Annotated in this window: 52 protein-coding genes (2 of these 52 cut by a window edge); 27 read left to right on the top strand and 25 right to left on the bottom strand. The window is 73.6% G+C overall.

Annotated elements, in window-relative coordinates; all coding sequences use genetic code 11:
- Window positions 1–175, top strand: partial view of a hypothetical protein gene (locus ACZ47G_RS14115; RefSeq protein ID WP_465742265.1) — the end only. It extends 308 nt beyond the left edge of the window; only the last 175 of its 483 coding nucleotides appear in the window; its start codon lies beyond the left edge, outside the window; it ends in the stop codon at window positions 173–175.
- Window positions 176–394: 219 nt separating this feature from the next.
- Window positions 395–1,690 carry a multidrug effflux MFS transporter gene (locus ACZ47G_RS14110; protein ID WP_465742263.1) on the top strand — a complete coding sequence of 432 codons (1,296 nt, stop codon included), beginning with the start codon at window positions 395–397 and terminating at the stop codon, window positions 1,688–1,690.
- Window positions 1,691–1,778: 88 nt separating this feature from the next.
- Here ACZ47G_RS14110 and ACZ47G_RS14105 read toward each other — a convergent pair whose 3' ends face one another.
- The 10 genes from ACZ47G_RS14105 to ACZ47G_RS14060 form a co-directional block, all read right to left on the bottom strand.
- Entirely contained in the window at window positions 1,779–3,521 is a 1,743-nt protein-coding gene (locus ACZ47G_RS14105) for a glycosyl hydrolase family 18 protein (protein ID WP_465742261.1), read from the bottom strand.
- 578 nt (window positions 3,522–4,099) lie between these two features.
- On the bottom strand, window positions 4,100–4,651 hold the full coding sequence (locus ACZ47G_RS14100; RefSeq protein ID WP_465742260.1) for a hypothetical protein: 552 nt from the start codon (window positions 4,649–4,651) through the stop codon (window positions 4,100–4,102).
- A gap of 250 nt (window positions 4,652–4,901) precedes the next feature.
- Window positions 4,902–5,864, bottom strand: coding sequence for an ABC transporter substrate-binding protein (locus ACZ47G_RS14095; protein WP_465742258.1), 963 nt, complete (start codon window positions 5,862–5,864; stop codon window positions 4,902–4,904).
- A 62-nt stretch (window positions 5,865–5,926) separates the two neighbouring features.
- Window positions 5,927–6,604, bottom strand: coding sequence for an ABC transporter permease (locus ACZ47G_RS14090; protein ID WP_380451076.1), 678 nt, complete (start codon window positions 6,602–6,604; stop codon window positions 5,927–5,929).
- Window positions 6,601–7,269 carry an ABC transporter permease gene (locus ACZ47G_RS14085; RefSeq protein ID WP_380451074.1) on the bottom strand — a complete coding sequence of 223 codons (669 nt, stop codon included), beginning with the start codon at window positions 7,267–7,269 and terminating at the stop codon, window positions 6,601–6,603. Before ACZ47G_RS14085 ends, ACZ47G_RS14090 begins: the two co-directional genes overlap by 4 nt.
- The gene (locus ACZ47G_RS14080) at window positions 7,259–8,458 is read right to left on the bottom strand and encodes an ABC transporter ATP-binding protein (protein WP_465742255.1); all 1,200 of its coding nucleotides are present in this window, start codon (window positions 8,456–8,458) and stop codon (window positions 7,259–7,261) included. The genes ACZ47G_RS14085 and ACZ47G_RS14080 overlap by 11 nt, the downstream gene beginning before the upstream one ends.
- A gap of 274 nt (window positions 8,459–8,732) precedes the next feature.
- Window positions 8,733–9,119: a rhodanese-like domain-containing protein gene (locus ACZ47G_RS14075; protein ID WP_465742253.1), complete on the bottom strand. Its 387-nt coding sequence runs from the start codon at window positions 9,117–9,119 to the stop codon at window positions 8,733–8,735.
- Window positions 9,113–9,658: a cysteine dioxygenase gene (locus ACZ47G_RS14070; RefSeq protein WP_465742251.1), complete on the bottom strand. Its 546-nt coding sequence runs from the start codon at window positions 9,656–9,658 to the stop codon at window positions 9,113–9,115. The genes ACZ47G_RS14075 and ACZ47G_RS14070 overlap by 7 nt, the downstream gene beginning before the upstream one ends.
- Before the next feature lie 230 nt (window positions 9,659–9,888).
- The gene (locus ACZ47G_RS14065) at window positions 9,889–9,966 is read right to left on the bottom strand and encodes a putative leader peptide (protein WP_101948289.1); all 78 of its coding nucleotides are present in this window, start codon (window positions 9,964–9,966) and stop codon (window positions 9,889–9,891) included.
- Window positions 9,967–10,189: 223 nt separating this feature from the next.
- Entirely contained in the window at window positions 10,190–13,159 is a 2,970-nt protein-coding gene (locus tag ACZ47G_RS14060; RefSeq protein ID WP_465742249.1) for a hypothetical protein, read from the bottom strand.
- Between the two features lie 519 nt (window positions 13,160–13,678).
- Between ACZ47G_RS14060 and ACZ47G_RS14055 the strand changes: the two genes are divergently transcribed.
- The 4 genes from ACZ47G_RS14055 to ACZ47G_RS14040 all read left to right on the top strand — a co-directional run bounded on the left by ACZ47G_RS14055 (window position 13,679) and on the right by ACZ47G_RS14040 (window position 18,703).
- A complete protein-coding gene (locus ACZ47G_RS14055) occupies window positions 13,679–14,521 on the top strand; it encodes a nitrilase-related carbon-nitrogen hydrolase (RefSeq protein ID WP_465742248.1) in 843 nt (280 codons plus the stop codon).
- A gap of 11 nt (window positions 14,522–14,532) precedes the next feature.
- Window positions 14,533–15,963 (top strand): dihydropyrimidinase, encoded by a 1,431-nt coding sequence (hydA, locus tag ACZ47G_RS14050; protein WP_465742246.1) that lies wholly within the window; start codon window positions 14,533–14,535, stop codon window positions 15,961–15,963.
- 73 nt (window positions 15,964–16,036) lie between these two features.
- Complete coding sequence (locus ACZ47G_RS14045; RefSeq protein WP_465742244.1) at window positions 16,037–17,050, top strand: TIGR03842 family LLM class F420-dependent oxidoreductase; 1,014 nt, start codon at window positions 16,037–16,039, stop codon at window positions 17,048–17,050.
- 108 nt (window positions 17,051–17,158) lie between these two features.
- Window positions 17,159–18,703, top strand: a complete 1,545-nt coding sequence (locus tag ACZ47G_RS14040; protein WP_465742242.1) for an NCS1 family nucleobase:cation symporter-1 — start codon at window positions 17,159–17,161, stop codon at window positions 18,701–18,703.
- Window positions 18,704–18,789: 86 nt separating this feature from the next.
- Here the strand turns inward: ACZ47G_RS14040 and ACZ47G_RS14035 are convergent, their stop codons facing one another.
- Entirely contained in the window at window positions 18,790–20,055 is a 1,266-nt protein-coding gene (locus tag ACZ47G_RS14035) for a glycosyltransferase (RefSeq protein WP_465742240.1), read from the bottom strand.
- 184 nt (window positions 20,056–20,239) lie between these two features.
- On the opposite strand from ACZ47G_RS14035, the gene ACZ47G_RS14030 reads away from it, so the two are divergent.
- Window positions 20,240–20,506 (top strand): GlsB/YeaQ/YmgE family stress response membrane protein, encoded by a 267-nt coding sequence (locus tag ACZ47G_RS14030; RefSeq protein ID WP_380451056.1) that lies wholly within the window; start codon window positions 20,240–20,242, stop codon window positions 20,504–20,506.
- A 277-nt stretch (window positions 20,507–20,783) separates the two neighbouring features.
- Here the strand turns inward: ACZ47G_RS14030 and ACZ47G_RS14025 are convergent, their stop codons facing one another.
- The 4 genes from ACZ47G_RS14025 to ACZ47G_RS14010 all read right to left on the bottom strand — a co-directional run bounded on the left by ACZ47G_RS14025 (window position 20,784) and on the right by ACZ47G_RS14010 (window position 24,445).
- On the bottom strand, window positions 20,784–21,713 hold the full coding sequence (locus ACZ47G_RS14025) for an ADP-ribosylglycohydrolase family protein (protein WP_465742238.1): 930 nt from the start codon (window positions 21,711–21,713) through the stop codon (window positions 20,784–20,786).
- Between the two features lie 113 nt (window positions 21,714–21,826).
- Window positions 21,827–22,417 (bottom strand): TetR/AcrR family transcriptional regulator, encoded by a 591-nt coding sequence (locus ACZ47G_RS14020; RefSeq protein ID WP_465742236.1) that lies wholly within the window; start codon window positions 22,415–22,417, stop codon window positions 21,827–21,829.
- A 69-nt stretch (window positions 22,418–22,486) separates the two neighbouring features.
- Window positions 22,487–23,500 (bottom strand): aldo/keto reductase, encoded by a 1,014-nt coding sequence (locus tag ACZ47G_RS14015; protein WP_465742234.1) that lies wholly within the window; start codon window positions 23,498–23,500, stop codon window positions 22,487–22,489.
- A gap of 183 nt (window positions 23,501–23,683) precedes the next feature.
- A complete protein-coding gene (locus tag ACZ47G_RS14010) occupies window positions 23,684–24,445 on the bottom strand; it encodes a class I SAM-dependent methyltransferase (RefSeq protein WP_465742232.1) in 762 nt (253 codons plus the stop codon).
- Between the two features lie 313 nt (window positions 24,446–24,758).
- Between ACZ47G_RS14010 and ACZ47G_RS14005 the strand changes: the two genes are divergently transcribed.
- From ACZ47G_RS14005 to paaE, 8 genes are all read left to right on the top strand, one after another.
- Window positions 24,759–26,141 carry a sensor histidine kinase gene (locus tag ACZ47G_RS14005; RefSeq protein WP_465742230.1) on the top strand — a complete coding sequence of 461 codons (1,383 nt, stop codon included), beginning with the start codon at window positions 24,759–24,761 and terminating at the stop codon, window positions 26,139–26,141.
- Window positions 26,138–26,797 carry a response regulator gene (locus ACZ47G_RS14000; RefSeq protein WP_465742228.1) on the top strand — a complete coding sequence of 220 codons (660 nt, stop codon included), beginning with the start codon at window positions 26,138–26,140 and terminating at the stop codon, window positions 26,795–26,797. The genes ACZ47G_RS14005 and ACZ47G_RS14000 overlap by 4 nt, the downstream gene beginning before the upstream one ends.
- A 717-nt stretch (window positions 26,798–27,514) precedes the next feature.
- Complete coding sequence (locus ACZ47G_RS13995; protein WP_465742227.1) at window positions 27,515–28,876, top strand: M20/M25/M40 family metallo-hydrolase; 1,362 nt, start codon at window positions 27,515–27,517, stop codon at window positions 28,874–28,876.
- Window positions 28,877–29,136: 260 nt separating this feature from the next.
- Complete coding sequence (paaA, locus tag ACZ47G_RS13990) at window positions 29,137–30,201, top strand: 1,2-phenylacetyl-CoA epoxidase subunit PaaA (RefSeq protein WP_465742225.1); 1,065 nt, start codon at window positions 29,137–29,139, stop codon at window positions 30,199–30,201.
- Window positions 30,198–30,491, top strand: a complete 294-nt coding sequence (paaB, locus tag ACZ47G_RS13985; RefSeq protein ID WP_030234269.1) for a 1,2-phenylacetyl-CoA epoxidase subunit PaaB — start codon at window positions 30,198–30,200, stop codon at window positions 30,489–30,491. The genes paaA and paaB overlap by 4 nt, the downstream gene beginning before the upstream one ends.
- Entirely contained in the window at window positions 30,475–31,410 is a 936-nt protein-coding gene (paaC, locus tag ACZ47G_RS13980; RefSeq protein ID WP_465742223.1) for a 1,2-phenylacetyl-CoA epoxidase subunit PaaC, read from the top strand. Before paaB ends, paaC begins: the two co-directional genes overlap by 17 nt.
- 44 nt (window positions 31,411–31,454) lie before the next feature.
- Window positions 31,455–31,982: a 1,2-phenylacetyl-CoA epoxidase subunit PaaD gene (gene paaD, locus ACZ47G_RS13975; RefSeq protein ID WP_465742221.1), complete on the top strand. Its 528-nt coding sequence runs from the start codon at window positions 31,455–31,457 to the stop codon at window positions 31,980–31,982.
- Window positions 31,983–33,110, top strand: a complete 1,128-nt coding sequence (gene paaE, locus ACZ47G_RS13970) for a 1,2-phenylacetyl-CoA epoxidase subunit PaaE (protein ID WP_465742219.1) — start codon at window positions 31,983–31,985, stop codon at window positions 33,108–33,110.
- 32 nt (window positions 33,111–33,142) lie between these two features.
- On the opposite strand, the gene ACZ47G_RS13965 is transcribed toward paaE, so the two are convergent.
- Window positions 33,143–34,378, bottom strand: coding sequence for an NAD(P)-binding domain-containing protein (locus tag ACZ47G_RS13965; RefSeq protein ID WP_465742217.1), 1,236 nt, complete (start codon window positions 34,376–34,378; stop codon window positions 33,143–33,145).
- A gap of 61 nt (window positions 34,379–34,439) precedes the next feature.
- The gene (locus tag ACZ47G_RS13960) at window positions 34,440–34,811 is read right to left on the bottom strand and encodes a YbjQ family protein (RefSeq protein WP_375890615.1); all 372 of its coding nucleotides are present in this window, start codon (window positions 34,809–34,811) and stop codon (window positions 34,440–34,442) included.
- Window positions 34,812–34,936: 125 nt separating this feature from the next.
- On the opposite strand from ACZ47G_RS13960, the gene ACZ47G_RS13955 reads away from it, so the two are divergent.
- From ACZ47G_RS13955 to ACZ47G_RS13935, 5 genes are all read left to right on the top strand, one after another.
- The gene (locus ACZ47G_RS13955; RefSeq protein ID WP_465742215.1) at window positions 34,937–35,869 is read left to right on the top strand and encodes a hypothetical protein; all 933 of its coding nucleotides are present in this window, start codon (window positions 34,937–34,939) and stop codon (window positions 35,867–35,869) included.
- A 71-nt stretch (window positions 35,870–35,940) separates the two neighbouring features.
- Window positions 35,941–36,537: a hypothetical protein gene (locus ACZ47G_RS13950; protein WP_465742213.1), complete on the top strand. Its 597-nt coding sequence runs from the start codon at window positions 35,941–35,943 to the stop codon at window positions 36,535–36,537.
- Between the two features lie 94 nt (window positions 36,538–36,631).
- Window positions 36,632–37,420: a peptidyl-tRNA hydrolase gene (locus ACZ47G_RS13945; RefSeq protein ID WP_465742211.1), complete on the top strand. Its 789-nt coding sequence runs from the start codon at window positions 36,632–36,634 to the stop codon at window positions 37,418–37,420.
- Between the two features lie 559 nt (window positions 37,421–37,979).
- Entirely contained in the window at window positions 37,980–38,252 is a 273-nt protein-coding gene (locus ACZ47G_RS13940; RefSeq protein ID WP_465742209.1) for a hypothetical protein, read from the top strand.
- A 269-nt stretch (window positions 38,253–38,521) separates the two neighbouring features.
- Window positions 38,522–39,862 (top strand): NADH-quinone oxidoreductase subunit D, encoded by a 1,341-nt coding sequence (locus tag ACZ47G_RS13935; protein ID WP_465742207.1) that lies wholly within the window; start codon window positions 38,522–38,524, stop codon window positions 39,860–39,862.
- 252 nt (window positions 39,863–40,114) lie between these two features.
- On the opposite strand, the gene ACZ47G_RS13930 is transcribed toward ACZ47G_RS13935, so the two are convergent.
- Entirely contained in the window at window positions 40,115–41,233 is a 1,119-nt protein-coding gene (locus ACZ47G_RS13930; protein ID WP_465742205.1) for a fatty acid desaturase family protein, read from the bottom strand.
- Window positions 41,234–41,239: 6 nt separating this feature from the next.
- The gene (locus tag ACZ47G_RS13925) at window positions 41,240–42,322 is read right to left on the bottom strand and encodes a ferredoxin reductase (RefSeq protein WP_465742203.1); all 1,083 of its coding nucleotides are present in this window, start codon (window positions 42,320–42,322) and stop codon (window positions 41,240–41,242) included.
- 86 nt (window positions 42,323–42,408) lie between these two features.
- Between ACZ47G_RS13925 and ACZ47G_RS13920 the strand changes: the two genes are divergently transcribed.
- Window positions 42,409–43,548, top strand: a complete 1,140-nt coding sequence (locus ACZ47G_RS13920) for a PucR family transcriptional regulator (protein WP_465742201.1) — start codon at window positions 42,409–42,411, stop codon at window positions 43,546–43,548.
- A 171-nt stretch (window positions 43,549–43,719) separates the two neighbouring features.
- Here the strand turns inward: ACZ47G_RS13920 and ACZ47G_RS13915 are convergent, their stop codons facing one another.
- From ACZ47G_RS13915 to ACZ47G_RS13905, 3 genes are read right to left on the bottom strand one after another with little or no spacing between them, the layout of a single operon-like run.
- Window positions 43,720–44,475, bottom strand: a complete 756-nt coding sequence (locus ACZ47G_RS13915) for a hypothetical protein (RefSeq protein ID WP_465742199.1) — start codon at window positions 44,473–44,475, stop codon at window positions 43,720–43,722.
- A gap of 45 nt (window positions 44,476–44,520) precedes the next feature.
- The gene (locus ACZ47G_RS13910) at window positions 44,521–45,258 is read right to left on the bottom strand and encodes a hypothetical protein (RefSeq protein WP_465742197.1); all 738 of its coding nucleotides are present in this window, start codon (window positions 45,256–45,258) and stop codon (window positions 44,521–44,523) included.
- Entirely contained in the window at window positions 45,255–46,172 is a 918-nt protein-coding gene (locus ACZ47G_RS13905; RefSeq protein WP_465742195.1) for an ATP-binding cassette domain-containing protein, read from the bottom strand. Before ACZ47G_RS13905 ends, ACZ47G_RS13910 begins: the two co-directional genes overlap by 4 nt.
- A gap of 203 nt (window positions 46,173–46,375) precedes the next feature.
- On the opposite strand from ACZ47G_RS13905, the gene ACZ47G_RS13900 reads away from it, so the two are divergent.
- Window positions 46,376–47,632 (top strand): sensor histidine kinase, encoded by a 1,257-nt coding sequence (locus ACZ47G_RS13900; RefSeq protein ID WP_465742193.1) that lies wholly within the window; start codon window positions 46,376–46,378, stop codon window positions 47,630–47,632.
- Between the two features lie 67 nt (window positions 47,633–47,699).
- Window positions 47,700–48,359, top strand: a complete 660-nt coding sequence (locus ACZ47G_RS13895) for a response regulator transcription factor (protein WP_465742191.1) — start codon at window positions 47,700–47,702, stop codon at window positions 48,357–48,359.
- Window positions 48,360–48,494: 135 nt separating this feature from the next.
- Here the strand turns inward: ACZ47G_RS13895 and ACZ47G_RS13890 are convergent, their stop codons facing one another.
- The 3 genes from ACZ47G_RS13890 to modA form a co-directional block, all read right to left on the bottom strand.
- Window positions 48,495–49,604: an ABC transporter ATP-binding protein gene (locus ACZ47G_RS13890; protein ID WP_465742189.1), complete on the bottom strand. Its 1,110-nt coding sequence runs from the start codon at window positions 49,602–49,604 to the stop codon at window positions 48,495–48,497.
- A 160-nt stretch (window positions 49,605–49,764) separates the two neighbouring features.
- Window positions 49,765–50,580 carry an ABC transporter permease gene (locus ACZ47G_RS13885; protein WP_465742641.1) on the bottom strand — a complete coding sequence of 272 codons (816 nt, stop codon included), beginning with the start codon at window positions 50,578–50,580 and terminating at the stop codon, window positions 49,765–49,767.
- A 119-nt stretch (window positions 50,581–50,699) separates the two neighbouring features.
- Window positions 50,700–51,578 (bottom strand): molybdate ABC transporter substrate-binding protein, encoded by an 879-nt coding sequence (gene modA / locus ACZ47G_RS13880; protein ID WP_465742188.1) that lies wholly within the window; start codon window positions 51,576–51,578, stop codon window positions 50,700–50,702.
- 435 nt (window positions 51,579–52,013) lie between these two features.
- On the opposite strand from modA, the gene ACZ47G_RS13875 reads away from it, so the two are divergent.
- The 4 genes from ACZ47G_RS13875 to ACZ47G_RS13860 form a co-directional block, all read left to right on the top strand.
- The gene (locus ACZ47G_RS13875; protein ID WP_465742187.1) at window positions 52,014–53,081 is read left to right on the top strand and encodes an RNA ligase (ATP); all 1,068 of its coding nucleotides are present in this window, start codon (window positions 52,014–52,016) and stop codon (window positions 53,079–53,081) included.
- 178 nt (window positions 53,082–53,259) lie between these two features.
- Window positions 53,260–54,624, top strand: coding sequence for a cytochrome P450 (locus tag ACZ47G_RS13870; RefSeq protein WP_465742186.1), 1,365 nt, complete (start codon window positions 53,260–53,262; stop codon window positions 54,622–54,624).
- 378 nt (window positions 54,625–55,002) lie between these two features.
- Complete coding sequence (locus ACZ47G_RS13865; RefSeq protein WP_465742185.1) at window positions 55,003–55,851, top strand: MHYT domain-containing protein; 849 nt, start codon at window positions 55,003–55,005, stop codon at window positions 55,849–55,851.
- 97 nt (window positions 55,852–55,948) lie between these two features.
- On the top strand, window positions 55,949–55,989 hold the 5' portion of the coding sequence (locus tag ACZ47G_RS13860) for a sensor histidine kinase (protein WP_465742183.1). 2,866 nt of this gene lie beyond the right edge of the window; only the first 41 of its 2,907 coding nucleotides appear in the window; the start codon lies at window positions 55,949–55,951; its stop codon lies off the right edge, out of view.

The raw sequence follows: 55,989 nt of genomic DNA, 5'->3' as shown, positions 1-55,989 counted from the left end.
GCACCCGGTGCCGGCCTCGCTCAAGGCGGGCTGGTTCCCGGAGGGCGTCGCGGCCAAGGCCACCGGCACCTGTGGGCACTACAATGTGACGCTCACCGGCAACCAGCTCTACGCGTGGCAGGACGGCGCGACGCTGCAGGCGGCCCTCCGCGCCGAGCACGTCGCCAAGCACTGAGGGTGCTGACCGGGCGCTGATCCCGGATCAGCCGTCCTGACCAGGGAACGAACGGCCCGCCGGGCACCGGAAGGTGCGGGCGGGCCGTCGTCGTGCGCGTGCTGTGGATCGGCCGGTGGGCGGATCCGTCCCGGTGCACCCCTGCCGTCGTCACGCCCGCCGGGCTGCGATAGGACGGATCGCGAACGAACCCGAGTCACCGCGTCCGTTAGGAGAGCCATGCCCGGCCCGACCGTCGGTCCGACCGACGACACGTCGACCGCTCCCGCCTCAGCAACCGGCACGTCACCGGCCGTCGGCCCGAAGACCGGTGCCGGCCGGGCCACCATCGCCGTCCTCGGCGGCCTCACCGCGCTCGGCCCGCTGACCACCGACCTCTACCTACCCGGCTTGCCCGCGATCGCCGACGACCTGGTGGCCGAACCGGCGGCCGTCCAGCTCACCCTGACCTTCTCGATGTTCGGGGTCGCGGCCGGGCAGTTGCTCTTCGGGCCGCTCAGCGACCGCTTCGGGCGCCGCCCGCCGCTGCTCGCCGGGCTGGTCGTCTACACCCTGTCCAGCGTGGTGTGCGTGTTCGCGCCGAACCTCCCGGTGCTGATCGCTGCCCGCTTCGTCCAGGGCGTCGCCGGATCGGCGGGACTGGTCATCGGACGCGCCGTCGCCCGGGACCGCTTCCAGGGCGTCGCGATGCTGCGCTTCCTCGCCTCGATCGCGCTGATATCCGGGCTGGCACCGATCCTCGCGCCGGTCATCGGGGCGCAGCTGATGCGCTTCACCTCCTGGCGCGGAACCTTCGGGGCGCTCACCGCGCTCGGGCTGCTGCTCACCCTGGCCGCCTTCGGCGCGCTGCGCGAGACCCTGCCGCCGCAGGCCCGGGTGGGCGGCGGGGTCGGCGCCGCGCTGCGCACCATCGGCCGGCTGCTGCGCCATCTGCCCTTCCTGGGACTGGCGTTGACCAGTTCGCTGGCGTTCGGCGCGCTGTTCGGCTACATCAGCGGCTCGTCCACGGTGCTGCAGCACGTGTACCAGGTCTCGCCGCAGACCTACAGCCTGCTGTTCGGTCTGAATTCGCTGTCCATCGTGGTGATGACCCAGCTGAACGGGCGGGTGCTGGCGCCGCGCTTCGCGGCGCGGTCGCTGATGCTGGCCGGGCTCGGGACGGCGGTCGCGGCCGGGGTGGCACTGGTCCTGCTGACGACGGTGTGGGACTTCGGGCTGGCCGGGTTCTGCCCGCCGCTGTTCGTGCTGATGGGCAGCCTCGGGGTGGTGCTGCCGAACACGGCGGCGCAGGCGCTGGGCCTGGTCGAACCGCAGACGGCGGGGACGGCCTCGGCACTGCTGGGGACGGGCAACTTCCTGTGCGGTGCGGTGGTCGCACCGTTGAGCAGCATCGGCGGACGGCCGTCGGCGACGCTGCTGGCGCTGGTGGTGCTGGGCTGCGGAGTGCTGGCGTTGGCGGCGTACGTGGCGCTGTGCCGGCCGGGGCGGCTGCGGGAGTCGGCGGCGGACAACTGACGACGAACGGATGACAGCTGACAGATGATGAAATCTGTCAGCTGTCATCCGTTGTCTGTTGTCTGTTACCTGTTCCGCGTCACCGCCGTCAGGCGATCGAGAAGTCGTCCCCGTACACGCTGCCCTGCCCGTACCAGCCGTGCAGGTACACCGTGACGCTGCCGGTGGCGTCGGTGGTGAAGGGCACGGACAGCTTGGTCCAGCCCGAGGAGTTGGCCCAGGTGCTGGCGGTGGCGCCGCCGCTGACGCCCAGGTAGGCGTAGTTGCCCTGCACCCAACCGCTCAGCGTGTAGCCGGTGTTGGGCTTCAGCTTGACGGTCTGGCCGCACTCGCCGGTCTGGCTCGCGGAGGCCGCGGCCTGCAGCGCGTACGAGCCGGAGTGGACCGGCGTGGAAACGACGCCTCCGCCGCTCTGGCAGGTCCACGGGGCCAGGCTGCCGGTCTCCAGGCCACCGTTGACCAGGCCGGTCGACGGGGCCGTCCCGGTGACGGTCAGCGAGTAGGTCGCGGTGTGGGTGCCGGAGGGGCCGGTGGCGGTCACGGTCAGCGGGTAGGTGCCCGCCGCGGCGGCCGAGGTGGTGGCGATGTTGAGGGTGGCGCCGTTGCCGGCGGTGACGCTGCCGGGGGTGACGGTGGCGGTGACGCCGGCCGGGGCGCCGCTGACCGAGAGGCTGACGCTCTGCGCCGAGCCCGCCGTGACGGCCGTGGCGATGGCCGCCGAGGCGGACGAACCGGCCTTCACGGTGGCCGAGTTCGGGTTCACCGCGACCGAGAAGTCATTGGTCACGGTGGAGCCGCTGGTGAACGGCGCGAACACATGGGTGAAGTCCCAGGTGTTCTGGGCGATGCCCGAGCAGGAGTCGTCCCCGGCCTTGCCCACGCAGCCGCCGTTGTCGCGCTGGAGCGCCCAGAAGGCGAGCGTGTTGATGCCCTTCGACACCGCCCAGTTGTACACGGTGGTGGCGTTGGCCACGGTGAAGGTCTCGGCCGCGCCGTAGTCGTCGATGCCGACCATCTCGGTGATCCCGATCGAACCCCACAGCTGCGCCGGGGACTTGGCCGGGTAGAGCTGGGCCAGCTGGTCGTACAGGCCCTGCGCCGAGGTCTGGGTGTCGGCCGCCATGTCGTGGGTGGAGCCGTCGTAGTAGTCGAAGGTCATCATGTTGACGACGTCGATCCGGGCCTTGTTGCTGACCGCGTTCCGCAGCACCGCGAGGCCGTTGTCGGCGAGCCCGCTGGTGGTGGTCGGCAGGGTGTAGGAGAACTGGACGCTGCGCCCGTTGGCGCCGGCCCAGTCCTGCACGACCTTGATCGCCTTGTTGCGGCGGTCGATGCCGGCCGAGTTGGTCAGCGAGTTGTCCTCGATGTCGAGGTCGATCCGGCTGATGTCGTAGGTGGTGATCAGGTTCTCGTAGGCGGCCGCGATCTGGTTGACGTCGGTGCAGCTGTCGGCCAGTTCGGTTCCGGTGTTGTCGGCGGTGTAGCCGCCGAAGGAGGGGATCACGTCCCCGCCGTTGGCGCGGATGGTGGCGATGTCGGCGCCGAAGGTCGAGGAGGAGACGGGCTTGGAGGTGTCGCCGTTCCAGTACGGGGTGCAGGAGCCCTTGGTGGCGGCCTGCAGGAAGGCCATCGTCAGGTACTTGGCGCCGGACTGCGCGGCCAGGGTGGCGGGGCTCTGGCCGGTCCAGGACTCGAAGTAGGGCGCGAAGACCCGGTTGGGGAGCGGGGTGGCGGCCTGGGCGGAGCCCGTCCCGGCGGCGACCAGGCCGGCCGAGGCGGCCAGGGTGACGCAGGCCGTCAGCGCGGCCTGGAGGGTTCTGCGAAGACGCATGGATTCTCCAACAGACGTGGTGGGGCAGGACGTTGGGGAGTTGCGGTACGGCCCGGGGGCGTCGGCAGCCGTGTGGGGTCGGCCGCGTGGGCGCCTGGTCCGGGGCATTCGGTGCGGGGCATTCGGTGCGGGGGTCGATGTGGGGGGTTCGTGCGGACGCGGGGGCATGCGGAACCCGCCGACTCGCGTGGAGGCGGGCGACGGTGCGAAGGTGCGCACGCCGTACGGAGCGGGGGTGGAGCGGAGCAGGGCAGGGCGGTGCCTCAGCCGCCGGTGGTCACACCCCCACAGTGCATCCCGGTCGGATCGACATGCTTATGTTTGGACTAGACCACTGGTCTGTCAAGAGAGCTAACAGTTCGTCAGCGGATGGTCCGGGCCGCCGAAGGGCGGTGATCGGCGGCCTGGCGGGGCGGCGCGATGGCCGCTCGCCTGCCGGGGGCCGCTGAAACGCCGGTGGCTGCCGAGATGCCGGTGGCTGCCGAGATGCCGGTGGCCGCGCACCCGGCGGGCGGGGCGCGGCCACGGCTGCCCGGAGCTCAGGACACCGGGCGGTTGGGGGGAGGGACGGAGCGGCGTCAGCGCGCCGGCGGGCAGAGGGTGGCGCGCAGCGCGTCGTCGATCTTCGCGGCGGTGTCCGGCCCGAAGCCCTGCGGGTGCTCGGGCGAGGTGAAGTTCTGTCCGGCCAGCTCGGCCAACTTCGCCTTGTCCTTGGGGTACTGGTACAGCGCCTGGCACTGCTTGCGGGCCTGCTCCACCACCTGGTCGGGCTTGCCCCCGACGATCGCCGGGTCGATCGCGGTCAGCGCCGCGACCACCTTGCCGGTCAGGTCGGCGTCCGGCTTGCCGGGCAGTCCGGCGTCGGCCGGCGGTGCGGGCTTGGCCGGGGCCGAGCCGTCGGCGCCGGGGGCCGACGCGGAGGCGGGGGCATCGGGCGCGGACGGCGCGGCCGTCGTGGGCGCCGAGGCGGACGAGCCGGCCGAGGGGGCGCCGGACGCGGCGGCGGCGGTGGGGGAGCCGGTCGCGGCGGTGCCCTTGCCCGAGGCCGAGCCCGAATCCGAGCTGGAGCAGGCAGCGAGGCTCACCGCGGCGAGTGCCGTGAGGGAGGCGGCGAGGAGACGAGTGCGCATGGCGCCACACTGTCATGTTCGCGGCGCGGAAGGGAAGGTCCCGTCCGGCCGGCGGAGGGCCCCCGGTACGGCGGACGGCGGCCCGGAGGGAGTGCCTCCACGCCGCCGTCCACCCACTCCGACCGCCGTCCGTCGTTCAGTCCGTCCGTCGTTCAGTCCGGTCGCCGGTCGCCGGTCGCCGGTCGCCGGTCGCCGGTCGCCGACCGCCGGTCGCCGACCGCCGTTCAGTTCGGCCGTCGGCCGTCGGTCGTCAGCCGAGCCCGTTGGCCTTCAGCCAGTCCTTGGCCACCGCCGACGGGTCCTCCTTGTCGACCGAGACCCGCTTCATCAGCCCCGTCAGCCCGGTCGTGTCGAGCTTGGCCGACACCGCGTTGAGCGCCGCCGTCGCCGTGGCGTCCACGCCCGCCTTGTTGATCAGCGGGGTGACGTTCTGCGCGCCGAAGACGTTCTTCGGGTCGCTCAGCGGCACTAGCTTGTACTGGACGATCTTCGGGTCGGTGGTGAACACGTTGCCGACCTGGATGCTGCCGTCCTTGAGCGCGTTCGCGGTGGTGTCGGCGGTGGGCTTCCACTCCTTGAAGGTCAGCCCGTAGGCGTCCTTGAACTGCTGCTCGCGGCGGGACTTGAACTCCGGCGGGCCGCCGATGGTGAACTCGCCGGCCTTGGCCGTCAGGTCGGCGATGCTCTTGAGGTTGTACTTGTCGGCCGTCTCCTGGGAGACGCTGAGCGAGTCCTTGTCCTCGGCGGGGGAGGAGTCCAGGATCCCGAGCGAGGCGGGCAGCGCCTTGGTCAGCGCCGCGTTCACGTCCTGGGTGGTGACGGCGGTGTTCTTGGCGTCCAGGTAGGCGAGCAGCGCGCCGTTGTACTCGGGCAGCACGGTCAGGTTGCCGCTCTGCAGCTGGCCGTAGAGCACCTCGCGGCTGCCGATGTTGAACTTCTCCTCGACCTTGACGCCCTTGGCCTTGAGCGCCTGCGAGTAGATCGAGCCGAGCAGCACGTTCTCCGGGAAGTTCGCCGAGCCGACGACCACCGTCCCGCCGCCGGAGCCGCCGCCGGAGCCGCCTCCCGTGGCGGCGGAGCCGGCCCCGGAGGCCGAGGCGCTCGGGCCGCCGCCGAGCGGGTTGCTGCTGCTGGCGGAGGAGCCGCAGGCGGTGGCGCCCAGGGCGAGCGCGACGAGCGTGCCGAGGACGACGGCGCGCCTGCTTCTCTGCATTGTCGACATGGTGACAGTTGTCCTTCCGGAGCGGATGGGAGAGGAAAGCGAAGGGGAGTGCCTCAGCGGGCCTTGCGCTGGGCGCGCACCCCGGGCGGGAGTGCGAACCGCGCGAGCAGGGCGAAGAACAGCTGGGCGCCGACCGCGAGCAGCACCACCAGCAGCGCGCCGCCCACGGTCACCGCGTACTGCCGGGTGGCCAGCCCGTCGATGACGTAGCGGCCGAGGCCGCCCAGTCCGACGTAGGCCGCCACCGTGGCGGTCGCGATCACCTGGACGGTCGCGGTGCGGAAGCCCGCCAGCAGGGTGGGCGCGGCGGAGGGCAGGCAGACCTGGAACAGCACCTGCGGGTGGGTCAGCCCGATCCCGCGCGCGGCGTCCCGGACGTCCGGGTCGGTGCCGCGCACCCCCTCGACGGCCGCCACCAGCAGCGGCGGCGCGGCCAGGGCGACCAGCGGGAACAGCACGGCGGTGTCGCCGACCCCGGCCAGCAGCACCGCGAGCGTCACCAGGCCGAGGGTGGGCAGCGCGCGGGCGGCTCCGGCGAGCGCGGTGACCACGGTGACGCCGCGCCCGGTGTAGCCGATCAGCAGCCCGAGCGGGACGGCGATCAGCGCCGCGTAGAGCAGCGCCTCGCCGGAGAGCAGCAGGTGCTCGGAGACCCGGTGCACGATCGAGTCCGGGCCGCTGCGGCGGTCCGGATCGGAGAAGAAGTCGCTCAGCCAGTTCAGCCAGTTCACGAGCCCGCCCCCTGCTCCCGGACGGCCCAGGGCGCGAGCAGCCGCCGGGCGGCCACCAGCAGCAGGTCGACGGCCAGCGCCAGTACGGCGATCAGCACGATGCCGGCCACGATCGGGGTCGGGAAGGTGCGCTGGAAGCCGTCGATGAACAGGTAGCCCAGCCCGCCGCGCCCGATCAGCGCGCCGACGCTGGCCAACGAGATGCTGGACACCGCGGCGACCCGCAGCCCGGCGATCAGGTACGGCACGGCGGCGGGCAGTTCGACGGCGGTCAGCCGGTGCCACGGCCCGTACCCCATCGCGGTGGCGGCCTGTCGGACGGAGTCCGGGACGGCGCGCAGCCCGTCCACGGTGGTCGGCAGCAGGACGGCGAGGGCGTAGAAGGTGAGCGGGATCATCACCGTCGCCTGGGTGGCGAGCCCGGTGTACGGGATCAGCACCACGAAGACGGCCAGCGAGGGCAGCGCGTAGACGATGTTGAAGACGGCGGACAGCGGCTGGTACAGCCGGGGGAAGCGGGCGCAGGCCAGGCCGAGCGGGACGGCCAGCAGCAGGCCGATGAGCACCGGGACCAGGGCGATCACGGCGTGGTCGGCGAGCAGGTTGCCGAGGTAGCCGACGTGGTCGCCGATCCAGTACCAGCGGACGAGCGGTTCATCGTCCACCGTCGGCTCCGTCCGCCGGCCCGGTCCGGTCCGGTTCGTCGATGCCGACGGGCTTCTCCACGCTCACGGCCTTCTCCACGCTCACGGCCTTCTCCGCGCCCGCAGACCCGTCGCCGGTCGAGCCGTCGCCGGTCGAGCCGCCGCCGGTCGAGCCGCCGACGGGTGTGAGCGCGCCGAGGACGGCCTCGCGGTCGGCGGTGCCGATCGCCCGGCCGTCGGCGTCCAGCGCGACCGCGACCCCGGCGGGGGAGAGCACGGCGGCGTCCAGGGCGGCGCGCAGGGTGTCGGTGTCCGGGCGGAAGCCGGCGGCCGGCAGCAGTTCGGTGCCGCCGGCGCCGCGGTCGATCCAGCCGATCGGACGGCGCTCGTCGTCCAGGGCCAACTCCCAGCCGCCGTAACCGGATCCGTCGGCGAGCGGGTGCAGCCGGATGGTCTTCGCGGGCCGCAGGCCGAGGCCGCGCAGGCCCCGGTCGCGGCCGAGGAAGGCGGCCACACCGTCGTCGGCGGGGGCGGTCAGCAGGGTGTGGGGGTCGGCCAGTTGGGCGATCCGGCCGTGCTCTCGCAGTACCACGACCTGGTCGCCGAGGCGGACGGCCTCCTCGATGTCGTGGGTGACGAACAGCACCGTCTTGTGCAGCTCGGACTGCAGCCGCAGCAGCTCGTCCTGGAGTCCGGCCCGCACCACCGGGTCGACGGCGCTAAAAGGTTCGTCCATCAGCAGTACCGGTGGGTCGGCGGCCAGCGCCCGGGCCACGCCGACCCGCTGCTGCTGGCCGCCGGACAGTTGGAACGGGTAGCGCTTGGCGGTCTCGGGGGCGAGGCCGACGAGTTCCAGCAGTTCGGCGGCCCGGGCGCGGGCCTTCTTGCGGTCCCAGCCGAGCAGGTAGGGCACGGTGGCGATGTTGTCGATCACCTTGCGGTGCGGGAAGAGCCCCGCCTGCTGGATCACGTAGCCGATGCCGCGGCGCAGCTTGGCGGGTTCCAGCTTCGCCACGTCGGCGCCGTCCAGCAGTACGCGGCCCGAGGTGGGCTCGACCATCCGGTTGACCATGCGCAGCAGGGTGGTCTTGCCACAGCCGGAGGGCCCGACCAGGACGGTTATCCGACCGGTCGGGACCTCGAGGTCCAGTGCCTCGACCGCGATGGTGCCGTCGGGGTGGCGCTTGCCGGCGCCCTCGAATCTGATCACGGAGTGTTTCCTCGTCAGGGCGCCCGGTGGAGGCGGCGCCTGTGTCGGTCGGTCTTTCGGTGGTTCGGTTGACGGCGGTCTTACTGCCCGGGCGTTCTTCCGCCCGCGTGGCTGCCCAGCTTTGGACCGGCGGAAACTCTGATCAGACTATGACCTGCGTCATCTCCTGTCCCTGATTTACAGCCCGGCACGCGGCGTGACCCCGGCTCGGCGGCCGGGGCCACGCGGTGTGACCGTCGGTTCGACGGCCGGGGCCACCGGAGGTGACCTCGGCTCAGCCGCCCGGGCGGGTCGGCAGTCCGGCGGCCGCCCAGCCGACGAACCCACCGTCCAGATCGGTCGCCCGGTGCAGCCCCAGCTCGCGCAGCGAGGCCGCGGCCAGACTGGAGGCGTAGCCCTCCGAGCAGACCACGATCACCTCGACGTCGTAGCCCGAGGCCTCGGGAATGCGGTGACTGCCCGTCGGGTCGAGCCGCCACTCCAGGACGTTGCGCTCGATGATCAGCGAGCCGGGGATCCCGCCCTCGGCCGCCCGCTGCGCCGCCGGACGGATGTCCACCAGCAGCGCGCCCTCCAGCTGGGCCTGGTACGCCTCCCGGGCGCGCGGACGGTGGACGCCCTCGCGGGCCCGCTCCACCAGGTCGTCGATCGTGGTCACCATTGCTCCGGTCCTTCCTCCGAGGTGCGGACGAGCCCGCCGGCCCGCAGGTCGTAGTGCGCCATCGAGCTGAGCGGGGGCGAGTAGGCGTGCAGTGTGACAGCCGGGCCCGAGGCGGTGTTGCGCACGTCGTGCACGTACTCCGGGCCGAAGGCGCGGGCGGTGCCGGCCGGGACCCGGCGGATCAGCAGGCCCTGGTCCGGGCCACCGAGGGACAGCTCCTCCAGCTCGCCGAGCGCGACGGTGAACGCGCCGCGCGAACCGCCGTGGTCGTGGAAGCCGGTGGACTGGCCGGGCAGCCAGCTGATCAGCCAGACCTCGTGGTCGTCGTCGGCCACCAGGCGCTGGTACCAGCGCTCCTCGGTGGAGAGCCGGACCAGGTGGATCCACTGCTCGGGCCGCTCGGCCAGCTCGCGGACGACGCTCCGCAGGGTGTTCGGGGTGAACGGGGCGCGGGCCCGCCCGGCGGCGGGCGGCTCCCCGGGCGTGGGTGGCTCCCCGGGGGCGGGGGTCGGGGTCTCGGCTACCAGGTCCAGGCTCATGGGGGCGTCCTCGGGTGCGGCGGGAACGTCGGCAGGGGGCGCTCGGGTCCGGCGGCGGGGCTGCGGCGTGGCGGTGGCGGTGACGGGCGCGGGCCGGCGGAGCGACCCGGCTCGACCGGCACGGCACGCGCGGGTGCCGCCGGGCGGGCGGGATTCAGGACTGCGGATGCGGGTGCGCGGTACGGGCCCTGGCGGTGGTCACAGGGCGGAACCGGCGGAGCGGAGCAAGGTCAACAGGCACAGATGGAACTCGCCTGGCGCCGCAGATCGACGTGCAGGCGGCAAACCAGAGTGGTGCCGGAGTCCATGCCAGGGATCCTTTCCGAGCGGGTCGGAGGAAGTCAAGCCGGGGCAGCCGCTTGTTGCGCCCTGTTAACCAGCGGCCCGACCGCCCGGCCGACCGCCTGCCTGACCGCCTGCCTGACCGCCTGCCTGACCGCTCGCCCGACCGTCGGCCCGACCAGTGGCCCGACCGCCTGCCCGGCCACTGCTTCGGCCCCCGGTTCGGCTCCCGACCCGACCCCTCCCGGCTCAGCCCTCGGCGGGGACGCGCGGTCCCGGCGGTCCCGGCGGTGCCGGTGGCGCCGCTGTGGCGGAGCCGTCCGCGGCGGTCGAGAGGGCGCGCTCGATCACCGGACCGGCCTGCTCGCCCAGGTAGCGGCCGAGTGTCTGGTAGGCGTCGAACTGCTGGTGGTCGAACCACTGGTCGCTGGTGCCGTCGTTCGGGAAGGCCTGGTTGGCCGCCGCGTAGGACTGCAGCTCGTACGGCATGTCGGCGGTCAGCACGGCCTGGAGGACGATCAGCGTGCCGTGCCGCTCGGAGCCGGGCTCGCCGTCGAGGGCCGGGTAGTGGATGTCCCCGGTGATCACGCCGCAGGCCGAGAGCCGGTCGGAGAGCTGGGCCGCCAGCCCGTGCAGGGGCGGAGCGGAGCCGTCCCGCCCGGCGGTGGCACTGCCCGGGATCAGCAGCTCCGGCTGGTGCAGGGTGATGACGACGCCCAGTTCCTCGCGGGCCAGGGTGATCGCGGAGGCGAGGTTGGCGGCGTAGCCGGAGTCCCCGCTGGCGTCGATGCTCACCGCCGTCCGCACCCGGTGCCGCAGCAGCTCGACCAGTCCGAGGTTCTCGTAGTGCCCGCCGTCGGTGGTGAGCAGGAAGCGGTCGTCGGCGGGGAACCGGCCGGTCAGCTCCCGCAGTTGGTACGGGAGCCGGCGGACGGCGGGCTGCCCGGGGCGGCGCCAGTCGGGTGTGCCGGACCAGGCCGGGCCGAGCTGTGCCGGGTTGGGCAGCCACGTCCCGAGCCGGGCGTTGGTCACCGCGAACAGCCCCTGGTAGACCCGGGACTGGCGGCCCATCGCGGAGGAGAAGGCGGCGCCGGAGACGGCCATCGCGGACTGCACGGTGAGGTCCCGGGCGATGTGCCGGCGGGTGCGCCGCTCCAACAGGTCGGTGCGCGCGTACCCGACGTCCGGGCCGCCTACGTAGTCGTACGAGAGCGAGAAGGACACCGCCCGACGGCCCGGCGGTGTACGGGAGTTGCCGGACAGGTTGGCCGCCGCCGAGAAGATCACCTGGGGGAAGTCGGGGTGCCGGGCGGCGTAGTGGCTCAGCCAGGTCTGCTCCCGGTGGAAGTCGTACCGGCGGGCCAGTGAGCGGCCGCCCTCGGTGACCCGTCGAACCGCGAACGCCGAGGCCAGGCGCAGCCGGTAGAACGGGTGGAGGCCCATCCAGGTCTGGTCGAGGTTGAGCCCGACCGCGCCGAGCAGCAGCGGCAGCAGCACCTGGACGGCCGTCGGCCAGGCGTAGCCGGTGGCGACCGCCCAGCCGAGGGCCAGCAGCGCGCCCGCCGTCAGGGTGCCGAGGGCGGCCCAGACCACCAGGTACTGGGGGAGGTTGGCGGTCAGCCCGCCGCCGATCCGGCCCGCGCCGCGCAGCGCCCCGGCGGCCGCGCGCACGCTCCGGCCGATCGTCCGGCGGTCGCGCCAGAGTATGCCGAGCAACAGGGCGAGGTAGCTGAGCACCACGGTGAGGCTGAGGCCGGCGCCGGTCAGCTGCGGGCCGGCCGCCAGCGCCTGCTGGAGCCGGACCGCGCCCCAGGCCAGCCCCGGCACGGCCAGCACGCCGAGGGCGAGCAGCCCGGCCAGTGCGAGCGCGGCGTAGTTGAGCCGGCGCAGGGCGCGCGGCAGCAGCGCGTGCCAGCCGAGCGGCGGGAAGGCCAGCAGCCACAGCAGCCAGCACCCGGCCGCCGCCGCGAGCAGCGCGCCGAGGGCTGCCAGCGCGGGGGCGCGGAACGCCAACGCGCCCGGCACGGCTCCCGGGTGGCGCAGGCCGGCGGCGGCCAGGGCGTCCAGGTCGGTGAGCGGGACGGCGTGGTAGAAGCGGCTGAGGCCGAGCCCGAGCACCAGGACGGCGGCCAGCAGCAGGGTGAGTGCGGACAGCACGCCGCGCAGCAGCGTGCCGAGGGCGATCAGCCACTCGCCGGTGCCGTCGGCGATGTACTTGCTGTGCCGGCGGAGGTGGTCCTCCTCGGGGGAACCGGGCGCCATCACCGTGTCGGCCGTCAGGCCCGAGGTGGCGTGCACCGGGCTGCCGGGCGCGGAGTCGCTGAGGGCGAGCTGCAGCGCGCCCACGGTGTAGCCGCCGCCGGAGACGGACACCAGGTAGCGGGCCCGTTTCAGCCATGGACGCAGCGCCTGGAGCGCGCCGAGGGTGACGCAGGCCGAGCGGATGCCACCGCCGGAGGCGCAGAAGCCCAGTTCGGCGGGCTCGCGGCCGGGTGGCACCCGGCCGGCGTCCCGCCAGTGGGCGTGGGTGTCGGGGGCGTCGGCCGCCGGTGCTTCCCGGGGCGGGCGGTGGTGCGGCAGCCTTCCGTGCCGGGTGAGCACGGGCCACGGCGGTATCAGCGCCGGGCGGTCGGGGTCGGCGTCGTCGCCGGGTTTCGCCGCCCCGGGGCGCAGCCCGCGGACGGCCCGGGCGGCCGTCACCGCCAGCAGGCCGGCCGCCGTCACCCCGGCGGGCAGGAGCAGCAGCCAGGTGACGGTGGCCAGCGCCGCGGCCACTGTGAACGGCGTGTCGGAGCCGCCGTGGTCGAGCCCGAGGCGCAGCAGGACGTTGGCGCCGAGGTCGCAGCCCGCGGCGAGCAGCCCGGCGACCCCGACCACCAGTGCCGGGCCGATCCGGCGCCGGTGCCCGAGCACGTAGCCGCCGAGCAGCGCCGCGGCTACCAGCGTCAGCACGTAGCCGCCGATCAGCCAGAGCTCGGCGCGCAGGGCCGCGAGGTACGCCGAGGTGTGCTCGCCGACCACCGCCTCGGCGGCCGCCCGGGAGCCGGCCAGTTGCAGGGCGGTCAGCCGGGTGTGCGGCGCCTGGCCGCGGGCGGGCAGAAGGCCGAGGGCGAGCGGCAGCAGCGCGCCGAGGGCGAGCAGCAGGCCCGCCCAGGCGGGCAGGGCCGGCGGCCGGCCGGCCGCGCCGCCGCCGGTGCTCGCTCCCGGTGCCGCTGCCACCGGCGTGTCCGGCTTGTCCCGCGTGTCCGACGTGTTCGACGTGTCCGCCGTACGCTCCTCGTGCCCGCCCACCGCTGCCATCCCCACCACCCCCCGTTCGGCTCCCCGCCGACCGTCGATCCCCGTGCCCGGCTCCTGAAGTCGCCCCGCAGCGCCGTCAGATGACGACCCGTCGAAGCGTCCAGGCGCGTTTTACCCTGCCGTGGCCGATTCCGCACCCCCGGTGACCGCTTTCACTCGAATGAGTAAGGAGGTCACCAACGGGGTAGATGAGCGTTTCATCCCACCCAGGACCGTTCGCGTGTCCGCGTAACGAGATCGCCCCAGACGCGTTACCGCCAACGTATTGTCAGGCCACCGAGGCCCGGCCTACCGTCTACAGATCGCTTTCTACGCACGTAGACCCTTCCCGTAGACCCCTGTGGTTCCCCGAGCGGACCCGCAGGCGAGACCCGCCCCGTCAACCCTCAGACCGCGGGCCCGACCGCACGGCCGGGACGCGGAGTTGCGGAGGTACCCATGTCGCAGATCGTCCGTGCCGCGCTCGTCCAGACCCGCTGGACCGGCGACCAGGAGAGCATGATCGCGCTCCACGAGCGGTACGCCCGCGAGGCCGCCGCCCAGGGCGCGAAGATCATCGGCTTCCAGGAGGTCTTCAACGCCCCGTACTTCTGCCAGGTCCAGGAGGCCGAGCACTACCGCTGGGCCGAGGCCGTACCGGACGGCCCGACCGTGCGCCGGATGCAGGACCTCGCCCGCGAACTTGGCCTGGTGATCGTCGTACCGGTCTACGAGGAGGAGCAGACCGGTGTGTACTACAACACCGCCGCGGTGATCGACGCGGACGGCAGCTACCTCGGCAAGTACCGCAAGCACCACATCCCGCAGGTCAAGGGGTTCTGGGAGAAGTACTACTTCAAGCCCGGCAACCTCGGCTGGCCGGTCTTCGACACCGCCGTCGGCAGGGTCGGCGTCTACATCTGCTACGACCGGCACTTCCCCGAGGGCTGGCGCGCCCTGGGCCTGGCCGGGGCGCAGATCGTCTACAACCCCTCCGCCACCAGCCGCGGCCTGTCCGGCTACCTGTGGCAGCTCGAACAGCCCGCCGCCGCCGTCGCCAACGAGTACTTCGTCGCCGCCATCAACCGGGTCGGCACCGAGGAGTACGGCGACAACGACTTCTACGGCACCTCCTACTTCGTCGACCCGCGCGGCCAGTTCGTCGGCGAGGTCGCCTCCGACAAGGAGGAGGAACTCGTCGTCCGCGACCTCGACCTCGGCCTGATCGAACAGGTCCGCCAGCAGTGGGCGTTCTACCGCGACCGCCGGCCCGAGGCCTACGGACCGCTCGCCGAGGCCTGAGGAGCAGCCCGATGAGCACCCGTGACCCGCGGCAGCGCACCGTCGTCCGCGGCGGCCTCGTCATCACCGCCGCCGACGAACTCCACGCCGACGTCCTGATCGAGGGCGAGCGCGTCGCCGCCCTCGCCGCCACCGGCAGCGCCGCCGCCGAGGCCTGGACCGCCGACGCCGTCATCGACGCCACCGGCCACTACGTCATTCCGGGCGGCGTCGACGCCCACACCCACATGGAGCTGCCGTTCGGCGGCACCGCGGCCTCCGACACCTTCGAGACCGGCACCCGCGCCGCCGCCTGGGGCGGCACCACCACCATCGTCGACTTCGCCGTCCAGCCCGTCGGCGGCGCCCTGCGCGAGGGCCTGGACACCTGGCACGCCAAGGCCGAGGGCAACTGCGCGATCGACTACGCCTTCCACACCATCGTCTCGGACGTCAACGACGCCGTCCTCAAGGAGATGGACGCGCTGGTCGACTCCGGCGAGTCCACCTCCTTCAAGCTCTTCATGGCCTACCCCGGCGTCTTCTACAGCGACGACGGCCGCATCCTGCGCGCCATGCAGCGCGGGGCGGCCAACGGCGGGCTGACCATGATGCACGCCGAGAACGGCATCGCCATCGACGTCCTGGTCGAACAGGCCCTCGCCGCCGGACGCACCGCCCCGCGCTACCACGGCGAGGTCCGGCGCGAACTGCTGGAGGCCGAGGCCACCCACCGGGCGATCAAGCTCGCCCAGGTGGCCGGCAGTCCGCTCTACGTGGTGCACGTCTCCGCCGCCTCGGCGCTCGACGAACTCGCCCGGGCCCGCGACGCCGGCCTCCCCGTGTTCGGCGAGACCTGCCCGCAGTACCTCTTCCTCTCCACCGACAACCTCGCCGAGGAGGGCGCGGACGGCTTCGAGGGCGCCAAGTACGTGTGCAGCACGCCGCTGCGGCCGCGCGAGCACCAGGAAGCGCTCTGGCGCGGGCTGCGCACCAACGACCTCCAGGTGGTCTCCACCGACCACTGCCCGTTCTGCTACGTCGGGCAGAAGGAACTGGGCCGCGGTGACTTCTCCAAGATCCCCAACGGTCTTCCGGGCGTGGAGAACCGGATGGACCTGCTCCACCAGGCCGTGGTGGACGGGCGGATCAGCCGGCGCCGCTGGATCGAGATCGCCTGCACCACGCCGGCCCGGATGTTCGGGCTGCACCCGCGCAAGGGCACCATCGCGCCCGGCGCGGACGCCGACCTCGTGGTCTACGACCCCACCGCCGTGCAGACCGTCTCCGCCGCGACCCACCACATGAACGTGGACTACTCGGCCTACGAGGGCCGGCGACTCACCGGCCGGGCCCGGACGGTGCTCTCGCGCGGCACCGTGGTGCTGGACGACGGCCGCTGGCTCGGCCGGCCCGGACACGGCACCTTCCTGCGCCGCGACACCTGCCAGTACCTGACCTGATCCCCCCTCCCGTCCGGGGCCGCGCCGCACGCCGGCCCCGGACCGCCCTCCCGATCCCTCTCCCGGAGCCACCATGGACATCGGCCTCGTCCTGCAGACCGACCCGCCCGCCCGCCTGCTCATCGACCGGATGATCCGCGCCGAACGGGCCGGGTTCAGCCACGGCTGGACCTTCGACTCCTGCGTGCTGTGGCAGGAGCCCTTCGTCATCTACAGCCGCATCCTCGCCGAGACCGAGCGGCTCACCGTCGGCCCGATGGTCACCAACCCCTCCACCCGCACCTGGGAGGTCACCGCCTCCCTGTTCGCCACGCTCAACGACATGTACGGCAACCGCACCGTCTGCGGCATCGGCCGCGGCGACTCCGCCATGCGGGTCGCCGGCCGCCGGCCCGCCACGCTCGACCGGCTCTCCCAAGCCATGCACGCCATCAAGGAGTTGGCCGAGGGGCGCACCGTCGAGGTGGACGGCACCGAGATGCACCTGCCGTGGGTCGGCCCCGGCGCCGCGCTGCCGATCTGGATGGGCGCGTACGGCCCCAAGGCGCTCGCCCTGACTGGCCGTCAGGCGGACGGTTTCATCCTGCAGTTGGCCGACCCGTACCTCACCGAGTACATGGTCAAGGCGGTCCGGACCGCGGCCGTCGAGGCGGGCCGGGATCCGGCCGACGTCACCATCTGCGTGGCCGCGCCCGCGTACGTCACCGCCGACGACTCGCCCGCCGCGCTGGCCCACGCCCGGGAGCAGTGCCGCTGGTTCGGCGGGATGGTCGGCAACCACGTCGCCGACCTGGTCAGCCACTACGGCGAGCACTCCGACCTGGTGCCGGATGCCCTCACCGACTACATCAAGGACCGCCACGGCTACGACTACAGCCACCACGGCCGGGCCGGGAACCCCGACACGGCCTTCGTCCCGGACGGGATCGTCGACCGGTTCTGCCTGATCGGGCCGGCCGAGACCCAGCGCGCCCGGCTCGCGGAACTCCGCTCCCTCGGCGTCGACCAGTTCGCCGTCTACGCGATGCACGACGCGGTCGAGTCCACCATCGACGCCTACGGGACGGACGTCATCCCCCACCTCTGAACCCGTGGTCCCCTGAGTTCGTGATCCGCTGAACTCGTGATCCGCTGAACTCATGAGCCCCTGATCCCTTGAGCCCCTGATCCCGCATGTGGCAGACGGGAGTTGCCCATGGCCGACACCGCGACCGGCGGCGGCGGACAGCGGCAGCACCCCGACGGCCGGGTCGAACCCGACCCGGCCGAGGGGGTGTTGCCACCCAACGGCTTCACCAGTGACGACCTCCGGCCGGTCCCGGTGCGGCGGCGCACCTGGACCACCTACAACTTCCTCGCGCTCTGGGTCGGGATGGCCCACAACATCCCGTCCTGGACGCTGGCTTCGGGCTTGATCGCGATCGGGATGGACTGGAAGCAGGCGGTGCTGACCATCGCGCTCGCCAACCTGATCGTGCTCGCGCCGATGCTCCTCACCGGGCACGCCGGGACGAAGTACGGCATCCCGTTCCCGGTGTTCGCCCGGGCCTCGTTCGGACTGCGCGGCGCCAACCTGCCCGCGCTGATCCGGGCGGCGGTGGCCTGCGCATGGTTCGGCATCCAGACCTGGATCGGCGGCGAGGGGATCTTCCTGCTCGCCGGCCGACTGCTCGGCGAATCCTGGCGCACAGCACCGGAGTTCGGCGGGTACCCGTGGACGCAGTGGGCCTCCTTCCTGCTGTTCTGGCTGGTCGAGATGGTCATCATCGCCCGGGGGATGGAGGCGCTGCGGCGCTTCGAGAACTGGGCGGCGCCGTTCGTCATCGCCGGCGCGCTCGCCCTGCTGGTGTGGATCGGCGTCAAGGCGGGCGGGCTGGGGCCGCTGCTGGACCAGCCGTCGAAACTGGGCTGGGGCAGCGGGTTCTGGCAGGTCTTCTTCCCGTCGTTGATGGGGATGATCGGGTTCTGGTCCACGCTGGCGCTCAACATCCCCGACTTCACTCGCTTCGGCGGCAGCCAGCGGGCCCAGATCCGCGGCCAGGCGCTCGGGCTGCCGACCACGATGACGCTGTTCGCGCTGCTGTCGGTGCTGGTCACCTCGGGCTCCGCGGCGGTCTACGGCGAGCCGGTGTGGGACCCGATCAAGCTCGCCGCGAAGATGGAGAGCCCGGTCGCCCTGCTGTTCGCGCTGCTGACCGTCCTGGTCGCCACCTTGTCGGTGAACATCGCCGCCAACGTCGTCTCCCCGGCCTACGACCTGGCCAACCTGCTGCCCCGGTTCGTCAACTTCCGTACCGGGGCGCTGATCACGGGCGTGGTCGGGATCGCGCTCTTCCCGTGGCGGCTGACCGCCGACCCGCACGTCTACATCTACGTCTGGCTGGGCGTGGTCGGCGGACTGCTCGGGACGGTCGCCGGGGTGCTGATCGCCGACTACTGGGTGCTGCGCCGCACCCGGCTGCGGCTCACCGAGCTGTACCGGCCGTTCGGGGCGTACTGGTACGCGGCCGGCTGGAACTGGCGGGCGGTGGTCGCCCTGCTGGTCGGCGGCCTGCTGGCGGTGGGGGGCTCGTACTCCACCGTCGACGGGCACGGGGTGAAGCAGGGGCCGTTCCCGGTGGAGGGTGTGATTCCCTTCCTCAAGCCGCTCGCCGACTACGGCTGGGCGGTCGGGCTGGTGTCGGCCGGGGTGGTGTACCTGGCGCTGAGCGTTCCGGGGCGGCGGTCGGGCGACGGCTGACGGCTGACGGATGGCGGACGACGGATAACAGCTGACGGATGACAGATGACAGCTGACAGATTTCGACATCTGTCAGCTGTTATCCGTCAGCTGTTTCTCGTCATCCCCTTCGCCTCCGCGTCCACCGCCTCCACCGCGGCCAGGACCTTGGCGGCGCCGTCCTCGGTGGCGAGGGCGGCGGCGACGGAACGGGCGCGGGTGCGGTAGTGGGGGTCGTTCAGGAGGTGGCGGATGGCGGTGGCGAGGCGGCTGGGGGTCAGGGCGCGCAGCGGGACCGGGCCGGGGGAGACGCCGAGGGCGGTGAGCCGGGCGGACCAGAACGGGGCGTCCAGCTGGGCGGGCACCGGGACGGCCGGGGTGCCGGAGCGCAGGGTGGCCGCCGTGGTGCCCGCACCCGCGTGGTGGACGACGACCGCGGTGCGGGGGAACAGCCAGTCGTGCGGGGTGTCGCCGATGGTCAGCACGGAGTCGGAGTCCTCGGCGGCCAGCCCGCTCCAGCCCGACTGCAGCAGCACGCGGACCCGGGCGGCCCGGGCGGCGGCCAGGACGGTCGCGGTGAGCCGCTCGGGCTCGGGCACGACCAGGCTGCCGAAGCCGATGAAGACCGGTGGCGGTCCGGCGGCCAGGAAGTCCAGCAGTCGCTGCGGGGGGCGCCAGTCGGGCAGCGCGGGGGGCCACCAGTACCCGGCGACGTCCAGTCGGGGGTGCCAGTCCGTCGGCCGGGGGACGACCCGCGGCGAGAAGCCGTGCAGGACGGGGTGGTCGCGCCGGGCGCGGGCGACGCCCAGCGGCGGCAGCCCGAGCCGTCGGCGAAGCCCGCGCACGGCCGGGACGAACAGCTGGTCGGTGGCGGCCTGCACGGCCTGCCCGGCGAGCAGGTTGCCGGACCGCCCGAGCGAGCGGGCGCCGGTCACGGCGGGCGCGAACTCGCGGGTGGGGGAGAGGGGTTGGAGGTACAGCCCGATGCTGGGAATGTCGGCCGCCTCGGCCGCGACCTGACCGAGTGCGCTGGTGGTGCTGGTGGTGAGCAGCAGGTCGGTGCCGAGCGCCGTGGCCTCGGCGATGCCGTCGCCGAGTGCGGGCATGAACCGCCGTCCCAGGCGCAGGAGTTGCAGGACGCCCAGGGGTCCGCTGCCGGCCCGCAGCAGCCGTCGGCCCTCGGTGGAGGCGAGTTCGGCGCGCGGGTCGACCGGCAGCGGGCGGAACTCCAGCCCGGCGGCCCGTACCGACTCGGCGAAGGTGGTGTGGGTGGCGACGGCCACCTGATGTCCGGCCGCCCGCAGACGGACGCCGAGCCCGGTGAAGGGGGCGACGTCGCCCCGGGAGCCGGCGGTCGCGATCAGGATGCGCATGGCCGCAGTATTTCGGCGGGTGCGTCCGGTCGGAAGGACGCCACGCGCGGACCGGTCGGCTCCGGGTGGCCGGATCACGCCGTCCGGGCGGGCCGCCCGGAACCGGGCACGGGGGCGGTGGCGTCCTCGGTTGCAGAGCGCGCGGGACGGGGCCGTCGCGCCGCGGACGGGAGGGATGGGTCGGATGAGCATCATCGCGTGGATCGTGCTGGGCCTGGTGGCCGGAGCCCTGGCCAAGCTGCTGCTGCCCGGGAGGGACCCGGGCGGCCTGATCGTGACGACCCTGATCGGGATCGCCGGCTCCTTCGTCGGCGGCTGGATCGCGTCGCACTTCATGCACCGGTCGATCACGGCCCGGTTCTTCGACGGGCCGACCTGGGTGTCCGCGATCGGCGGCGCGCTGGTGCTGCTGATCGCCTACCGGCTGATCTTCGGCAACTCGCGCCGCTGAGGCGGGCGTTCGGAGCGCATGGGAGGCGGGCCGACCCCGAGGAGGGGGCGGCCCGCCGACGTGCGGACCGCGGTGGCCCGGTCGCTAGGGTCTGTCCGGCGGATCTTGCCGGGCGCGCGACGCGCCCCCAGCCTTCGGCCGGGAGGTACCCCCAGCCATCCCGCCTGGACGCACGCCCGAATCGCCCAAGTACGCCCAGTACGAGGACGACTCGGGCGCACGCCCAGCCGGGCGCCCAACGCCGCGCGCCGAGCCGACAAGATCCGCCGGACAGACCCTAGCGCGGGGCCCCGGACGGGGCCGGGGCCTGGGCGACCCAGTCCGGCAGGGCCTCGCAGGCGGTGAGCCAGTCCGCCGGTACCTCGGCGAGCCCGGTGCGGGCGGCCACCACGCCGGCGGCGATGGCGCAGGTGGTGTCCATGTCGCCCCAGCCCGCCAGGGTGTGCCAGATCGCCTCCGGCAGTGAGTCCAGGTGCCCGGCGGCGGACCAGAGGGCGAACGGGACGGTGTCCGGGGCGGAGATCATCAGCCCCGAGCCCAGCACGTTGGCGGCGTGCCGGATGCTGGTGTGCTCCGGCAGCCGGGCAGCGATCCGCAGGCCGGATCGGACGTCGCTCTCCGGCAGCCGGCCGGCCACCTCGGCGAGCAACTCGGCCCGGCCGGGCGCCGGCCGGCCCCGGCTGCGGACGGCGAGTGCTGCGGCCAGGGCCACCGCCACCGCCCCGGCGACCGCCTCGGGGTGGAAGTGGGTGGTGAGCGCCTGGAGTTCGGCCTGCCGGGCCACCTCGTCGAGGTCCTCGGCGAACCAGGCGCCCAGCGGGGCGACCCGCATCGCGGCACCGTTGCCGTACGAGCCCTGGCCCTCGAACTGGCCGGAGGTGATGGCGCGCCAGTCCCCGCCGGCGCCGATCCCGCGCAGCACCCGGTGCATCGACGGGCCGTACTTGCGCTGGTACTCGCGGGCGTACTCGGCCGCGAACTCCCCGGCCAGCGCGGCCTGTCGGACCTCGCCGTGGGCGGTGAGATGGCGCACCAGGACGAGGGCCATCGCGGTGTCGTCGGTCCAGTGCCAGGGCGCCGGGCGGACCAGCCGGGCGGCCAGCGCGGCGGGCGCCTCGTCGACCGGCACCGAGAACCACCGGTCGCCGAAGGCGTCGCCGAGCGCGAGCCCCCGCAGACCGTCCAGGACCGGACCGGCCGCACCCATGTCATCCTCCGAGTGAGATCAACTGTGTGCGACAGTCTGCCCGACCGGTCGGGGCGCCGGCGACCGGATATCGTCCCGGTCGCCGGCGCCCCGTGCGGCGTCGCCCGCGGTCCTCAGTGCTTGGCGTTCAGACCGCTGAGGATCAGCTTCCAGACGGCCGCGAAGCGCTCGTCCGCGCCCGGCTCGGACCAGCTGGCCGCGAACACCGGGTCGTGGAAGGGGGCCGTGGCATCGAAGACGGCGCGGGCGGTGGTGAGGATGTGGGCGAGCCTGAACTCCTTGCGGTCCGTGCCGTCGTGCACGATCTGGGCGATCTGGTTGACCAGGGTCTCGATGTGCGCGTCGACGATGGCGCTGTTCTCCTCGGCCAGCACGAGGTAGGTGGCGAACAGCTCCGGGTCGTCCAGTGCCTTCTTGCGCTTGGCCGCGAACAGCGTGATCAGCCAGTGTTCGAGGCGCTCGGCGGCGCCGCCGCCGTCGATCGAGATGGTCTCCAGCTCGTGGTGCGCCTGGTCCAGCCAGCGCTGGGTGACCGCCTCGCGCAGCGCCGCCTTGCTGGGGAAGTGGCGGTAGACGCTGCTGTGGCTGACGCCGAGTTCCCGGGCGACGTCCACGACGGTGGCCTTGGCCGGGCCGAACCGCCGGAGTACTTCCTCCGCCGCGATCAGGATCTGCTCGGCGGTGAGTGCGGTGTCCGTGGTCACGGGGGCCGTCCTTAGGGTCGTGCGGGTCGGGTGGTGCGGAGGGTTTCCACTGGTCGGCGTGGGGCTCGGTCAGCGCTCGCTGTCCAGGCGTGCCATCTGCGCGGCAGCGTACCGGTCGCCGGCGGCGGCACCGGCGGGGACGGCCGCCTCGATGGCGGTGAGGTCGGCCGGGGTCAGCGTGACGTCCAGCGAACCGAGGGCCTCGGCCAGCCGGTCCCGGCGGCGGGCGCCGACCAGCGGGACGACGTCCTCGCCGCGCGAGGCCACCCAGGCGATGGCGACCTGGGCGACGCTCGCGCCCTTAGCGTCGGCGACCGCGCGCAGCGCCTCGACCAGAGCGAGGTTGTGGGCCAGGTTCTCGCCCTGGAAGCGCGGGCTGTCACCGCGGAAGTCGGTGCCGGCGAGCGGGCGTTCCGCGGTCCAGTGGCCGCTCAGCAGGCCGCGGGAGAGCACGCCGTACGCGGTGATGCCGATGCCGAGCTCCCGGGCGGCGGGCAGCACGGAGGCCTCGATCGAGCGGGTGAGCAGGGAGTACTCGATCTGCAGGTCGCTGATCGGGTGGACGGCGGCGGCGCGGCGCAGGGTGTCGGCGCCGACCTCGGAGAGGCCGATGTGGCGGACGTAGCCGGCCTTGACCAGGTCCGCGATGGCGCCGACGGTCTCCTCGATCGGGACTCTCGGGTCGAGACGGGCCGGGCGGTAGACGTCGACGTGGTCGGTGCGCAGGCGGCGCAGGGTGTAGGCGAGCGCGGTCTTGGTGGCGGCCGGGCTGGTGTCGTAGCCGACCCACTGGCCGTCGGGCCCGCGCTGGGCGCCGTACTTCACGCTGATCTGCACGGTGTCGCGGTCGCGGCCGCGCAGGGCCTCGTGGATCAGCAGTTCGTTGTGGCCCATGCCGTAGAAGTCGCCGGTGTCGAGGAGGGTGATCCCGGCGTCCAAAGCGGCGTGGATGGTGGCGATGCTCTCGGCCTCGTCGGCGGGGCCGTAGAGATCGGACATGCCCATGCAGCCGAGGCCGAGGGCGGAGGTGACGGGCCCGGAGGCGCCGAGGGTGCGCTGTGCGGGGCGGGTGGTGGAGGGCATGGGTGCTCCGGGGGCGAGTGCGGCGCCGGATGGCGGGGGCAGTGTGACCCGGGTCTCACTATGGCACGACAGCGAACAGATTTCAAAATCTGTTCGCTGTCTTTTGTCATTTGTTCGCACCACCTGCTGACCGGGGTGGCGGGGAGTGGTGGGGCGAGGCAGGGCGGGCCGCTGGGCGTACGGCTAGGCGTACGGTCCCGGCGAGCGCAGCAGGTAGGCGCGGGCGGGCGGCAGATTGCGCCACACCGTGCGCTCGCCCAGCCCGTACGTCGCCTCGAACCGCCGCAGCAGCCGCACCACCGCCCGGTGGCGGGCGCCCCGGCGCGGGCCCGAGAGGAGGGTCCGTGCCGTCGTGGTGCCGAGGTAGCCGAAGTACGTCAGCTCGCCGCCGGGGGCCAGCAGTCGCAGGTAGAGGTCGAGAAGGTCCCGCACCAGGGCCGGCTCGAAGTTGGTGAACGGCAGTCCGGAGACGATCACGTCGTACCGCTCGCCCTCGCTCCCCTTCCCGGAGCCCTCGGGTCCGGTCCCGGGTGCCCCGGCCGCCTCCGGCAGCTCCTCCACCCGGCAGGCCGAGAGACGCAGCCCCACCCCCGGCCGGCGCGCGGCCAGCGCCGGGTCCGCCCGCAGTCGGTCGGCGAACCGCGGATTCGCCTCGACCACGTGCAGCCGGTCGCCCGGGCGCAGCACCCGGGCCAGCCGACGGGTCACCACGCCTGTTCCCGCACCCACCTCCAGTACCGAGATCGGCCGGTTCGGACGGCTGGTGGCCGGTACCGCCAGGGCGTTCACCAGATCCGGCCCGCTCGGCGCCAGCGCGCCGGTGTCATGGAAGGTGCGCAGCGCCTCGGCGAGGAACAACAGGCGGTCCCCGCCGTACCGTGAACCGTACGAACTGCGCTGCGGTGGAAGGGAGTCGGGGCGAGGGTGGAGCTGTCCGGTCGTCATGCCATCGACGCTAGGGAGGCCGCGACCGGCCCGAATCGGCCGGTGAGCGGCGCCGCCCCCCGACGAAAGTCGAGGGTGCGGCCGCCCGGGAGGAGGGGGTGCCGCGCCGCCGCCCGCCCGTAGCATCGAGCGAGCGGACGCGACGGCGGACGGATGCGAACGGAAGCGCACCGAAGCGCACGGGCACGGATCGACGCGCGGGACGTGGACCCGCGACTGGGGCGAGAACTTACGTGAGGGGCGCGGACGGACGCGCGGGGCGCGGGCCGACGCGAGGGGACCGGAGTCGGACGGGCCGGGCGGGAGGGGTTCGATGCGCACAGGTCTGCTCGGCTGGTACGGCCCGGACCACCGGCCCTGGGTGGACACCCTGCTGCTGCTCGGCATCCTCGGCCTCGCCGGCGAGGAGGGCCTGTTCCAGTGGCTGCACACGGACGGCCCGCCGCGCCTGCCCCGTACGGCGGTGGCCGCGCTGGCCGCGCTCTCCCTGCTGGCCGTCCGCCGCTACCCGCTCGCCTCGGCCGTCCTGCCGGTGCTCACCGGTGGGCTGTTCAACCGCGCCTTCCCCGGCCTGTTCAGTGTCTACCACCTCGCCTCGCTCGGCCGGGTCGGCCCGGCGGCGGTCGGCGGTACGGTGATCGCCGTGGTCAGCGCGACCAGGGCGGACTCGCTGGTCGGTTGGGCCGGCACCACCGGCTCCCAACTCTTCGTCCAGGCCGCCGTGCTGTGCTTCGGTCTGTGGCTGCACGGCCGCCGGGTGCTGATCCGCACCCTGCACACCCAGGTCGAAACCCTGCGGCGGGAACGGGAGTTGCGCGCCGAGCAGGCCCGTTCGGCCGAACGGGCCCGGATCGCCCGGGAGATGCACGACGTGCTCGCCCACCGGCTGAGCCTGCTGGTGCTGCACGCCGGAGTGCTGCGCGACCAGGCCCGCGCCGGTACCGTCGCCGCCGACCCGGACCGGCTCACCCACCGCCTCGAACTGCTGCGCACCGCCGCCGCCCGCTCGCTCGACGACCTGCGGGACGTGCTGGGCGCGCTGCGCGCCGATCCGCCGGAGCCGACCGCCGCAGCGAACGCGTCCGAACCGCCCGCACCGGCCGGCCCCGGCCGCGTCCCGGCGCCCGCCCTGCGCGACCTCACCGAGCTGGTCGACGAGGCGAACCAGGCCGGCCAGCAGGTCGAACTCGCCCTCGCCGGCGATCCGGAGGCCGTGCCCACCACCCACCGGCTCGCCGTCCACCGGGTCGTCCAGGAGGCGCTGACCAACGCCCGCAAGCACGCCCACGCCGCGCCCGTCACCGTCCGGGTCGGCTACGGCGCGCCGGCGACCACCGTCGAGATCCGCAACGGCCCGGGCGAGGCCGCACCGAACGGGCCGGGCACCGGCGGCGGGTACGGGCTGGTGGGGCTCGGCGAACGGGTCGGCGCTCTGGGCGGCCACCTGGACGCGGGCCCGGACGGCGCCGGGGGCTTCCGGCTCTCCGCCCGGCTGCCCGCGCCGGACCGGCCGTCGCGGGCGGCGCCACCCCTGCCGCCCCCGCCATCCCCGCCGCCCCCGCCGCCGCAGCACCCGCAGCGCCCACGGCCCTTGCGGCGCCCACGGCCCTCGCAGCAAGCCCAGTCCCCGCAGCATGCCCAGACCCCGCAGCATCCCCAGCCCCCGCAGGCCTCGCAGCCGGAGGACGTCACTTGATCCGCACCATGGTGGTCGACGACGACGCGCTGGTGCGCCTCGGCCTGGTCGATCTGCTGACCCAGGACCCGGCACTGACCGTGGTCGCCGAAGCCGCCGACGGACTGCAGGCCGTCGAGCTGGCCCGCGGCCACCGGATCGACGTCGCGCTGATGGACATCCGGATGCCCCGGCTGGACGGGATCGCCGCCACCCGGCGACTGCGCCAACTCCCCGATGCCCCAAGGGTGATCGCGCTCACCACGTTCGACCTGGACGAGTACGTGTACCAGGCGCTCGCCGCCGGGGCGGACGGCTTCCTGCTGAAGGACACCCCGCCCGCCGAGATCGCCAGGGCCGTCCACGTGGTCGCCGCCGGGCAGGGGATGCTGCACCCGGCGGCGGCGCGACGGCTGATCGACCGGTACCACCGGGTCGGTGCGCCCCGGTCCGTGGCCGCCCGCGGCCGGATCGCCGGGCTCACCCCGCGCGAGACCGAGGTGCTGCGCGAAGTCGCCGACGGGCTCTCCAACGCCGAGATCGCGGGCGTGCTGGGGATGCGGGAGAGCACCGTCAAGGCGCACGTCAGTCGGATCCTGACCGCGCTCGGGGTGGCCAACCGGGTCCAGGCGGCGCTGCTCGCACGGGATGCGGGGCTGGTCGGGGAGGGTGCCTGACGGCGGGCGCTCGCGAGGGCAGGGCGGGGCGCAGCGTCGGACGGCGTTCACGCGGATGTTCCCGGGGTGTCGGTTCGGGTGTCGCCGCGGGCTTCCCTGAGCCGTCGCGTGCCTCCGGTTGGTACCGCCTGCTGAGCCGATGTCACCCATCCGGCGTGGAAATGCCGTGCCTTGGCTGTTTGCGCTGCCGAACCCGGGCGGCGGGTCCATGGTGGAGATGGGTGCGATCCGGCGACCGCGCCCGCGCGTCGATCCGGGCCCGGCCCGCCGAACGCCCGCCGCTTCCTTCCACGGGCGCCCGAAACCGGGGCCCGTACCGGCACGCTGGGAACAGGGCCACCTCGCAGGGAACCGAACGGTTCTTCTAGGCTCACATCTCGGCCTCCCTGCGGCGGTGCGGCCACTGCGCCCGCCAACAGGAGGCCGCCGTCCACGGGGCTCCGGGCGGACCGGGGCCACCGGATCGAGCGAGGAGGACGCAATGCCAAGCACGCCGCCCAACCGTTCCACCGCACTTGGACCAGACGGACCGTTCCGACGGGCCGTGCAACATCCCGGCCGGCCGGTGCGGTCCGGCCGGGCCTGGTACCCGGGCGGGAGCGGTCGGCCGGTACGGCCGCTGAATACCGGCTGCGGCCGCGGAGGCGAGCGTTGAGTCCCCAGATCGTCGGGTCGCCGGCCGCACCGGGTGCCGCCGCGGAACCCGACCGCGTATCGGTGACCGTTCCCGCCGCCACCGACGGCGAAGCCCTGGCCGGCGCGGCCGACCCTGCTCCTGCCGCTACCCCAGCCTCTGCTCCGGCAGCTGCTTCCGCAGCCGTGGTCTCCGTGGCCGCTCCGGCCAACTCGGGTGCCACGGCGGCCGGCTCGACCGCCACCGGTTCGGCCGCCGCCAGTGCCACCGCGGCGCTGCCCGGACTGCCGCAGGCGCTCAGCACCCGGGCCCGCACCCTGGCCGGTGCCGTCCGGCGGCGCTGCGTGGACCTCGCCCGGATCGAGTCGCCCAGCGGTGACGCGCCCCGACTCGACGCGCTGGCCGAGGAGTTGGCGGCCGGCTTCCGTGCCACCGGGGCCACCGCGCGCCGCGAACCCGGTCCGGCCGGGGACCACCTGGTGCTGGAGTGGGAGGGGCGGGACGAGACCCTGCCCCACCTGCTGATCGTCGGCCACCACGACACCGTCTGGCCGGTCGGCACCCTGGCGGACTGGCCGGTGGCCGAGCAGGACGGGCGGCTCACCGGGCCCGGCGTGGTCGACATGAAGGGCGGACTGGCCATCCTGGAGGGCGCGTTGGCGCTGCTCGCGGACCTGGGGCAGCGGCCGCACCGCACCGTGCGACTGGTCGTGGTGTCCGACGAGGAGGTCGGCAGCCCGGACGGGCGGCGCCTGGTCGAGCGCCAACTGCGCGGCGCGGCGGCCGTCCTGGGGCTGGAACCGCCGCACCCGGACGGTCGGTTGAAGACCGCGCGGCGCGGCAGCACCCGGGTGCGGCTCACCGTCACCGGGCGGGAGGCCCACGCGGGCAACGACGCCCACGACGGGGTGTCGGCGGTGGACGAACTCGTCGACCAGCTGGTGCTCGTCCGGGGCCTGGCGGGCCAGCCCGGCACCGAGCTCAACGCCGGTCGGATCAGCGGCGGTTCGCGGGCCAACGTGATCGCCGGACGGGCCGAAGCGGAGCTGGGGCTGCGCTTCTCCACGGTCGAGGCGCAACGCCGTACGCTCGACAACCTGACCCGGCTGACCGCGCTGCGGCCGGGCGCGCGGGTGCGGACCGAGGTGCTGTCCAGTCGGCCGGCCTGGCCCGAGCGGAGCGGCAACCCGCTGCTGAGGCACGTGCGTTCGCTCGCCGCGGTGCTCGGGCAGCAGGTGGACGGCGGGCCGGCCGGTGGGGCCGGGGACACCAACCTGCCGGGCTCCCGCGGGCTGCCGACGCTGGACGGCTTCGGCGCGGTGGGCGCCGGCGCCCACGCCCGGCACGAGTACATCCGGCTGGACCAGCTCGCTCCGCGGATCGCCCTGCTCGCCGCGCTGCTCGCGGTGCCGCTGCCACGGTTGCGGGACCGCGGGGAGGGGTGAGCGGGGGCGGCTGACAGGCAACTGGCAATTGGCAACAGGTGACCGCTGACCGCTGACAGCGCACAGCTCACAGCCGACGGCTCACAGGTAACAGATCACAGATGACGGATAACAGCTGACAGAATTCAGATTCTGTCAGCTGTTATCCGTTTCCGGCTCCCTCGCCCATCCCTTGCCATCCCTCCACCTCGCCACGCAGAATGGTACCGACCGAACGGTCAGTCGGTCGGTCGGTGGTGTTGACGTGAGAGGTGACCGTGGTGAGAGCAGAGGTGGCCGAGGCTGTCCCCGCGCAGACGCCGGAGGACCGGTTCGACGCGGTGATCGCCGCCGAGCAGCGGATCGAGCCCAGGGACTGGATGCCCGACGCCTACCGGGCCACCCTGATCCGCCAGATCGCCCAGCACGCCCACTCCGAGATCATCGGCATGCAGCCCGAGGGCAACTGGCTCACCCGGGCCCCCTCGCTGCGCCGCAAGGCCATCCTGCTCGCCAAGGCCCAGGACGAGGCGGGGCACGGCCTCTACCTCTACGCCGCCGCCGAGACCCTCGGCGTCGACCGCGCCGAGCTGACCGAGAAGCTGATCAGCGGCCGCCAGAAGTACTCCTCGATCTTCAACTACCCCACCCTGACCTTCGCCGACGTCGGCGTGATCGGCTGGCTGGTGGACGGCGCCGCGATCTGCAACCAGGTCCCGCTCTGCCGCTGCAGCTACGGTCCGTACGCCCGGGCGATGGTGCGGATCTGCAAGGAGGAGTCCTTCCACCAGCGCCAGGGCTACGAGCTCCTGATGACCCTGATGCGCGGCACCGACGGCCAGCGCCGGATGGTCCAGGACGCGGTGGACCGCTGGTGGTGGCCGTCGCTGATGATGTTCGGCCCGCCGGACGCCGACTCGCCGAACACCGCCCGCTCGATGGCCTGGCGGATCAAGCGCCACACCAACGACGAGCTCCGGCAGCGCTTCGTCGACATGACCGTGCCGCAGGCCGAGCACCTGGGTGTCACCCTCCCCGACCCCGAGCTGCGCTGGAACGAGGGGCGCGGCGGTTGGGACTTCGGCGAGCCGGACTGGTCCGAGCTGACCAGGGTCATCCACGGCCAGGGCCCGTGCAACGCCCAGCGGATCGACCGCCGCCGGGCCGCCCACGACGAGGGCGCCTGGGTCCGCGAGGCGGCCGTCGCCTACGCGGCCAAGCGCGCCGCCGAAGCCGGAGCCGCTGCGGGACCCGCGGTCGTAGTCGAAACGACAGCGCCAGCCGCAGCCGCAGTCGCAGCCGGAGCCGCTGAGCGGCAGACCCCCGAACAGGAGAACGGAAAGTGACCGAGTCCAAGGCCGGCTGGCCGCTGTACGAGGTGTTCGTGCGCCCGCGGCGCGGCCTGAACCACGTCCACGTGGGCTCGCTGCACGCCTCCGACGACCGGATGGCCCTGCTCGCCGCCCGCGACCTGTACACCCGCCGCAACGAGGGCGTCAGCCTCTGGGTGGTCCGCTCGGACGCGATCACCGCCTCCACCCCGGACGAGCGCGACCCGTTCTTCGAGCCCAGCGGTGACAAGGTCTACCGCCACCCGACCTTCTACGACATCCCCGAGGATGTCCCGCACATCTGACGGGGGAGCCACCGTGCACGACCACACCGCGTCCGCCACCGAGGACGACCACGTCTACCTCAGCCTCGCCGGGGCCACCCCCGGCCCCGAGGGCGAGGGCCGCTGGGCCTACGGGACCGGCTTCGCCGACCCGCTGCTCGGCGTGGACACCGCCCTGCCCGCCGGCCTGGCCGGCCCGGACCTCGCCGCCTACTGCCAGATGCTCGGCGACGACGCCCTGGTGCTCGCCCAGCGGCTGATCGAGTGGTGCACCCGGGCGCCCGAGCTGGAGGAGGAGGTGGCGCTCGCCAACCTCGGCCTCGACCTGCTCGGCCAGGCCCGGCTGCTGCTCACCCGGGCCGGTCAGGCGGACGGCTCGGGCCGCACCGAGGACGACCTGGCGTACTGGCGGGAGGAGCACGAGTTCCGCAACGTCCGCCTGGTGGAGACCCCGAACGGCGACTTCGCGTACTCGGTCGCCCGGCTGCTGCTGTTCGCCACCGCCCGCGGCGCGCTGTACGAGGCGCTGAGCGCGCACCCGGACCCGGTGCTGGCCGCGGTCGCGGCCCGGGGCGTCAAGGAGCTGGCGTACCACCGCGAGTACGCCACCGCCTGGACGCTGCGGCTCGGCGACGGCACGCCGTACTCGGCGGAGCGGATGCAGGCGGGGCTGGACGCGGTCTGGCCGCTGCTGGAGGAGCTGTTCACCGCGCACCCGGTGGAGCTGCGGGCCGGCGTCGACCCGGCGCGGCTGCGCGAACCGGTGCTGCGCGAGCTCGCCGCCGTCCTCGCCGAGGCGGGGCTGACCGTGCCGGACGTCCCGCCGCTGGCCACCGTGCTGGGCCGGGCCGGTCGCGACGGGGTGCACACCGAGGAGCTCGGCCCGCTGCTCGCCGAACTGCAGGCGGTGGCCCGCGCGCACCCGGGGGCGACGTGGTGACGGCCACCGCGGCCACCGCAGCTACCGCAGCTACCGCAGCCACCGTGGCCACCGTCCGCGAACCGGCCTGGGAGGTCGCCGCGGCCGTCCCGGACCCGGAGCTGCCGATGCTCACCCTGGCCGACCTGGGCGTGCTGGCCGGGGTCGAGGTGGACGACGGCAGCGGCACGGTGACCGCCTGGCTGACCCCGACCTACTCGGGCTGCCCGGCCGTCGCCGAGATGGCCGCCGATGTCGACCGCCGGCTGCGCGCCGCCGGGTACCCGGACGTCCGGGTGCGGCTGCGGCTGGACCCGCCCTGGTCCACCGACCTGATCACCGCCGAGGGCCGCCGCAAGCTCGCCGCGGCGGGCATCGCCCCGCCGCGCCCCACCTCGGCCCTGGCGCCCGCCGCCGGGCCGGTCCCGCTCCTGCTGGGCCCCACCCGCACCGGTGCCGCGGCCCCCGTGCCCTGCCCGCAGTGCGGCGGCACCGAGACGGAGGAGCTGTCCCGCTTCGGCTCCACCGCCTGCAAGGCGCTCTGGCGCTGCCGCGCCTGCCGCGAGCCGTTCGAACGCGTCAAGGAGATCTGAATGCCCGCCGCGACCCCAGTGTCGGACCCCGTCCGCCCGGCCCGCCGTCCGACCTTCCACCGGCTGCGGATCGACCGGGTGGAGCGGCTCTGCGAGGACGCCGTGGCGGTGACCTTCGCGGTGCCGGACGACCTGGCGGCCGAGTACGCGTTCCGGCCCGGGCAGACCCTGACCCTGCGCAAGCTGGTGGACGGCGCCGACGAGCGCCGCTCGTACTCGATCTGCGCCCCGGTCGGCGGGCCGCTGCGGATCGCCGTCCGCGAGGTGCCCGGCGGACTGTTCTCGCGCTGGCTGGTGCGCGAGGCCCGGCCCGGCGAGGAGGTCGAGGTGCTGACGCCGTCCGGCCTGTTCAGCCCCGAACTCGGCGAGCCCGCCGACCACGTGCTGCTCGCGGCCGGCTCCGGCATCACCCCGATGCTGTCGATCGCCGCCTCCGTGCTGGCCGCCGACCGCCGCTCCACCGTCACCCTGCTCTACGGCAACCGGCGCTCCGACACCGTGATGTTCGCGGACGAGCTGGCCGACCTGAAGGACCGCTACCTCGGCCGCTTCCAGCTGGTCCACGTGCTCTCCCGGGAGACCAGGGACGCCGAACTGCTCAGCGGCCGGCTGGACCCGGAGCGGGTCCGGGCGCTGCTGACGGCGCTGGTGGACGTCGGCGGGGTCGGGCACTGGTGGCTGTGCGGCCCGTTCGGCATGGTCGCCGGGGCGAAGGAACTGCTCGCCGAGCTGGCGGTGCCCGGCGAGCGGGTGCACCAGGAGCTGTTCCACGCCGAGGACGAGCCGCTCGCCGAGCGCGACGAGGACTGGGACGGCGCGGACGGCGCGGAGGGCTCGGGTACGACCGGCGAGCGCAGCGAGGTCACCGTCGTCCTCGACGGGCGCGGCAGCACCCTCGCCCTCCCGCGCGACCGCTCGATCCTGGACGGCGCCCAGCGCTCCCGCCCCGACCTGCCGTTCGCCTGCAAGGGCGGGGTCTGCGGCACCTGCCGGGCGCTGGTCACCGAGGGCGAGGTGGAGATGCGCCGCAACTTCGCGCTGGAGGAGAAGGAGCTGGCGGCCGGGTACGTCCTCACCTGCCAGGCCCGGCCGGTCACCGACCGGGTCACCGTCGACTACGACCGCTGATCCCCGCTGGTTCGGCCGGCCGATCCGCTGGTTCAGACGGCGGCGGGGATGTGGCCGGGGACGGCGGCGGGGACGTGGCCGGGGACGGCGGCGGGGATGTGGCCGGGGACGGTGGCGGGGACGTGGCCGGGGACGGTGGCGGCGACACGGGTGGGCTCGGTGTCGCCGGCCGGGTCCCCGAGGAATCCGACCAGGTCGTTGACGGCGGCGCGGCCGGCCCGGTTGGCCCCGATGGTGCTGGCCGACGGGCCGTAGCCGACCAGGTGGACCCGCGGGTCGGCGGTGGCGCGGGTGCCGGTGAGGGCGATCCCGCCGCCGGGGGAGCGCAGGCCGAGCGGGGCGAGGTGGCCCACCTCGGGGCGGAAGCCGGTCGCCCAGACGATCGCGTCGACCGCCAGCTCCTCGTCGCCCCAGGCGACGCCGTGCTCGGTGAGCCGGTCGAACATCGGCCGGCGCTTCAGCGCGCCCAGTTCCTCGGCCCGGCGGTAGGCGACCGAGGGGCCGAGGCCGGTCACGCTCACCACGCTGCGCACCGGCAGCCCCAGGCGGACCCGCTCCTCCACCTTGGCGACCACCGCGCGACCGTACTCGGGGGTGAACGGGCCCTCGTGGTAGACGGGCTCGGAGCGGGTGACCCAGACCGTCTCGCCGACCGCGGCGACCTCCGAGAGCACCTGGACCGCCGAGGCACCGCCGCCCACCACCAGGACGCGCCGGCCCGCGAACTCCTCGGGGCCGCGGTACTCGGCGTAGTGCAGTTGGCGGCCCGCGAAGTGGCCCGGGTAGTGGGGGAGGAAGGGGCGGGTCCAGGTGCCGGTGGCGTTGATCAGCGCCCGGGTGGACCAGGTGCCGTGGTCGGTCTCGACCAGCAGTCGGGAGTCGGGGCGCTCGGACTCGGCGCGCACCGCGCGGACCGCGACCGGGCGTACGACGGGGAGCGCGTGCCGGGTCTCGTACGCCGTGAAGTACCCCGGCACCACGTCCCGCGCGCGGGCCTGCGGGTCGGGTGCCGGGAGTTCGGCGTCCGGGAGGTCGTGGAAGCCGTGCACGGTGGCCATCCGCAGGGACGGCGAGCGGTGCGCCCAGGCACCGCCGGGGGTGGCGTTGGCGTCGAGGACGACGAAGCCGCCGTCGACTCCCTCCCGGTAGCGGGCGAAGCCGCGGCGGCCGAGGTGGTAGGCGGCGGACAGTCCGGCCTGTCCGGCGCCCACCACCAGGACGTCCACGAGTCGCGGACCGGCCGCGTTGGTTGCACCGTAAACAGTCACGCCGGTGAAACATCGGACGGTCGGTGACTGTTCCCGCGGCGGGCCGGGCCGGGCCGGGTGGTCAGCCGATCGGGGAGATCACCGCGGCGGTGCCGTACGCGCAGACCTCGGTGCCGACGTCCGCCGCCTCCGTCACGTCGAAGCGCATCATCAGGACGGCGTTGCCGCCGCGCGCCTTGGTCTGCTCGATCAGGCGTTGCATCGCCTCGTTGCGGCTCTCCACCAGCGTCTTCGTCAGACCGCGCAGCTCGCCGCCGATCAGCGACTTCAGCCCGGCGCCGATCTGGCTGCCGATGTGGCGGCTGCGCACGGTCAGTCCGAAGACCTCGCCGATCACGTGATCGACCCGGAAACCGGGGATGTCATTGGTGGTCACGACCATGACGTCGGCGTTCGGGCCCTGCCCGCCGCCGTACTCGTTGATGTCAGCCATGGGGGTCATCCTGCCGGTGTCGTGCGTCCGAGTGACAGAGGCGCGGCGGGGAGGTGGCCGAGATGGGTCTCCGGAAGCTGGTTCAGACCGGTGATCGGGCGGCCGAAAGGCCGTACCGTAGCCCCATGGGCGAGCGAAGCGATCATCCGCAGGGGCCGGGCGCGGCGGAGTACTCCGACGCGCCGGAGATCGAGGCGACGGTGGTGCTGGGCCTGCGGATCACCGACTGGCCGGCGCTGCGCGCGGCCGCGATCAGGGCCGTCGAGGAACTGGACTTCGAGGGCATCGACCCGGCGGGCCAGCGCCGTGAACTGCTGCGCGAGGTGGCCGAGGACGCCAACGCGGCCCTCGGCGCACTGCTGCACCCCGACCGGCTGGTGGCCGCGATCCCCGGGGTCGAGGCGATCGGCGGCACGCTGGAGATCAGCGTCACCGAGGACTTCACCCCGGACTTCGCCGAACTCTTCCCGCTGGACGGCGGCGAGGAGGAGGACGGCGGCGCGGGCGCGGACTGGACCCTCACCCCGCGCACCGCCTGCCTGCTGCACGCCCAGCTGCTCGGCCTGGCCGACGCCGCCTACGACGACCTCGACGAACACGGGGACGACCCGGTCGTCGACGGCGAGGACGTCGACTGGACGGTCTTCGCCCGGCTGCCCCAGCGCACCTGGCGGCTGCACCGCGGCTGGCGGCGCACCATGGCCCGGACCTTCGACGACCTCGCCGACGACCTCGCGCTCGGCGAATGGCCGCTGCCGCGCTGCCTGGCCGAGGAAATCGCGCTGCGGATGGCCCTGGTGGACGCCCGGACCCTGCTGGGCTCCCAGCCCGAATCGGTGGCCGACATGATGGGCGACCTGCCGGCCGACCTCTACGACTACGACTGGGACGGCTGCCACGACGAACTGTTCGGCGTGTACGGGCCGGACGACGGGGACCCGGAACTCGGCGCGGAGCAGCGCACCGAACTGCTGCTGACCGCGACGCACCCCGAGGGGTGGTTCCTGATGTACGAGGACGCGGAGGAGCGGGACCCGCAGCGCGGCTACCGGCGCTGAGCGGGCGCCGGGCGGGCGCTGGGCGGGCGCTGGGCAGGCGTCGGTCGGGGGCGGGCGGCTAGGCTGCCGACATGTCCGATGTGTCTGGTGTGCGCGGTGTGCCCACGGGGGATTCGGGGTCGGGTGGTCCGGGGTCGGGTGGTCCGGGGTCGGGTGGTCCGGGGTCGGGTGGTCCGGGGTCGGGCGGTCCGGGACTGGGCGGCGCGGGGGCGACGGGGGACGAGTCGGCGCTGGGGCGGATCGCGCTCGGGCTGGACGGCGTACGGGCGGCGCAGCTCGGGCGGACCGCCGAGGCGCGGACCAGCTTCGAGGCCCTGTGGGAGGAGCTGGGCGAGCGGGACGTCTTCCACCGCTGCGTCCTGGCGCACTATCTGGCCGATCTGCAGGACGACCCCCGGGCCGAACTGGAGTGGGACCGGCGGGCCCTCGCGGCGGCCGACTCGCTGACCGTCGAGCGGGCCGCGACCTACGAGTCCGCCCTCCAGGTCCGGGCCTTCTACCCCTCGCTGCACCTCAACCTGGCCTCCGACCACCTCAAGCTCGGGGAGCCCGACCTGGCGCGCGAGCAGCTCGAACGGGCGGTGCGGAGCCTGGACGCGCTGCCGGAGGACGCGTACAGCGCGGGGATCCGGGCGGCGGTGGAGGAGCTGCGGCAGCGGCTGCGCTGAGCGGGTGGCCGGGTCGGCGCGGTACGGGTGGGGGCCGTAGGGGGCTGCCGGGGGTGGGCCGGGGCGGTGGGGGTGGGGCTGGCATCCTGGACGGGTGACTTCTCCGTTCGATGCCCCGGCCCCCGTTCCCGCCCCCGATGACGTTCGGGCCTCCGACGACGTTCCCGGTCCGGAGCACGTTCCCGGCCCCGAGGACCGCGACGCGCGACCGCAGTACGTGCTGCCGCTGGTCGTCCGGCTGGAGAAGGCCACCCCACCGGGGCGGACGGACGCGCTGGAGACCTCGGCGCGGGCGGTGCTGACGCTGCTCGCCGACCCCCGGGTGACCGACGTGGACGGCGAGTGGGCGGAGCGGGTCGCGGCCTGGGAGGACGCCCGGATCCGCAAGGTGGTCCGACGGGCCCGGGGCGGGGAGTGGCGCCGGGCCGAGGAGCTGCCGGGCATCACGGTGCGGGGCCGGGAGGCGGAGGTGCGGGTGTTCCCGCCGATCCCGCTGGACGGCTGGCCGAAGGAACTCGCCAAGTTGCAGGTCTCCGGGACGGACCTGGCGGAGACCGCCGAGGTCGGCGCGCCCGAGCCTGGGCTGCCGGTGCTGTGGCTCAACCCGGAGCTGGAGATGAGCGCCGGCAAGACCATGGCCCAGACCGGGCACGCGGCGCAGCTCGCCTGGTGGCGGTTGGACGGGGCGCAGCGCAAGGAGTGGGCGGAGTCGGGGTTCGCGCTCGCGGTTCGCACGGCGGCGCCGGAGGTGTGGGAGGAACTGGTCCGCAGCGGGCTGCCGGTGGTGCGGGACGCGGGATTCACGGAGATCGCCCCCGGGCCGACTGTCGCGGTCGAAGGCGGCACGCGCTACTGCCCCACCCCGCGCCTCCGGCGCACGTGAACGCACCACTCTGACCCGTTGCGGGCCCCAGGTCCGTTTCAGGGTGGCGGTGTCGTCGGCCTGACCGCCTCCTCTGAGGCGCGCCGGGTCAGGTGATCGGTTCGGGTGCCGGTACGGGGCCCGGCAGCGGACCGGGGCGGGGGCCCGGTTCCGGTGGGGGCGCCGGCGACGGCTGCGGATCGGGCTCGGGCTGCGGCGGGGCGGGCGGTACCGGGTCGGGGCCACCCGGCGCGGGGACCGGGCCGGGCAGGGGGCCAGGCTCCGGCCCACCGGGGCCGGGCGCCGGTGTCGGGTTGGGCGGTACCGGATCGTTCGGAGGTGTGCCCATCCGCGTACTCCTTTCGCGGGACCGTGTCCGCCGTGACGGCGGCGACGGGTTCGGCCGGGTCACGTCCGCAGAAGCGTCGAAGCCCGGGGGCGCCTGGCCGCCGCCCACATCCTCACGGTAGAGCGGGCGCCCCGCGGCGGCAGGTCAGCACGGGGCGATGCCCCGGCGAGCCCACTACCGCCTGCGGCATGCCGGCTGGCGCCAAGGCGCCGGCCACGCGAGCATCTGGCCATGACGGAACCCGAGCCTTCACCGGTGAGCCATGACGCCCACTACCTCGGCGCGACCGCCCGCCTCTACGGCTGGCAGGTCGTGCGCGAGCAGGACGAGACGATGCGGTTCTCACTGCTCGACTGGACGCTGCGGGTGGAATTCTCCCCGGACGGCCGGTTCGCGTCCGCCAGGGCCGATGGCCCCGGCAGCGCGGACACCGAGCTGGACCTACGGACCGTGCTCGACGTGCTCGAAGAGTACGGCAGCCCCTCGCAGCCCGAGGAAACGTGAAGCACCGGGCCCGCGGCCGATGCCGATCCCGCCCCGGCCGGCAGAACGAGGTGAGGGGACGGCAACCGGCACGCAGGCGCCCGCCGTAGATGTGCGTGATCCTGGACTGGAGCGGCCCGAGTCACCGGAGCGGCCCAACTCGCCAAGTCGTGCCGGTGGCTGGAGCGAGGGCCGGCCGGCCGAGAAGGGCTGCGGGCCGTCGTGCCCGATCGCGCCGCCACACCGGCACCGGGACGTGACCGGCGGCCCGAGCGGAGGTCATACGGCTGATGAGCGGCAGCGAGCACGAGTCGGCAGGAGCGCGGGACACGACCGAGGGCCGCGTCTACACCGTCACCGGCGGTGACTGGGACGAGGTCGCCGACGCCGAGCAGCGACGGGAACGGGCGGACGACGAGCGGATCATCGTCAACATGGGGCCGCAGCACCCGTCCACTCACGGCGTTCTGCGCCTGGTCCTGGAGATCGACGGCGAGACGGTGAAGGAGGCCCGCTGCGGCATCGGCTACCTGCACACCGGCATCGAGAAGAACATGGAGTTCCGCAACTGGGTGCAGGGCACGACCTTCGTGACCCGGATGGACTACCTGACTCCGCTGTTCAACGAGACCGCCTACTGTCTGGCGGTGGAGAAGCTGCTCGGCATCACTGAGGAGGTCCCGGAGCGGGCGAGCGTGATCCGGGTGCTGATGATGGAGCTCAACCGGATCTCCTCGCACCTGGTGGCGTTGGCCGCCGGCGGGATGGAGATCGGCTCCACCACACTGATGGTCTACGGGTTCCGTGACCGCGAGGTCATCCTCGACGTCTTCGAGCTGGTGACGGGCCTGCGCATGAACCACGGCTACGTCCGGCCGGGCGGCCTGGTGCAGGACCTGCCTCCAGGGGCGGTGGACCAGATCCGCGCGGCGGTCAAGGTGCTGCGCTCGCGGCTGCCGGAGTACGACAAGCTGGCCACCGCCAACCCGGCCTTCAAGGCCCGGCTGGTCGACGTCGGCTTCCTGGACCTGGCCGGCTGCCTGGCGCTCGGAGCCACCGGTCCGATCCTGCGGGCCACCGGCCTGCCGCACGACCTGCGCAAGACCGATCCCTACTGCGGCTACGAGAACTACGAGTTCGAGGTCGCGACCGCCGACACCGCGGACTCCTACGGCCGGTTCCTGATCCGGCTGGAGGAGATGCGCCAGTCGCTGCGGATCGTCGAGCAGTGCCTGCACCGGCTGGCCCCCGGCCCGGTCATGGTGGGCGACAAGAAGATCGCCTGGCCCGCCCAACTGGCCGTCGGACCGGACGGGTTGGGCAACTCGCTCGACCACATCCGAAAGATCATGGGTGAGTCCATGGAGGCGCTGATCCACCACTTCAAGCTGGTGACGGAGGGCTTCCGCGTCCCGGTGGGGCAGGCCTACGTGGCGGTCGAGTCAGCCAGGGGCGAGCTGGGCGTGCACGTCGTCTCCGACGGCGGCACACGGCCGTACCGGGTGCACTTCCGCGACCCCTCGTTCACCAACCTGCAGACGATGGCCGCGATGTGCGAGGGCGGGCAGGTCGCGGACGTCATCGTCGCGGTGGCCAGCATCGACCCGGTGATGGGAGGCGTGGACCGGTGAGAGCGGACCGGTGAGAGCGGTCGCACCTCGGACGCGCCGTGGCCGCCGAAACGGCCACGAGGGTTGTGACGGCCGCCCGCTTCAGGCGCTGAACACGGCGTTGCGGCGTAGCTGTTCCGCGCACCACCGGAAGTGCCAGTCACGGTCGTCGAGGCCGAAGAGGTCGTAGGTCGTGAGGGCGTATGCGGCCCAGCGGCCACACCGACCTCACGAGGCGTTCTCGTGCTGCGCCCCGCCCGGGGCGGCGGGGAATCAGGCCGCGACGAGTTCCTGTTCGCGGTCCGGCGTCCTGGCCTTGGGCTTCTTGTTCGGCAGCGAGAGCCGGACGACCTTGCGCCACGCGGAGAACACCTGCTTGGGCAGCGGCCCGGTGACGTACTCCAGCTCGTACTTCTCGAACAGCGCGCGCACCTTCACCGCGACTTCGGCGTACCGGTTGCTCGGCAGGTCCGGGAACAGGTGGTGTTCGATCTGGTGCGACAGGTTGCCGGTCATGAAGTGCATGGCCCTGCTGCCGCTGATGTTCGCCGAGCCCATCATCTGGCGCAGGTACCACTGGCCGCGCGTCTCGCCCTTGATCGACTGGCGCTCGAAGACCCGTACGCCCTCGGGAAAGTGCCCGCACATGATCACCGAGTGGGTCCAGATGTTGCGGACCAGGTTCGCGGTGAACGTGGCGGCGAGCGTGGTGAGGAACGACGGGCCCGACAGCAGCGGGTGGATCACGTAGTCCTTGAGCACCTGCTTGCGGATCTTGCGGCCGACGGCCTTGGCCCGCGCGCGGAACTCCGGGTCCTTGCGGCGGCGCTTCTGCAGGTTCTTGCCGAGCTCCAGGTCGTACGCCGCGATGCCGTACTCGAAGAAGCAGGCGTTGATGAAGTTCCACAGCGGCTGGCCGAGGTGGAACGGGTGCCACTTCTGGTCCTCGTCCACGCGCATGATGCCGTAGCCGAGGTCGTTGTCCTTGCCGATCACGTTGGTGTACGTGTGGTGCAGCTCGTTGTGCGAGTGCTTCCACTGATCGGACGGCGAGACGTGATCCCACTCCCAGGTGGTGGAGTGGATCTTCGGGTCCCGCATCCAGTCCCACTGGCCGTGCAGGACGTTGTGGCCGATCTCCATGTTGTCCATGATCTTCGCCACGGACAGACCGGCGGTGCCGAGCAGCCACGCGGGCGGGAAGATCGAGAACAGCAGCACGCCCCTGCTGGCCAGTTCGAGCTTGCGCTGTGCCGAGATGACCTTGCGGATGTAGGCGGCGTCCTTCTCGCCGCGGCCGGCGATCACCTCGTCGCGGATCGCGTCCAGCTCGCGGCCGAGCTCCTCGATCTGCTCCGCGGTCAGGTGGGCGGTGGGGTCGATTGCGGTCAAGTGCTTCTACCGTTCGATGTCGCAGGGGCCCGCCGCGGCGGACACGCAGGTCTGGATGAGGACGCCCGGTTCGGCCTCGGTGATCTCGCCGGTGCGCAGGTCGCGGACGGCGCCCGCCTTGAGCGGCGTGACGCAGCCGAAGCAGATGCCCATGCGGCACCCGGAGGGCATGAGCACGCCGGCCTCCTCGCCGATGTCCAGCAACGGTGTGGCGCCGTCCGCGTCGACGGTCTTGCCGGTGGCGCTGAACGTGACCTCGCCTCCGCCGCCTCCGCCGTCGTCGCCGCTGCCGTCGCCGGTCACGACGATGCGGGGGCGGAAGCGTTCGGTGTGCAGGCGCTCTCGGACACCGTGCTCGGTCCAGTGCTCCTCTGCGGCGTCGAGCAGACCCGTGGGCCCGCAGGCCCAGGTCTCGCGCTCGGCCCAGTCGGGCACGAGTTCGCCGAGACGGGCGATGTCGAGTCTGCCGTCCGTGTCGGTGTGTACCTCGGTGAGGCGCAGCTTCTTGTCCGCGACCAGGCCGTGCAGTTCGTTGCGGAAGATCACGTCCTGCGGTTGTGGCGCGCAGTGGACCATGACGGCGTCGTCGAACTCGACGTCGCGCAGCATGCCCATCACGGGCGTGATGCCGCTGCCGGCCGTCAGGTAGAGCACCTTGGCGGGTTTGGCCTGCGGCAGCACGAAGTCACCGGCCGGCTGCTCGAGCTGGACCAGCGTGCCCGGTGTCACCCTGCGGACCAGGTGGTTGCTGACCTTGCCGTCCGGGACCGCCTTCACGGTGATCGTGACGCGGCCGTCCTGGCGGTCTGTCGGTGAGGTGAGGGAGTAGGCGCGCCACAGGCGCCTCCCGTCGACGTCGACCCCGATCCGCACGTACTGACCGGCCGTGTGGCCGCGCCAGCCCCGTCCCGGCCTGATCACGATGGTCGCGGCGTCGCCCGTCTCGGGGTGCACGGCCTCGATGCGCCCACGCAGGTCGGCGCCCGCGCGCAGCGGGCTGACCAGGTCGAGGTAATCCGACGGCAGCAGCGGCGTCGTGACCATCTCCAGCAGTTTCCACGCCCTGGTGCGGAGGGCTGAACTCGTCATGACTCCAGCTTGCTGCGCCTCAGGGCGTAAAGTCCTGACCGTAGGACGTAAATCTGGTCGGCTGAATTGTTCGCAGGGAACAAAACGTGAGCCATGCACACCGGAGGGCCGGCGAGCTGGTCCTGGACGAGACGACGGTCACCGCGCTTCGGGCCGCGCTGACGGCCACCGCCGACGAGGTCGTCCAGGCGATCATCGACGAGGTCCCTCCCTACGCGAACGCCCTTTCGGGCCGCATGGGCGGCACCATCCGCCGAGCCGTCCGCACCGCCCTGGGGCACTACCTGGACCGCGCGAGCGGGAACGCCACGGGCGGCGACGCCGGTGACGCGGCCTACGAGCTGGGCCGCGGCGAGGTGCGCGACGGCCGTTCGATGGACGCCCTGCTCAGCGCCTACCGCGTCGGCGCCCGGGTGGCCTGGCGATGCCTGGCAGCCGGTGCCGTACCCGCGGGCCTGCCCGCCGCCGAGGTCGCCAAGTTCGCCGAGCTGACCTTCGCCTACATCGACGAGCTCTCCGCAGCGAGCGCCGCCGGCCACGCCGACGAACTGGCCGCCCGGGGCTGGGCCCGCGAGCGCCACCTGGAACAGCTGGCCCGTGACCTCCTCGCCGGCGCGAGCCCGGACGTGCTGCGGGCCTCGGTTCAACGGGCCGGGTGGCAGCCTCCGGTTTCGCTGACCGCGGTCCTGCTGCCCGCCGCCCAGGCCCGGCCCGCGTACCGCGCGCTCGACCCGAGCACCCTCGTCCTCGACGATCTGCCGGAGGCCACCGGTGTGCTGCTCGTTCCCGATGCCGACCGGTCACACCTCTTGCGGCAGCTGACCGACCGCACCGCCGTGGTCGGCCCGGCGCGGCCATGGACTCGTGCGTCCGCCTCGTACGCACGAGCGGTACGCGCGCGCTCCCTCTCCCCTGATATTCGCGACACCGAGGAGCACCTGCCCGAGCTGGTGCTGAGCGCCGACGTGGACGCGTTCGCAGATCTGCGTGCCCGAGCCCTCGCGCCGTTGCGGACCTTGCCGGTCACGACCGCGCGGCGGCTGGAGGAGACGTTGCGGGCGTGGCTGCTGTACCAGGGCAGGCGGGACGAGGTGGCGGCGGCGTTGTTCGTCCATCCTCAAACAGTGCGGTACCGGATGTCGCAGCTGCGGGAGCTGTTTCCGGATCTCGCATCGCCGCACCGGGTCCTTGAGCTGACCCTGGCGGTGGGTCTTCGGGGCGGCTGACGCGTACTGGCGGGTAGCGGGGCACGGGTAGCGGGTCACGGGTAACAGATGACAGATGACAGCGAACAGATGACAGCGAACAGATTTCGAAATCTGTTCGCTGTCATCTGTTTGTCGTCATCTGTCACCCGTGACCTGTCGGCCGCCCCGCTCGGCGACCCCCGTCGCCCGCTACCCGCCCGAGGCCTGGTGCCGGCGCATCGCCCGTAGCCCGCCGTAGACGGCCGCGGCCGTCCAGAGCGCCATGATCAGCAGTCCGGTCCAGTGCCCGTAGTGGATGCCCGGCTCGGTCTGGGTGCGCATCGCGTACAGGCCGCCCCGGTCGGGCAGGAACTGGCCGACTTCGCGGACACCGGGGATCGCGGCCAGCCAGGTGGTGCCGAGGAACACCATCGGGGTGAGCAGTCCGAGGGCCGCGCTGAAGTTGCCCAGCATCGCGGTCAGTCCGAGGCAGAGCAGCACCATCAGCGGGTGGTACAGCACCCCCGCCAGGAAGCTGCGGGCCAGGCCGGGGGTGGAGAGGTCCAGGCCGACGGTGGCGCCGACGACCAGGAAGGAGCATGCGGTCGAGACCAGGCCCAGCAGCAGGCCCAGTCCGGCGCCGAGGGCGAGCTTGGCGCCGTACAGCCGCCCGCGCCCGGGGACGGCGGTGAGCGAGGTGTCGATCATCCGGGTGTTGAACTCCTGGCCGATCAGCAGGATCCCGAGGCAGGCCAGGGCGACATGGCCGAACAGCAGTCCGTAGTAGATCCCCCCGGCCGGGTCCTCGCCGGGGGTGTGGTCCTTCGCGCCGTAGGCGGCGTTCACGGCGGCGGTGATGCCGACGGTCAGCACCAGCGCGACCAGCGGGGCCGCCCACTGGGAGGGCAGGGTGGTGAACTTGATCCGTTCGGCGCGCAGGGCGTTGCCGAAGCCGGGCATCCTCATCTCTCCTCTCTCCTTCATCTCTCTTCATCTCTCCTTCGCGCGAGGTCACTTGGCGCGCTTCAGGGCCCGCAGGCCGCCGTACGCGGCCAGAGCCGTCCAGAGCGCCATGATCAGAAGCCCGGTCCAGTGCCCGTACACGGTGTGCGGGTCGTCGGTGTAGTGCAGCGCGTACTGGCCGGCCCGGTCGGGCAGGAACTGGACCGCGTCCCGGGCGCCGGGTACGCCGGCGAGCAGGGGGGAGAGCAGGAAGACGGTCGGGCCCAGCAGGCCCATGGCGGCGGTGAGATTGCCGAGCAGGGTGGTCACCCCGAGGCAGAACACCACCAGCAGCGCCGGGTAGAGCACCCCGGCCGTGGCCGCGCGGGCGAAGGCGGGGCCGTGCCAGTCGGCGGGGACGGTGGCCGCGTAGCCGGCGAAGGCGCCCGCCGTGCCGAGCGCGCCGGCGCCGAGGCCGACCAGTGCGCCCAATGCCAGTTTGGCGCCGTACAGTCGCCCGCGCCGGGGGACGGCGGTGAGCGAGACGTCGATCATCCGGGTGTTGAACTCCTGCCCGATCAGCAGGACTCCGAACGCGACCAGGACGGCCTGGCCGAAGTTGAGCCCGTAGAAGACGCCGACGCCGGGGTCGTCGGTGATGTTGCGGTCCTTGCCGCCGAGGGCCGCGCCGACCGCCGTGGTGACACCGGCGGTGAGCAGGACGGCGATCAGTGGCGGGAGCCAGAGCGAGCGGAGGGTGGTGAGCTTGATCCGTTCGGCGCGGAGGGCGCAGGACAGGGCGCTCATGCGGCGGCCTCGGCGCGGTACTCCACGCTGTCGGCGGTCATCCGCATGAACGCCTCCTCCAGCGAGTCCTGTTGGACCGCGATCTCGTACAGCACCACGCCGGCGGCGGCGGCGAGCGCCGCGATCCGCTCGGGCTCGGCACCGGTCACCTCCCAGGCGCCGCCGTCGACTTGGGTGGCGTCGAGGCCGTAGTCGGGGCCGGCGAACAGGGCGGCCAGTTTGGTCGGGTCCACGGCGCGGACCCGGATCCGGGTGCGGCCGTGCCGGTCGATGAAGTCGGAGGTGGCGGCGTCCGCGAGCAGCCGACCACGGCCGATCACCACCAAGTGGTCGGCGGTGAGCGCCATTTCGCTCATCAGGTGGGAGGAGACCAGCACCGCCCGGCCCTCGGCGGCCAGTTCGCGCAGCAGGGTGCGGATCCAGCGGATGCCCTCGGGGTCGAGGCCGTTCACCGGCTCGTCCAGCAGTAGCGCCACCGGATCGCCGAGCAACGCGGCCGCCACCCCGAGGCGCTGGCGCATGCCCAGCGAGAAGCGCCGGATCCGCTGCCCGGCGGCGTCCGCCAGGCCGACCTGCGCGAGCACCTCGCCGACCCGGCGCTCCGGCAGGCCGTTGCTCGCGGCGAGCCAGCGCAGGTGGCCGCGCGCCGTCCGGCCGCCGTGCAGGGCCTGGGCGTCCAGCAGGGCGCCGACCTGCCGCAGCGGGTCGGCCAGTTCGGCGTACGGGCGGCCGTCGATCAGGGCGTGCCCGGCGGTGGGGCGGTCCAGGCCGAGGACCAGACGCATGGTGGTGCTCTTGCCCGCGCCGTTCGGGCCGAGGAAGCCGGTCACCAGGCCGGGGCGGACCTCGAAGGACAGGTCGTCGACGACCCGCCGGCCCTCGTACTCCTTCGTCAGGCCCTGGATCTCGATCACGGCCGCGCTCCCTTCGGGTCGTTCGGTGGTGCGTTGCTGCCGGCGCTTCCGGCCGATGGTCACGTTCGACCGGTCACATTCGACCGGAGCGGGCCCCACCTGCGGATCCCGCACCGGAGTGGAGCCGTCTCCCTCCCTGGAGGGAGCGCGTCCGGACCCGGGGCGGGAGCCGCGAACGGGCGCCGGACTGGCAGGATGACGCGGTGACCGAGATCGCCGTGCCCAGGATCCTCGCGCCGCTGCTGGCCGGCGCCACCTACGCGCGACTGCTGCACCTCCTGGTCGGATGGATCTTCATGGGCGTCGTCCTGCTGATCTATCCGGGGACGTACGGGCTGACGCCCGCCCGGATCGTGGCGGAGAGCGTCGCCGTGGACTCCGTCCTGCTGATGCTCGTCGCCCTCATCCCGGCGGCCCGGCGGGCGGAGGGGATCCAGGCCCGGCTGTTGCTGGTGCCCGACCGCGAGCAGGACATCGCCGCCGACCCCTCGCGCGGCTGGGCCGACCGGTGGCGCACCGCGCTCTGGCTGATCGGCCGGGTCGCGCTCGGCTCGGTGGTCGGGATGACGACCGTACTCGGTGTCAACGCCGGCGGCCATGTGCTGGCGGAGCCCCGGGGGCAGAGCTACCTCCTGCTCCTGCCGGTGGCGCTGTTCGGGTACGGCTGGCTGGTGGTGGCCGCCGGACGCCTCCAACTCGCCATGGCGACAAGGCTGCTGGGCCCGTCTCCGGCGGACCGGTTGGCGGAGGCCGAGCTGCGGGCCGAACGGCTGCTGGAGCGCAACCGGTTGGCCCGCGAGCTGCACGATTCCATCGGCCACGCACTGACGGTGACGGTCCTCCAGGCCGGGGCCGCGCGCGAGGTCGGGGACCCGGCGTTCGCCGCCAAGGCGCTGGAAGTCATCGAGGAGACCGGGCGCCGGGCCATGGACGACCTCGAACGCACCCTCGTCCTGCTGCGCGAGACCCCGCCCGGCGAGAACGGCACGGCCACCGAGCGGCCCGGGATCGAGCAACTGCCCGCGCTGTTCGACACCGCCCGGGCGGCCGGCAGCCCGGTCGAGGCGTGGATCGACGTGCCGGCCGGCACACTGCCCGGGGTGCTCGCCCGCGAGTCCTACCGGATCGTCCAGGAGGGCGTCACCAACGCGCTGAAGTACGCGCCCGGCGAGCCGATCGGGGTCCGGATCGCCGTCCGGGCAGGGCAGTTGGAGCTGCGCTGCGCCAACCGGGCGCCGCACGGCGCGGGCGGCGCCGGGGGCGCCGGGGGTGCGCCGCGCCAGGGCGGTGGCGGGGGTGCGCCGCGTCAGGGCGGCGGCGGGCGCAAGGGCGGCAAGGGCCTGCGCGGCATCCGCGAGCGCGCCACGCTGCTCGGTGGCGAGGCCACGGCCGGGGCGGCGGCCGACGGGAGCGGGGAGTGGGTGCTCGACGTCCGGCTGCCCCTACGCTTGGGCTCGTGACAGATGATCTTGCCGGAGACGGTCCGGCGGGAGGCGGCACGGGGACCGTGGGGAGGCTGGTGCGGGAATGACGGACATTCTGCTCGCCGACGACGAGGAGCTGGTCCGGTTCGGGCTGCGGGCCGTCCTGGAGGCGCAGGGGGACCTACGGGTGGTCGGCGAGGCCGCCGACGGCGCCGAGGCGGTGTCGATGGCCCGGACACTGCGCCCGGACGTCGTGCTGATGGACGTCCGGATGCCGGTGATGGACGGCCTGGCGGCCACCCGCGAACTGCTGCGCCCCGGCGCGCCGGGGGAGCGGCCGCCGCGGATCCTGGTCGTCACCACCTTCGAGAACGACGACTACGTCTACCAGGCACTGCGCGCGGGCGCGGACGGCTTCCTGCTCAAGCGCTCCCGCCCGGCCGAGATCGCCCACGCGGTGCGGCTGGCGGCGGCCGGCGAGTCGCTGCTGTTCCCGGCCGCGATCCGCAGGCTGGCCGCCGGGCACGGCAACCCCGCCGCCCGCGCCACGATGGAGCGGGCGGCCCTGACCGGGCGCGAGGCCGAGGTGCTGCGGCTGATGGCGCGCGGGCTCAGCAACGGGGAGATCGCCGAGCGGCTGGTCCTCGGGGTGCAGACGGTGAAGACCCACGTCAGCAGCGTGCTGGCGAAGCTCGGCGCGCGGGACCGCACCCAGGCGGTGATCGCCGCGTACGAGTCGGGGTTCGTCGAGCCGGCGGAGTAGCGGCGGCGGAGTGGCGGCGGCGCCGTTGTCGTCCGGTAGGGGTGCGGGTGCGGGTGCCGGTGCCGGGGTGTTGAGGGTGCGGGTGCGGGTGGGGTGCCGGTGCTGAGGCGCAGGCGCTTGCGGGTGGGTGCGCGGTCAGGCCGGGTAGGCGTGGGTCTGGGTGGCCTTGACCGAGGCCCAGACCACCGCCCCCGGTGCCAGTCGCAGTTCGGCGACGGCGGCCGGGGTGAGGTCGGCGGCCATCGGCAGGGCGCCGGCGAGTTCGGCGCGCACCTGGTCGCCGTGCAGGTCCAGGCCGGTGACCTCGACCTCCCACAGGTTGCGGGCGCTGGCCTGCGGGCGCTCCCGGTAGAGGGTGACGGCGGAGGGCGGGAAGGCCACGAACGCCGGGCCGGACAGGTCCTCGGCGGTGGTCAGGACGGTGCCGTCCGGGAGGGTGACCCGGGTGCCCTCGGCCAGCCCCTGGTACAGGTTCAGGCCGACCAGCCGGGCGATGTAGTCGGTGCGCGGCCGACGGGCGACCTCCGCCGGGCTGCCGGACTGCACCTCCCGGCCGTCCTCGATCACCACCAGCCGGTCGGCCAGCACCATGGCGTCCAGCGGGTCGTGTGTCACCAGCACCGCCACGGCCTCGAACTCGGCCAGATGGCGCCGCAGTTGGGACCGTACGTCGAGCCGGGTACGGGCGTCCAGGGCGGCCAGCGGCTCGTCCAGCAGCAGCAGCCGGGGGCGGACGGCCAGCGCCCGAGCCAGGGCCACCCGCTGGGCCTGGCCGCCGGAGAGCCGGCCGGGGCGCACCGAGGCGTGCTCGGCCAGCCCCATCCGCTCCAGCCAGGCCGCGGCCTCGGCCCTGGCCTCGCGCCTGGGCCGCCCCTGGCAGCGCGGGCCGAAGGCGACGTTGTCGAGCGCGCTGAGGTGCGGGAACAGCAGGTAGTCCTGGAACACCACGCCGACCGGCCGCTGTTCGGCCGGGGTGTGCAGGCGCTCGGCCGGGTCCTCCAGGACGTGGCCGTCCAGGCGCAGGTGCCCGCCGGTGAGCGGGAGCAGTCCGGCGAGGGCGCGCAGCGCGGTGGACTTGCCGGCGCCGTTCGGGCCGAGCAGGGCGATCACCTCGCCGGGGGCGGCGGTGAGCGCGAGGTCGAGGGCGAAGGCGGCGCGGTCGACCCGGAGGCGGGCGTCGAGGGCGGGGTTCGCGGCGGCGGTCGCCGTCGGGGGACTCGTCGAGGGGCTCGTCGGGGGGTTCATGGGTTCGGCCTCCTGTCGGCGTCCTGGGGCACGGGGCCGGCGTCCGGGGTCACCGGGGCGGCGTCCTGGGGCACGGGGTCGACGGCGGCCCTGGCGTGGACGTGCCGGCCCGGGGCGGCTGGGGCGACGTCGGTCCTGGCGTCGATGTTCCGGCCCGTGGTCACGGGGTCGACATCCAGCGGTCGCGCAGGCCGACGAGGACGGCGACGGAGACCACCAGCAGCACCAGCGACAGCGCGATCGCGGCCTCCGGATCGGACTCCATGGCTAGATAAACGGCCAGCGGCATGGTCTGGGTACGGCCCGGGAAGTTGCCGGCGAAGGTGATCGTCGCGCCGAACTCGCCGAGCGCCCGCGCCCAGGCGAGCACCGCCCCGGCGGCGATCCCCGGGGCGATCATCGGCAGGGTGACCCGGCGGAAGGCCGTCAGCCGGGAGGCGCCCAGGGTCGCGGCCGCCTCCTCGTAGCGCGGGTCGGCCGCCCGCAACGCGCCCTCGACGCTGATCACCAGGAAGGGCATCGCCACGAAGGCCTCGGCGATCACCACCCCGGTGGTGGTGAACGGCAGGGTGATGCCGAAGGCCGAGTCCAGCCAGGAGCCGACGATTCCGCGCCGACCGAGCACCAGCAGCAGCGCCACCCCGCCCACCACCGGCGGCAGCACCAGCGGCAGGGTGACCAGCGCCCGCACCACCCGCCGGCCGGGCAGCTCGGTACGGGCGAGCAGCCAGGCCAGCGGCACGCCGAGGACCAGCGAGACCGCGGTGGCGGCCGTCGCGCAGATCAGCGACAGCCGCAGGGCGTCCCAGACGGCGGCGCTGGTCAGTTGCTCGGACAGACCGCTCCACGGCGCCCGGATCAGCAGTCCGACCAGCGGGAGGATCAGGAACGCCAGACCGAGCAGCGCAGGGAGCAGCAGCGTGACCGGGACGCGCTGCGCCCCCGGGCGGCGGCGCGCGCCCCGGCGGCTCGGCAGGGCCCGTGTGGGCCCTGCCGATGACGGGGCCGGTGCCGGTGTCGGGGCGTGGCGGTCCGGGGCCGGTCCGGTGTCGCGGTTCCGGTCGCCCGGCCGGCCGCTGTCGGTGGTGCGGTCCCTCACGGCGCCTGGAAGCCCGCCGCGGTCAGCACCTGCTTGGCCTCGGCCGACTGGACGTAGGCGACGAAGGCGGCCGCGCCGTCCTTGTTCGGCGCCTTGGCGAGCGCGGCGATCGGGTAGTCGTTCACGGCCTTGGCGGCCTCGGGGAAGTCCACGCCGTCGATCTTCCCAGCATCGGACTGCACATCGGTCTTGTACACCAGCGAGGCGTCGACCTCGCCGAGTTCGACCTTGGTGAGCGCGCCCTTGACGTCCTGCTCCAGGGTGACCGGGGTGAGGTCGACGCCGGCGGCCTTCAACGCGGTGAGGGCGGCGGCGCCGCAGGGCACCTCCTTTGCGCACAGCGCGACCTTCACGCCGGAGCCGGTGAGGTCCTTCAGGCCCGTGACGTGCTTGGGGTTGCCCTTGGGCACGGCGATGGTGAGGGTGTTCCTGACGAAGGTCTTCGGCTGGCCGCTCGCGCCGCCCGCGTCGGTGACCGTCTTCATGGTGGCCGGACTGGCGGCGGCGAACACGTCCGCCGGGGCACCGGAGTTGATGCTGGCGGCGAGGGCGGAGCTGCCGCCGAAGTTGAACTTCACCTTGGCGCCGGGGTTGGCGGCCTCGAACTTCTTGCCGAGATCGGTGAAGGTCTCCTTGAGCGAGGCGGCGGCGAACACGGTGATGTCGCCCTTGGCCTTGGGGACGCTGCCGCCGTCGGTGCCGGCGGCGCCCGTGGTGCTCGCGGCACCTGCGGTGCTCGCGGTGCTCGCGGTCGAGGAGGCGGAGCCGGAGGACTTGCCGCCGTCGCTGCCGCAGGCGGTGACCCCGAGGCTGAGGGCGAGGGCCGCTGCGGCGGCGACGGCGAGTCTGCGGGGGGCGGTGGTGCGGGTGCTCATCGGTGGCTTCCCCTCCAGGGTTCGCGCCGGAAGGGGCGCGGAGGTGTGACCGCAGGTGCGGCCATTACGGCGATCATAGTGCCGCAGATGCGAGCGATAAATCCTCTGTCGCATCGCACAGCCGGGGTAGGGCGGGAGTCTCGGGGCTGCTGTGTGAAGGCTCAAACGTGCACGGACGGTTCGGGGGCGGTGGTGGGGAGTGCGGGGGAGCGGCCGGTTCGGGGGCGGCGGTCGGGGGCGACCGGTTAGGAGGGGCGGTCGGGGGGCGGCCGGTTAGGGGGTGGCGGTCGGGGGGCGGCCGGTTCGGGCGGGAAAACCCGTCGCGTCCGGGCCGGTGGAGCGGCCAGAGTGGGGCGCAGCCCGTAGGCGCGGCCGACCGTCGGCCGCCCGGGCCCGACGGTCGATCCATGCGGATCCACGGGGAGGAGTCCGTCCATGTCCACGCTGCGCGTCACCGCCGAGAGGCTGGTCATCCTGGAGCACCCGAACGCCGACGCCCTGGAGCTGGCCCAGGTCGGCCTCTACCGGGCGGTGGTCGCGAAGGGCGCGTACCGAACCGGCGACCACGCCGTCTACATCCCCGAACAGGCCGTACTGCCCGATGAGTTGGTCGAGGAGCTGGGGCTGACCGGCAAGCTGGCCGGCGGCGCGGCGAACCGGGTGAAGGCGGTACGGCTGCGCGGCGAGCTGTCGCAGGGCATCGTCTGCCGGCCCGGCGCGCTGGCCGGCACCGACCTGGCCGGGGCCGCCGAGCGGGGCGAGGACTTCGCCGAGCTGCTCGGGATCGTCAAGTGGCAGCCTCCGGTGCCGACGTCGATGAGCGGCGACGTGGTCAGCGCGCCGGACCTGCTGCCCTGGGTGGACGTCGAGAACCTCAAGCGCCACCCCGACATCTTCGCGCCCGGCGAGCCCGTGGTGCTGACCGAGAAGCTGCACGGCAGTTGCTGCCTGGTCACCTACACCGCCGCCACCGGCGAGGTGCATGTCTCCTCCAAGGGGATCGGCGCCCAGGGGCTGGCGCTGGCCGAGGACGAGCGCAATCTCTACTGGCGGGCGGTGCGCGCGTACGACATCCCGGCGGTGGCGGCCCGGCTGGCCGAACGGCTGGGCGCCGAACGGGTCGGCATCTTCGGCGAGGTCTTCGGCGAGGGTGTGCAGGACCTGACGTACGGGTCCTCCGCGCGCAGCGAGCGCCCCGGGTACGCCGCCTTCGACGTGTCGGCCGTGGTCGACGGGCATCTGAACTGGCTGCCGGCCGCCGAACTGCTGGACGGCGAGCTGCCGTTGGTGCCCGAACTGTGGCGCGGCCCGTTCGACACCGTGACGGTGCTGGCCCATGCGCAGGGCAAGGAGAGCCACTCCGGGCGCCAACTCCACCTGCGCGAGGGCGTGGTGGTGCGGCCGGTGGCCGAGCGCTGGAGTCCGGTGCTCGGCGGACGGGCGATCGCCAAGGTGGTCAGCGACGCGTACCTGACCCGCAAGGGCGGCACCGAGTACGAGTGAGCCGTCCGCCGCCGGGCTTCCCGTCGGCGTGCTTCCGGCCGGCGTGCTTCCGGCCGTGAGTCGCCCGTCGGCGTGCTTCCGGCGTGCTTCCCACCGGCTTCCTCGGCTGAATACCCGTCAGTAAGGTTGAAGGGTCGCCAAGCGCAGTCAGCGCCGAGGAAGTCCAGAAGGAGTGCCGATGGCCACCGCCGCCGCCATACCCGGACCGGCCGGGAACCCCCTGGTCGGTTCGCTCTTCGACCTCACCCGCCGCCCGCTGCGGACCTACCTCGCAGCCCGGCGCGACCACGGGGACGTGGTCCGGATCGTCGCCGGGCCGCCCGGGCTGCGCGTCGAGTTCTACGGGGTGTTCTCGCCCGAGGGTGTGCACCAGGTGCTCGGCAGCGAGGCGGCGAACTTCCGCAAGGAGAACAACTTCTACGACGAGCTGCGGACCAGCGTCGGCAACGGGCTGCTGACCAGCCAGGACGAGGTCTACCAGCGCCAGCGCAGGCTGGTCCAGCCGCTGTTCACCCGGCGCCGGGTGGACGGCTACGCGGACGCGCTCGCCGAGGAGGCGCAGGCGCTCGCGGAGCGCTGGCGGGCCGTGCCGGGCGGGGTGGTGGACGTGGCGGAGGAGATGTCGCGGTTCGCGCTGCGCGCCGTGGCCCGGATCCTCTTCGGCGCGGACGTCGAGGAGGCGGTGGAGGTGGTGAACCACAACTTCCCGGTGCTCGGTGAGTTCGTCAAGGAGCGCGGCTTCGCGCCGGTCCGCCTCCCGCGCACCTGGCCGACGCCGGGCAACCGGCGCGGCCTGGAGGCGCAGCGGGCGCTGTACGAGGTGTGCGACCGGATCATCGCCGAGCGGGCCGCGCGCGGCGGCGGCGACGACGGGGCGGACGATCTGCTGACCCTGCTCGGGAGGGCGCGCGGTGAGGACGGCGAGCGGCTGGATCCGGCCGAACTCCGGGACCAGGTCCTGGTGTTCCTCCTCGCCGGGCACGAGACCACGGCCACCTCGCTGGCCTTCGCGCTGCACCTGCTGGCCAAGCACCCGGAGCAGCGCAAGCTCGCCCAGGAGGAGGCGCGGACCGTCCTGGCCGGGCGGGCGCCGACGGCGGCGGACCTGGAGCGGCTGCCGTACCTCACCCGGGTGATCAAGGAGGCGATGCGGCTCTTCCCGGCGGCGGCGCTGATCGGGCGGCGGGCGGTCGAGGCGACGGTCATCGACGGGTACACCATCCCGGCGGGGGCGCAGGTCATCATCGCGCCGCTGGTCACCCAGCGGCATCCGGACCACTGGGTGGAGCCGGAGCGCTTCGACCCGGACCGGTTCCTGCCGGAGGAGGAGAAGGCGCGGCACCGGTACGCCTGGTTCCCGTTCGGGGGCGGACCGCGGGCCTGCATCGGGCAGCACTTCTCGATGCTGGAGTCGGTGCTGGCGCTCGGAGTGCTGCTGCGGTACTTCGAGGTGGAGGTGGTGGACCGGCGGGTGGCGCTCGCGCAGGGGATCACGCTCCGGGCGGCGAGTGCGATGCGGGTGCGGGTGACGCCCGTCGGGTGAGGGGGCGGGGTTCGGGTTTCAACGTTCAACATTCAGCGGACAGATAACAGATGACAGATTTCGAAATCTGTGATCTGTCCGCTGTCTGCTGTTCGTTGTCATCTGCTGTTTGTTGTCCTCCGCCGACCGTCGGCACCATGCGTCGGCTGCCGGGCATCTGGGCACAGGACCGGTTCATTCGAACACACCACCCCCGGCGCGCGGGCAGCTTTTCAGATCTTCGCTTGACTGATTCCGGCCACTCGATAGCGTCCCACGCACCCCAAGCCGAAAGCGCACATGCGACTGGCATATGCCCGTCGGATGCAGTCCGCCCGGCCTGGGGTGCCCGGGGGCACCGCTTACCGCCCCGGGCCCGACCGGTCGACCGGAGGTCCCATGGGCGCCCTCAACCACTTCAGCTTCGGCTGGCTGACACCCGTCGTCTCGTACGCGATGGCCTGTGCCGGTGCCGCCCTCGGGCTCCGCTGCACCCTGCGCGGCCTGGCCGCCACCGGCGCCACCCGCCGGAACTGGCTGCTCACCGCTGCCGCCGCGATCGGCTCCGGCATCTGGACCATGCACTTCGTCGCCATGTTCGGCTTCGCCGTCGACGGCACCGAGCTGCGCTACAACGTGCCGCTGACGGTCCTCAGCCTGCTGGTCGCGGTGCTGGTCACCGGCCTCGGCCTGACCGTGGTCTGCTACGGCCGGCACCGCGGCCTCGCGCTGCTGGGCGGCGGCTGCACCACCGGCGTCGGCGTCGCCGCGATGCACTACCTCGGCATGGCCGCCGTCCGCATGCACGGCGGACTGCACTACGACGCCGGGACGGTCGCGCTGTCCGTGCTGGTCGCCGTCGGCGCCGCCACCGCCGCGCTCTGGGCCGCCGTCACCATCCGCAACGTGTACGCGGCGGCGGCCGCCTCACTGGGCATGGGCCTCGCGGTCAGCTGCATGCACTACACCGGGATGGCCGCCGTCCACGTCCAACTGGAGCCCGCCCGGACCACCCTGGGCGGGGTCAGCCCGATGGACTTCGTCTTCCCGCTCGCGGTGGGCCTCGGCTCGTTCCTCTTCCTCGCCTCGGCCTTCGTCGCGCTCTCCCCGGCGGCCCAGGAGCGGGTCGGCCGGCCGGCGGCGGAGGAACTGGCGATCGAGGAGTTCCCCGAGCCGGCCGTCCACCCGGAGGCCGAGCACACGGACCCCGGATCCCCGGAGCGGTACGGCCACGACCGCGCGGCCTGAGCCCCGTCCGCCTGAGGCTCGTCCTGCCTGAGCTCCGTCTGAGTCCCGTTCCGGCTCGGCGCCGTTCCCCCTCCGCCCGAAAGGCCCCACACCACCCATGCGAGAAGACCGCGGTACCGCCCCCGGCGCCCGCCGGGG

It is taken from the genome of Kitasatospora sp. NPDC030952 (assembly GCF_055571335.1).
The sequence above is the reverse complement of the archived record's forward strand: the minus strand, read 5'-3'. Positions and strand labels throughout refer to the sequence as shown.

What these genes read in the sequence shown, in the direction of transcription:
- ACZ47G_RS14110 (WP_465742263.1), top strand. Translation starts at nt 395, where the DNA reads ATGCCCGGCCCGACCGTCGGTCCGACCGACGACACGTCGACCGCTCCC.
- ACZ47G_RS14105 (WP_465742261.1), bottom strand. Translation starts at nt 3,521, where the DNA reads ATGCGTCTTCGCAGAACCCTCCAGGCCGCGCTGACGGCCTGCGTCACC.
- ACZ47G_RS14100 (WP_465742260.1), bottom strand. Translation starts at nt 4,651, where the DNA reads ATGCGCACTCGTCTCCTCGCCGCCTCCCTCACGGCACTCGCCGCGGTG.
- ACZ47G_RS14095 (WP_465742258.1), bottom strand. Translation starts at nt 5,864, where the DNA reads ATGCAGAGAAGCAGGCGCGCCGTCGTCCTCGGCACGCTCGTCGCGCTC.
- ACZ47G_RS14075 (WP_465742253.1), bottom strand. Translation starts at nt 9,119, where the DNA reads ATGGTGACCACGATCGACGACCTGGTGGAGCGGGCCCGCGAGGGCGTC.
- ACZ47G_RS14070 (WP_465742251.1), bottom strand. Translation starts at nt 9,658, where the DNA reads ATGAGCCTGGACCTGGTAGCCGAGACCCCGACCCCCGCCCCCGGGGAG.
- ACZ47G_RS14065 (WP_101948289.1), bottom strand. Translation starts at nt 9,966, where the DNA reads ATGGACTCCGGCACCACTCTGGTTTGCCGCCTGCACGTCGATCTGCGG.
- ACZ47G_RS14055 (WP_465742248.1), top strand. Translation starts at nt 13,679, where the DNA reads ATGTCGCAGATCGTCCGTGCCGCGCTCGTCCAGACCCGCTGGACCGGC.
- hydA (WP_465742246.1), top strand. Translation starts at nt 14,533, where the DNA reads ATGAGCACCCGTGACCCGCGGCAGCGCACCGTCGTCCGCGGCGGCCTC.
- ACZ47G_RS14045 (WP_465742244.1), top strand. Translation starts at nt 16,037, where the DNA reads ATGGACATCGGCCTCGTCCTGCAGACCGACCCGCCCGCCCGCCTGCTC.
- ACZ47G_RS14040 (WP_465742242.1), top strand. Translation starts at nt 17,159, where the DNA reads ATGGCCGACACCGCGACCGGCGGCGGCGGACAGCGGCAGCACCCCGAC.
- ACZ47G_RS14035 (WP_465742240.1), bottom strand. Translation starts at nt 20,055, where the DNA reads ATGCGCATCCTGATCGCGACCGCCGGCTCCCGGGGCGACGTCGCCCCC.
- ACZ47G_RS14030 (WP_380451056.1), top strand. Translation starts at nt 20,240, where the DNA reads ATGAGCATCATCGCGTGGATCGTGCTGGGCCTGGTGGCCGGAGCCCTG.
- ACZ47G_RS14025 (WP_465742238.1), bottom strand. Translation starts at nt 21,713, where the DNA reads ATGGGTGCGGCCGGTCCGGTCCTGGACGGTCTGCGGGGGCTCGCGCTC.
- ACZ47G_RS14015 (WP_465742234.1), bottom strand. Translation starts at nt 23,500, where the DNA reads ATGCCCTCCACCACCCGCCCCGCACAGCGCACCCTCGGCGCCTCCGGG.
- ACZ47G_RS14010 (WP_465742232.1), bottom strand. Translation starts at nt 24,445, where the DNA reads ATGACGACCGGACAGCTCCACCCTCGCCCCGACTCCCTTCCACCGCAG.
- ACZ47G_RS14005 (WP_465742230.1), top strand. Translation starts at nt 24,759, where the DNA reads ATGCGCACAGGTCTGCTCGGCTGGTACGGCCCGGACCACCGGCCCTGG.
- paaC (WP_465742223.1), top strand. Translation starts at nt 30,475, where the DNA reads ATGTCCCGCACATCTGACGGGGGAGCCACCGTGCACGACCACACCGCG.
- paaE (WP_465742219.1), top strand. Translation starts at nt 31,983, where the DNA reads ATGCCCGCCGCGACCCCAGTGTCGGACCCCGTCCGCCCGGCCCGCCGT.
- ACZ47G_RS13960 (WP_375890615.1), bottom strand. Translation starts at nt 34,811, where the DNA reads ATGGCTGACATCAACGAGTACGGCGGCGGGCAGGGCCCGAACGCCGAC.
- ACZ47G_RS13955 (WP_465742215.1), top strand. Translation starts at nt 34,937, where the DNA reads ATGGGCGAGCGAAGCGATCATCCGCAGGGGCCGGGCGCGGCGGAGTAC.
- ACZ47G_RS13950 (WP_465742213.1), top strand. Translation starts at nt 35,941, where the DNA reads ATGTCCGATGTGTCTGGTGTGCGCGGTGTGCCCACGGGGGATTCGGGG.
- ACZ47G_RS13940 (WP_465742209.1), top strand. Translation starts at nt 37,980, where the DNA reads ATGACGGAACCCGAGCCTTCACCGGTGAGCCATGACGCCCACTACCTC.
- ACZ47G_RS13935 (WP_465742207.1), top strand. Translation starts at nt 38,522, where the DNA reads ATGAGCGGCAGCGAGCACGAGTCGGCAGGAGCGCGGGACACGACCGAG.
- ACZ47G_RS13925 (WP_465742203.1), bottom strand. Translation starts at nt 42,322, where the DNA reads ATGACGAGTTCAGCCCTCCGCACCAGGGCGTGGAAACTGCTGGAGATG.
- ACZ47G_RS13915 (WP_465742199.1), bottom strand. Translation starts at nt 44,475, where the DNA reads ATGAGGATGCCCGGCTTCGGCAACGCCCTGCGCGCCGAACGGATCAAG.
- ACZ47G_RS13910 (WP_465742197.1), bottom strand. Translation starts at nt 45,258, where the DNA reads ATGAGCGCCCTGTCCTGCGCCCTCCGCGCCGAACGGATCAAGCTCACC.
- ACZ47G_RS13895 (WP_465742191.1), top strand. Translation starts at nt 47,700, where the DNA reads ATGACGGACATTCTGCTCGCCGACGACGAGGAGCTGGTCCGGTTCGGG.
- ACZ47G_RS13890 (WP_465742189.1), bottom strand. Translation starts at nt 49,604, where the DNA reads ATGAACCCCCCGACGAGCCCCTCGACGAGTCCCCCGACGGCGACCGCC.
- modA (WP_465742188.1), bottom strand. Translation starts at nt 51,578, where the DNA reads ATGAGCACCCGCACCACCGCCCCCCGCAGACTCGCCGTCGCCGCCGCA.
- ACZ47G_RS13875 (WP_465742187.1), top strand. Translation starts at nt 52,014, where the DNA reads ATGTCCACGCTGCGCGTCACCGCCGAGAGGCTGGTCATCCTGGAGCAC.
- ACZ47G_RS13870 (WP_465742186.1), top strand. Translation starts at nt 53,260, where the DNA reads ATGGCCACCGCCGCCGCCATACCCGGACCGGCCGGGAACCCCCTGGTC.
- ACZ47G_RS13865 (WP_465742185.1), top strand. Translation starts at nt 55,003, where the DNA reads ATGGGCGCCCTCAACCACTTCAGCTTCGGCTGGCTGACACCCGTCGTC.